The organism is Streptomyces litmocidini, from assembly GCF_014649755.1.
Classification (GTDB): domain Bacteria; phylum Actinomycetota; class Actinomycetes; order Streptomycetales; family Streptomycetaceae; genus Streptomyces; species Streptomyces litmocidini.
The window spans coordinates 111,223-167,690 of record NZ_BMTQ01000005.1 but is presented as its reverse complement, the minus strand read 5'-3'; the positions used below and the strand labels follow the sequence as shown (position 1 = coordinate 167,690).

Annotated in this window: 51 protein-coding genes and 1 pseudogene (2 of these 52 only partly in view); 38 read left to right on the top strand and 14 right to left on the bottom strand. The window is 72.1% G+C overall.

Features of this window, described 5'->3' with window-relative positions; genetic code table 11:
* The 16 genes from uvrA to IE180_RS12950 all read left to right on the top strand — a co-directional run.
* Positions 1-2,897 carry the 3' portion of an excinuclease ABC subunit UvrA gene (gene uvrA / locus IE180_RS13025; protein ID WP_190157014.1) on the top strand. Its footprint begins 91 nt before the window's first position, so the window shows 2,897 of its 2,988 coding nt (coding positions 92-2,988); the start codon falls outside the window, past its left edge; its stop codon occupies positions 2,895-2,897.
* 229 nt (positions 2,898-3,126) lie between these two features.
* Positions 3,127-3,561, top strand: coding sequence for a Rieske (2Fe-2S) protein (locus IE180_RS13020; protein WP_190157013.1), 435 nt, complete (start codon positions 3,127-3,129; stop codon positions 3,559-3,561).
* Positions 3,562-3,837: 276 nt separating this feature from the next.
* On the top strand, positions 3,838-5,835 hold the full coding sequence (gene uvrC, locus IE180_RS13015; RefSeq protein ID WP_190157012.1) for an excinuclease ABC subunit UvrC: 1,998 nt from the start codon (positions 3,838-3,840) through the stop codon (positions 5,833-5,835).
* The gene (gene rapZ, locus IE180_RS13010) at positions 5,832-6,794 is read left to right on the top strand and encodes an RNase adapter RapZ (protein ID WP_190157011.1); all 963 of its coding nucleotides are present in this window, start codon (positions 5,832-5,834) and stop codon (positions 6,792-6,794) included. Before uvrC ends, rapZ begins: the two co-directional genes overlap by 4 nt.
* Positions 6,791-7,825, top strand: coding sequence for a gluconeogenesis factor YvcK family protein (locus IE180_RS13005; protein WP_190157010.1), 1,035 nt, complete (start codon positions 6,791-6,793; stop codon positions 7,823-7,825). The genes rapZ and IE180_RS13005 overlap by 4 nt, the downstream gene beginning before the upstream one ends.
* Entirely contained in the window at positions 7,816-8,805 is a 990-nt protein-coding gene (gene whiA, locus IE180_RS13000; RefSeq protein WP_030205188.1) for a DNA-binding protein WhiA, read from the top strand. Before IE180_RS13005 ends, whiA begins: the two co-directional genes overlap by 10 nt.
* Positions 8,806-9,033: 228 nt before the next feature.
* A complete protein-coding gene (locus IE180_RS12995; protein WP_190157009.1) occupies positions 9,034-11,985 on the top strand; it encodes a M14 family metallopeptidase in 2,952 nt (983 codons plus the stop codon).
* Positions 11,986-12,202: 217 nt separating this feature from the next.
* Positions 12,203-13,213, top strand: coding sequence for a type I glyceraldehyde-3-phosphate dehydrogenase (gap, locus tag IE180_RS12990; protein ID WP_190157008.1), 1,011 nt, complete (start codon positions 12,203-12,205; stop codon positions 13,211-13,213).
* A 112-nt stretch (positions 13,214-13,325) separates the two neighbouring features.
* Positions 13,326-14,537 (top strand): phosphoglycerate kinase, encoded by a 1,212-nt coding sequence (locus IE180_RS12985; protein ID WP_190157007.1) that lies wholly within the window; start codon positions 13,326-13,328, stop codon positions 14,535-14,537.
* A 6-nt stretch (positions 14,538-14,543) separates the two neighbouring features.
* Positions 14,544-15,320, top strand: a complete 777-nt coding sequence (tpiA, locus tag IE180_RS12980) for a triose-phosphate isomerase (protein WP_190157006.1) — start codon at positions 14,544-14,546, stop codon at positions 15,318-15,320.
* A gap of 97 nt (positions 15,321-15,417) precedes the next feature.
* On the top strand, positions 15,418-15,648 hold the full coding sequence (gene secG / locus IE180_RS12975) for a preprotein translocase subunit SecG (RefSeq protein ID WP_030692491.1): 231 nt from the start codon (positions 15,418-15,420) through the stop codon (positions 15,646-15,648).
* A 77-nt stretch (positions 15,649-15,725) separates the two neighbouring features.
* Positions 15,726-16,061 carry an RNA polymerase-binding protein RbpA gene (locus IE180_RS12970; protein WP_078908267.1) on the top strand — a complete coding sequence of 112 codons (336 nt, stop codon included), beginning with the start codon at positions 15,726-15,728 and terminating at the stop codon, positions 16,059-16,061.
* A gap of 162 nt (positions 16,062-16,223) precedes the next feature.
* Positions 16,224-17,447: an MFS transporter gene (locus tag IE180_RS12965; protein ID WP_190157005.1), complete on the top strand. Its 1,224-nt coding sequence runs from the start codon at positions 16,224-16,226 to the stop codon at positions 17,445-17,447.
* 47 nt (positions 17,448-17,494) lie between these two features.
* Positions 17,495-19,156, top strand: a complete 1,662-nt coding sequence (gene pgi, locus IE180_RS12960) for a glucose-6-phosphate isomerase (protein WP_373302747.1) — start codon at positions 17,495-17,497, stop codon at positions 19,154-19,156.
* Between the two features lie 4 nt (positions 19,157-19,160).
* Entirely contained in the window at positions 19,161-19,661 is a 501-nt protein-coding gene (locus IE180_RS12955; RefSeq protein ID WP_190157004.1) for a PH domain-containing protein, read from the top strand.
* Positions 19,658-21,169, top strand: a complete 1,512-nt coding sequence (locus IE180_RS12950; protein ID WP_190157003.1) for a PH domain-containing protein — start codon at positions 19,658-19,660, stop codon at positions 21,167-21,169. Before IE180_RS12955 ends, IE180_RS12950 begins: the two co-directional genes overlap by 4 nt.
* A gap of 37 nt (positions 21,170-21,206) precedes the next feature.
* Here IE180_RS12950 and pgl read toward each other — a convergent pair whose 3' ends face one another.
* Genes pgl through tkt form a run of 5 tightly spaced genes read right to left on the bottom strand, consistent with a single transcriptional unit; the run spans position 21,207 to position 27,843 of the window.
* Complete coding sequence (pgl, locus tag IE180_RS12945) at positions 21,207-21,989, bottom strand: 6-phosphogluconolactonase (protein ID WP_190157002.1); 783 nt, start codon at positions 21,987-21,989, stop codon at positions 21,207-21,209.
* The gene (opcA, locus tag IE180_RS12940) at positions 21,986-23,065 is read right to left on the bottom strand and encodes a glucose-6-phosphate dehydrogenase assembly protein OpcA (protein WP_190157001.1); all 1,080 of its coding nucleotides are present in this window, start codon (positions 23,063-23,065) and stop codon (positions 21,986-21,988) included. The genes pgl and opcA overlap by 4 nt, the downstream gene beginning before the upstream one ends.
* Positions 23,062-24,594: a glucose-6-phosphate dehydrogenase gene (gene zwf, locus IE180_RS12935; RefSeq protein WP_190157000.1), complete on the bottom strand. Its 1,533-nt coding sequence runs from the start codon at positions 24,592-24,594 to the stop codon at positions 23,062-23,064. The genes opcA and zwf overlap by 4 nt, the downstream gene beginning before the upstream one ends.
* Before the next feature lie 5 nt (positions 24,595-24,599).
* Complete coding sequence (tal, locus tag IE180_RS12930) at positions 24,600-25,718, bottom strand: transaldolase (protein WP_190156999.1); 1,119 nt, start codon at positions 25,716-25,718, stop codon at positions 24,600-24,602.
* Positions 25,719-25,755: 37 nt separating this feature from the next.
* Positions 25,756-27,843, bottom strand: coding sequence for a transketolase (gene tkt / locus IE180_RS12925; RefSeq protein ID WP_190156998.1), 2,088 nt, complete (start codon positions 27,841-27,843; stop codon positions 25,756-25,758).
* Between the two features lie 349 nt (positions 27,844-28,192).
* Between tkt and IE180_RS12920 the strand changes: the two genes are divergently transcribed.
* From IE180_RS12920 to IE180_RS12910, 3 genes are all read left to right on the top strand, one after another.
* Entirely contained in the window at positions 28,193-29,140 is a 948-nt protein-coding gene (locus IE180_RS12920; RefSeq protein WP_190156997.1) for a heme o synthase, read from the top strand.
* 106 nt (positions 29,141-29,246) lie between these two features.
* Positions 29,247-29,567 (top strand): hypothetical protein, encoded by a 321-nt coding sequence (locus IE180_RS12915; protein ID WP_190156996.1) that lies wholly within the window; start codon positions 29,247-29,249, stop codon positions 29,565-29,567.
* A 71-nt stretch (positions 29,568-29,638) separates the two neighbouring features.
* Positions 29,639-30,730 (top strand): amidohydrolase, encoded by a 1,092-nt coding sequence (locus IE180_RS12910; protein WP_190156995.1) that lies wholly within the window; start codon positions 29,639-29,641, stop codon positions 30,728-30,730.
* A gap of 90 nt (positions 30,731-30,820) precedes the next feature.
* Here the strand turns inward: IE180_RS12910 and IE180_RS12905 are convergent, their stop codons facing one another.
* From IE180_RS12905 to IE180_RS12895, 3 genes are all read right to left on the bottom strand, one after another.
* Complete coding sequence (locus tag IE180_RS12905) at positions 30,821-31,792, bottom strand: COX15/CtaA family protein (RefSeq protein ID WP_190157366.1); 972 nt, start codon at positions 31,790-31,792, stop codon at positions 30,821-30,823.
* A gap of 64 nt (positions 31,793-31,856) precedes the next feature.
* On the bottom strand, positions 31,857-32,639 hold the full coding sequence (locus IE180_RS12900) for an ABC transporter permease (RefSeq protein ID WP_190156994.1): 783 nt from the start codon (positions 32,637-32,639) through the stop codon (positions 31,857-31,859).
* The gene (locus tag IE180_RS12895; protein WP_190156993.1) at positions 32,636-33,562 is read right to left on the bottom strand and encodes an ABC transporter ATP-binding protein; all 927 of its coding nucleotides are present in this window, start codon (positions 33,560-33,562) and stop codon (positions 32,636-32,638) included. The genes IE180_RS12900 and IE180_RS12895 overlap by 4 nt, the downstream gene beginning before the upstream one ends.
* 122 nt (positions 33,563-33,684) lie before the next feature.
* On the opposite strand from IE180_RS12895, the gene IE180_RS12890 reads away from it, so the two are divergent.
* The 9 genes from IE180_RS12890 to IE180_RS12850 all read left to right on the top strand — a co-directional run bounded on the left by IE180_RS12890 (position 33,685) and on the right by IE180_RS12850 (position 41,135).
* Entirely contained in the window at positions 33,685-34,491 is an 807-nt protein-coding gene (locus tag IE180_RS12890; protein ID WP_190156992.1) for a DUF72 domain-containing protein, read from the top strand.
* Positions 34,492-34,594: 103 nt separating this feature from the next.
* The gene (locus IE180_RS12885) at positions 34,595-35,320 is read left to right on the top strand and encodes a helix-turn-helix transcriptional regulator (RefSeq protein ID WP_190156991.1); all 726 of its coding nucleotides are present in this window, start codon (positions 34,595-34,597) and stop codon (positions 35,318-35,320) included.
* The gene (sufB, locus tag IE180_RS12880; protein WP_190156990.1) at positions 35,317-36,732 is read left to right on the top strand and encodes a Fe-S cluster assembly protein SufB; all 1,416 of its coding nucleotides are present in this window, start codon (positions 35,317-35,319) and stop codon (positions 36,730-36,732) included. The genes IE180_RS12885 and sufB overlap by 4 nt, the downstream gene beginning before the upstream one ends.
* 60 nt (positions 36,733-36,792) lie before the next feature.
* Complete coding sequence (gene sufD, locus IE180_RS12875) at positions 36,793-37,974, top strand: Fe-S cluster assembly protein SufD (RefSeq protein ID WP_190156989.1); 1,182 nt, start codon at positions 36,793-36,795, stop codon at positions 37,972-37,974.
* Positions 37,974-38,291 (top strand): bifunctional 3-phenylpropionate/cinnamic acid dioxygenase ferredoxin subunit, encoded by a 318-nt coding sequence (locus IE180_RS12870; RefSeq protein WP_030692512.1) that lies wholly within the window; start codon positions 37,974-37,976, stop codon positions 38,289-38,291. Before sufD ends, IE180_RS12870 begins: the two co-directional genes overlap by 1 nt.
* A gap of 7 nt (positions 38,292-38,298) precedes the next feature.
* Entirely contained in the window at positions 38,299-39,063 is a 765-nt protein-coding gene (gene sufC / locus IE180_RS12865; protein ID WP_190156988.1) for a Fe-S cluster assembly ATPase SufC, read from the top strand.
* Positions 39,060-40,328, top strand: coding sequence for a cysteine desulfurase (locus IE180_RS12860; protein ID WP_190156987.1), 1,269 nt, complete (start codon positions 39,060-39,062; stop codon positions 40,326-40,328). The genes sufC and IE180_RS12860 overlap by 4 nt, the downstream gene beginning before the upstream one ends.
* Positions 40,329-40,338: 10 nt before the next feature.
* Positions 40,339-40,800 carry a Fe-S cluster assembly sulfur transfer protein SufU gene (gene sufU, locus IE180_RS12855; protein ID WP_190156986.1) on the top strand — a complete coding sequence of 154 codons (462 nt, stop codon included), beginning with the start codon at positions 40,339-40,341 and terminating at the stop codon, positions 40,798-40,800.
* A complete protein-coding gene (locus IE180_RS12850; RefSeq protein ID WP_030205917.1) occupies positions 40,797-41,135 on the top strand; it encodes a metal-sulfur cluster assembly factor in 339 nt (112 codons plus the stop codon). The genes sufU and IE180_RS12850 overlap by 4 nt, the downstream gene beginning before the upstream one ends.
* Before the next feature lie 77 nt (positions 41,136-41,212).
* Here the strand turns inward: IE180_RS12850 and IE180_RS12845 are convergent, their stop codons facing one another.
* Complete coding sequence (locus IE180_RS12845) at positions 41,213-42,286, bottom strand: DUF7847 domain-containing protein (protein WP_190156985.1); 1,074 nt, start codon at positions 42,284-42,286, stop codon at positions 41,213-41,215.
* Positions 42,287-42,349: 63 nt separating this feature from the next.
* Here IE180_RS12845 and IE180_RS12840 point away from each other — a divergent pair, with 63 nt between their 5' ends.
* The 3 genes and pseudogenes from IE180_RS12840 (at position 42,350) to dapD (ending at position 43,952) form a co-directional block, all read left to right on the top strand.
* Complete coding sequence (locus IE180_RS12840; RefSeq protein ID WP_190156984.1) at positions 42,350-42,670, top strand: DMT family transporter; 321 nt, start codon at positions 42,350-42,352, stop codon at positions 42,668-42,670.
* Positions 42,671-42,726: 56 nt separating this feature from the next.
* Positions 42,727-42,819, top strand: a pseudogene (locus IE180_RS12835) (TetR family transcriptional regulator); the annotation flags it as partial.
* Positions 42,820-42,968: 149 nt separating this feature from the next.
* Complete coding sequence (gene dapD / locus IE180_RS12830) at positions 42,969-43,952, top strand: 2,3,4,5-tetrahydropyridine-2,6-dicarboxylate N-succinyltransferase (protein ID WP_190156983.1); 984 nt, start codon at positions 42,969-42,971, stop codon at positions 43,950-43,952.
* 80 nt (positions 43,953-44,032) lie between these two features.
* Here the strand turns inward: dapD and dapA are convergent, their stop codons facing one another.
* The gene (gene dapA, locus IE180_RS12825; RefSeq protein WP_190156982.1) at positions 44,033-44,917 is read right to left on the bottom strand and encodes a 4-hydroxy-tetrahydrodipicolinate synthase; all 885 of its coding nucleotides are present in this window, start codon (positions 44,915-44,917) and stop codon (positions 44,033-44,035) included.
* 133 nt (positions 44,918-45,050) lie between these two features.
* Between dapA and IE180_RS12820 the strand changes: the two genes are divergently transcribed.
* Positions 45,051-45,806 carry an SDR family NAD(P)-dependent oxidoreductase gene (locus IE180_RS12820; RefSeq protein WP_190156981.1) on the top strand — a complete coding sequence of 252 codons (756 nt, stop codon included), beginning with the start codon at positions 45,051-45,053 and terminating at the stop codon, positions 45,804-45,806.
* Here IE180_RS12820 and IE180_RS12815 read toward each other — a convergent pair.
* Positions 45,803-46,246: a GNAT family N-acetyltransferase gene (locus tag IE180_RS12815; protein ID WP_190156980.1), complete on the bottom strand. Its 444-nt coding sequence runs from the start codon at positions 46,244-46,246 to the stop codon at positions 45,803-45,805. The two genes, IE180_RS12820 and IE180_RS12815, sit on opposite strands and share 4 nt — an antisense overlap.
* 124 nt (positions 46,247-46,370) lie before the next feature.
* On the opposite strand from IE180_RS12815, the gene IE180_RS12810 reads away from it, so the two are divergent.
* Positions 46,371-47,084, top strand: coding sequence for an antibiotic biosynthesis monooxygenase family protein (locus tag IE180_RS12810; protein WP_190156979.1), 714 nt, complete (start codon positions 46,371-46,373; stop codon positions 47,082-47,084).
* A 12-nt stretch (positions 47,085-47,096) separates the two neighbouring features.
* Here IE180_RS12810 and IE180_RS12805 read toward each other — a convergent pair whose 3' ends face one another.
* Positions 47,097-48,959, bottom strand: a complete 1,863-nt coding sequence (locus tag IE180_RS12805; protein ID WP_190156978.1) for a DUF8508 domain-containing protein — start codon at positions 48,957-48,959, stop codon at positions 47,097-47,099.
* A gap of 210 nt (positions 48,960-49,169) precedes the next feature.
* Between IE180_RS12805 and IE180_RS12800 the strand changes: the two genes are divergently transcribed.
* From IE180_RS12800 to IE180_RS12785, 4 genes are all read left to right on the top strand, one after another.
* Positions 49,170-50,633 (top strand): hypothetical protein, encoded by a 1,464-nt coding sequence (locus IE180_RS12800; protein ID WP_190156977.1) that lies wholly within the window; start codon positions 49,170-49,172, stop codon positions 50,631-50,633.
* A gap of 418 nt (positions 50,634-51,051) precedes the next feature.
* Complete coding sequence (locus tag IE180_RS12795) at positions 51,052-52,476, top strand: alkaline phosphatase PhoX (RefSeq protein ID WP_190156976.1); 1,425 nt, start codon at positions 51,052-51,054, stop codon at positions 52,474-52,476.
* A 63-nt stretch (positions 52,477-52,539) separates the two neighbouring features.
* The gene (locus IE180_RS12790) at positions 52,540-53,241 is read left to right on the top strand and encodes a GntR family transcriptional regulator (protein ID WP_190156975.1); all 702 of its coding nucleotides are present in this window, start codon (positions 52,540-52,542) and stop codon (positions 53,239-53,241) included.
* A 53-nt stretch (positions 53,242-53,294) separates the two neighbouring features.
* On the top strand, positions 53,295-54,311 hold the full coding sequence (locus IE180_RS12785) for a 1-aminocyclopropane-1-carboxylate deaminase (RefSeq protein WP_190156974.1): 1,017 nt from the start codon (positions 53,295-53,297) through the stop codon (positions 54,309-54,311).
* Between the two features lie 94 nt (positions 54,312-54,405).
* Here IE180_RS12785 and IE180_RS12780 read toward each other — a convergent pair whose 3' ends face one another.
* A complete protein-coding gene (locus IE180_RS12780) occupies positions 54,406-55,656 on the bottom strand; it encodes a TerD family protein (protein WP_190156973.1) in 1,251 nt (416 codons plus the stop codon).
* Positions 55,657-55,692: 36 nt separating this feature from the next.
* Positions 55,693-55,932 (bottom strand): hypothetical protein, encoded by a 240-nt coding sequence (locus tag IE180_RS12775; RefSeq protein ID WP_190157365.1) that lies wholly within the window; start codon positions 55,930-55,932, stop codon positions 55,693-55,695.
* 55 nt (positions 55,933-55,987) lie between these two features.
* Between IE180_RS12775 and IE180_RS12770 the strand changes: the two genes are divergently transcribed.
* Positions 55,988-56,468 carry the beginning of an AraC family transcriptional regulator gene (locus IE180_RS12770; RefSeq protein WP_229860461.1) on the top strand. The gene runs 524 nt beyond the window's last position, so the window shows 481 of its 1,005 coding nt (coding positions 1-481); the start codon lies at positions 55,988-55,990; the stop codon falls past the right edge of the window.

The window sequence follows — 56,468 nt, the reverse complement described above, 5'->3', positions numbered from 1 at the left end:
CCGGGCTCTCGGGGTCGGGCAAGTCCTCCCTCGCGTTCGACACGATCTTCGCCGAGGGTCAGCGCCGGTACGTCGAGTCGCTCTCCTCGTACGCCCGGCAGTTCCTCGGCCAGATGGACAAGCCGGACGTCGACTTCATCGAAGGCCTCTCGCCCGCCGTCTCCATCGACCAGAAGTCGACCTCGCGCAACCCGCGCTCGACGGTCGGCACCATCACGGAGGTCTACGACTACCTCCGCCTGCTCTTCGCCCGCATCGGCAAGCCGCACTGTCCCGAGTGCCGCCGTCCCATCTCCCGCCAGTCGCCGCAGGCCATCGTCGACAAGGTCCTGGAGCTGCCCGAGGGCAGCCGCTTCCAGGTGCTCTCCCCGCTCGTGCGCGAGCGCAAGGGCGAGTTCGTCGACCTCTTCGCCGACCTCCAGACCAAGGGCTACAGCCGCGCCCGCGTCGACGGCGTGACCGTGCAGCTCACCGAGCCGCCGACGCTGAAGAAGCAGGAGAAGCACACGATCGAGGTGGTCGTCGACCGCCTCACCGTGAAGGACAGCGCCAAGCGCCGGCTCACCGACTCCGTCGAGACCGCCCTCGGACTCTCCGGCGGCATGGTCGTGCTCGACTTCGTCGACCTCCCCGAGGATGACCCCGAGCGCGAGAAGATGTACTCGGAGCACCTCTACTGCCCGTACGACGACCTCTCCTTCGAGGAGCTGGAGCCGCGCTCCTTCTCCTTCAACTCGCCCTTCGGCGCCTGCCCCGACTGCACCGGCATCGGCACCCGCATGGAGGTCGACCCCGAGCTGGTCGTCCCCGACGAGGACAAGTCCCTCGACGAGGGCGCCATCCACCCCTGGTCGCACGGCCACACCAAGGAGTACTTCGGCCGGCTCATCGGCGGCCTCTCCCAGGCCCTCGGCTTCCGCACGGACATCCCGTACGCCGGGCTGCCGCAGCGTGCCAAGAAGGCCCTGATGCACGGCCACAAGACCCAGGTCGAGGTCCGCTACCGCAACCGGTACGGACGCGAGCGGGCGTACACCACCCCCGCCTTCGAGGGCGCCGTCTCCTTCGTCAAGCGGCGCCACAGCGAGGCCGAGAGCGACTCCAGCCGCGAGCGCTTCGAGGGCTACATGCGCGAGGTGCCCTGCCCCACCTGCGAGGGCACCCGCCTCAAGCCGATCGTCCTCGCGGTCACGGTCATGGAGAAGTCCATCGCCGAGGTCGCCGCGATGTCCATCAGCGACTGCGCCGAGTTCCTCTCCCGCCTCACGCTCAACGCCCGCGACAAGAAGATCGCCGAGCGGGTCCTCAAGGAGGTCAACGAGCGGCTGCGCTTCCTCGTCGACGTCGGCCTCGACTACCTCTCGCTCAACCGGGCGGCGGGCACGCTCTCCGGCGGCGAGGCCCAGCGCATCCGGCTCGCCACCCAGATCGGCTCCGGCCTGGTCGGCGTGCTGTACGTGCTCGACGAGCCGTCCATCGGCCTCCACCAGCGCGACAACCACCGGCTGATCGAGACCCTGGTCCGGCTCCGGGACATGGGCAACACGCTCATCGTCGTCGAGCACGACGAGGACACCATCAAGGTCGCCGACTGGGTCGTCGACATCGGCCCCGGCGCCGGCGAGCACGGCGGCAAGGTCGTCCACTCCGGTTCCCTGAAGGAGCTCCTCGCCAACGAGGAGTCGATGACCGGACAGTACCTGTCCGGCCGCAGGGCGATCGCCACCCCGGACGTCCGCCGCCCGGTGGACCCCGGGCGCCGGCTCACCGTGCACGGCGCCCGCGAGAACAACCTGCGGGACATCGACGTCTCCTTCCCGCTGGGCGTCCTCACCGCCGTCACCGGCGTCTCCGGCTCCGGCAAGTCGACCCTGGTCAACGACATCCTCTACACCCACCTGGCGCGCGAGCTGAACGGCGCCAAGTCGGTGCCCGGCCGGCACACGCGCGTGGACGGCGACGACCTCGTCGACAAGGTCGTGCACGTCGACCAGTCCCCGATCGGCCGCACCCCGCGGTCGAACCCGGCGACCTACACCGGCGTCTTCGACCACGTCCGCAAGCTCTTCGCCGAGACGATGGAGGCCAAGGTCCGGGGCTACCTGCCCGGCCGCTTCTCCTTCAACGTGAAGGGCGGCCGCTGCGAGAACTGCTCCGGCGACGGCACGATCAAGATCGAGATGAACTTCCTCCCGGACGTCTACGTCCCGTGCGAGGTCTGCCACGGCGACCGGTACAACCGGGAGACCCTGGAGGTCCACTACAAGGGCAAGTCCATCGCCGAAGTCCTGAACATGCCGATCGAGGAGGCACTCGACTTCTTCGAGGCCGTCCCGACCATCGCGCGCCACCTGCGCACGCTCAACGAGGTCGGCCTCGGGTACGTCCGCCTCGGCCAGTCCGCGCCGACGCTCTCCGGCGGCGAGGCGCAGCGCGTCAAGCTCGCCTCCGAGCTCCAGAAGCGCTCGACGGGCCGCACGGTCTACGTCCTGGACGAGCCCACCACCGGTCTCCACTTCGAGGACATCTCGAAGCTGATCAAGGTCCTGTCCAACCTGGTCGACAAGGGCAACTCGGTGATCGTCATCGAGCACAACCTCGATGTCATCAAGACCGCCGACTGGGTCGTCGACATGGGCCCCGAGGGCGGCAGCGGCGGCGGCCTGGTGGTCGCCGAGGGCACGCCGGAGGAGGTCGCCTCGGTCCCCGAGAGCCACACCGGCAAGTTCCTCCGCGAGATCCTCGGCGCCGACCGGATCAGCGACGCCGGCGGGAAGGTCCCGGCGGCCCGCGGGGCGAGGAAGACGGCGGCGAAGAAGGCTCCCGCGAAGAAGGCGGCGGCCCCCGCGAAGAAGGCGACCGCCAAGAAGACGACGAGCCGCGCCCGCAAGGCGTGACGGCCGACCGGGCGTGACGGCGGAGGCGGGGTCCCGACCCGGGGCCCCGCCTCTCGGCGTCGGGGCCCGCCTCTCGGCGTCGGGGCCGTGCCAGGCCTCGGGTCCCGGACCCCGGCGCCGGGCCCCCGCGCCAGGTCTCAGCCCCCGGCGTCGGGCCCCGGGAGGCCGCCGGTATCGTCGGTTCGGTCACCCCTGGGTGTCTTGTCCCCGATCTCACCGTGGAGCGCACATGTCCGGCCAGTCCAGCCGCCGCACCGTACTGAAAGGCGCGGCGCTCGCCGGAGCCGCCGGGCTGGGAGTCGCCGCCTGCTCCACCGACTCCAAGCTCGGCCACGCCCAGACCCCGACCCCGACCGCGCCGGTCCCGCTCGGCGCCCCGGACGAGGTGCCGGTCGGCGGTTCCAAGCTCTACCGCGAGCAGCGGCTCGTCGTGAGCTGCCCGGCCAAGGGGCGGTACAAGGCCTTCAGCGCCCAGTGCACCCACGCCGGCTGCGTCCTCGACAAGGTCGAGGAGAACGAGGGCAACTGTCCCTGCCACGGCAGCCGCTTCGACGTCACGACCGGCGAGGCGATCCACGGTCCCGCCACCGTCCCGCTCCCCGAGGTCCCGATCCGCGTCGAGAACGGCAAGCTGGTGGCCGGGCCCGAGGCGCCGCGGGCCTGAGCGGCCCGGAATCCCACGGCCCCGCGCCCGGCTCCCACTCCGCGCCCACCGCACCCGCACCTGCTGCGGGCGCCCCAGCGGGACGATCGCCCACACGGGGGGTGCGGAAGGGGCGCCGTCCGGCCGGGTGCGGGCTCGCTCGGCGGCGCGTCGGCGGGCGGGGCGCCGCACGGCCGGTGCGGGCCCTGCGCGGTGGGAGCGGCGGCTCGGCGGGCGGGTGTTCGCGGGGCGGTTCGGCGGAGTGGGGTGTCGGTGGGCGCCAGTAGGGTGGTGAGCATGGCAGACCCCTCCAGCTACCGCCCCAAGCCGGGTCAGATCCCCGACTCCCCGGGGGTCTACAAGTTCCGCGACGAGCACCGCCGGGTGATCTACGTGGGGAAGGCGAAGTCCCTGCGTCAGCGGCTGGCGAACTACTTCCAGCCGCTCACGAGCCTGCACCCGCGCACGGCCACCATGGTGACGACGGCCGCCTCCGTGGAGTGGACGGTGGTGTCCACCGAGGTCGAGGCGCTGCAGCTGGAGTACTCCTGGATCAAGGAGTTCGATCCCCGGTTCAACGTGAAGTACCGGGACGACAAGAGCTATCCGTACCTCGCGGTGACGATGGACGAGGAGTTCCCGCGCGTCCAGGTCATGCGCGGCCACAAGAAGAAGGGCGTGCGCTACTTCGGGCCGTACGCGCACGCGTGGGCGATCCGCGAGACCGTCGACCTGATGCTGCGGGTGTTTCCGGTGCGGACGTGCTCGGCCGGCGTGTTCCGCAACGCCGCCTCCGCCGGACGGCCCTGCCTCCTCGGCTACATCGGCAAGTGCTCGGCGCCCTGCGTCGGCCGGGTCGCGCCCGAGGAGCACCGCGAACTGGCCGAGGACTTCTGCGACTTCATGGCCGGCCGCACCGGCACGTACATCCGCCGGCTCGAGAAGCAGATGGCGATCGCGGCCGAGGACATGGAGTACGAGAAGGCCGCCCGGCTCCGCGACGACATAGGGGCCCTGCGCCGGGCCATGGAGAAGAACGCGGTCGTCCTCGCCGACGCCACCGACGCCGATCTGATCGCCCTCGCCGAGGACGAGCTGGAGGCCGCGGTGCAGATCTTCCACGTGCGCGGCGGTCGCGTCCGGGGCCAGCGCGGCTGGGTCACGGACAAGGTCGAGGCCGTCGACACGGCCGGGCTCGTGGAGCACGCCCTCCAGCAGCTGTACGGCGAGGAGAGCGGCGAAGCGGTCCCCAAGGAGGTCCTGGTCCCGGCGCTCCCCGAGGACGCGGAGGCCGTCTCCGCCTGGCTCTCCGGCCGCCGCGGGTCCCTCGTCTCGCTGCGCGTCCCGCAGCGCGGCGACAAGAAGGACCTCATGGCGACGGTCGCGCGCAACGCCCAGCAGGCGCTCGTGCTGCACAAGACCAAGCGGGCCGCCGATCTCACCACCCGCTCCCGGGCGCTGGAGGAGATCGCCGAGGCCCTGGACCTGGACTCGGCGCCGCTGCGGATCGAGTGCTTCGACATCTCGCACCTCCAGGGCGAGGACGTCGTCGCCTCGATGGTCGTCTTCGAGGACGGGCTGCCCCGCAAGAGCGAGTACCGCCGCTTCCAGATCAAGGGCTTCGAGGGACAGGACGACGTCCGGTCCATGCACGAGGTGATCACGCGCCGCTTCAAGCGCTATCTGGCGGAGAAGGACCGTACGGGGGAGTGGGGCCCGGCCGGAGACGGCGAGGTTCCCGTCGGCGGCGAGGTCCCCGCCGAGGACGACGGGCGGCCCAGGCGCTTCGCGTACCCGCCGCAGCTCGTCGTCGTCGACGGCGGGCAGCCGCAGGTCGCCGCGGCCCGTCGCGCCCTCGACGAGCTCGGCATCGACGACGTCGCGGTCTGCGGCCTCGCCAAGCGCCTGGAGGAGGTCTGGCTGCCCGGCGACGACGACCCGGTGGTGCTGCCCCGCTCCAGCGAGGGCCTCTATCTGCTCCAGCGGGTGCGTGACACGGCTCACGACTTCGCGATCCGCTACCAGCGGTCCAAGCGGACCAAACGTCTCCGGAGCAGCCCGCTCGACGCCGTCCCCGGCCTCGGCGAGTCCCGCAAACAGGCCTTGATCAAGCATTTCGGCTCGGTGAAGCGGCTGAAGCAGGCGACAATCGAGCAGATCTGTGAGGTCCCCGGCTTCGGCCGGAAGACCGCGGAGGCGGTCGCCGTGGCCCTGGCCCAGGCGGCCCCCGCCGCACCCGCCGTGAACACGGCCACAGGAGAGATCATGGAAGACGACGGGGGCACCACCGCATGACCGAGCGCCACGCGCACGACGAGCACGACCGAGAAGACGGAGCAGGACACGTGAGTACGGGCACGAAGGAGACCCCCGGCGACAGCGGCGCCGAGGCGGCCATTCCCGAGCTGGTGATCATCTCCGGCATGTCCGGGGCGGGCCGGTCCACCGCGGCGAAGTGTCTGGAGGACCTCGGCTGGTTCGTCGTGGACAACCTGCCGCCCGCGCTGATCCCCACCATGGTGGAGCTCGGCGCCCGCTCCCAGGGCAACGTCGCCCGGATCGCCGTCGTCGTGGACGTCCGCGGCCGGCAGTTCTTCGACAACCTCAGGGAGTCCCTCGCCGACCTGGACGCCAAGCAGGTCACCCGCCGGATCGTCTTCCTGGAGTCCTCCGACGAGGCCCTGGTCCGGCGCTTCGAGTCGGTCCGCAGGCCGCACCCGCTCCAGGGCGACGGCCGCATCACCGACGGCATCGCCGCCGAGCGCGACCTGCTGCGCGAGCTGCGCGGCGACGCCGACCTGGTGATCGACACCTCCAGCCTCAACGTCCACGAGCTGCGCGCCAAGATGGACGCCCAGTTCGCCGGCGACGAGGAGCCCGAGCTGCGGGCCACCGTGATGTCCTTCGGCTTCAAGTACGGCCTGCCCGTCGACGCCGACCTCGTCGTCGACATGCGCTTCCTGCCGAACCCGCACTGGGTCCCCGAGCTGCGCCCCTTCACCGGCCTCAACGAGGAGGTGTCGAACTACGTCTACAACCAGCCGGGCGCCAAGGAGTTCCTCGACCGCTACACGGAGCTCCTCCAGCTGATCGCCGCGGGCTACCGCCGCGAGGGCAAGCGGTACGTGACCATCGCCGTGGGCTGCACGGGCGGCAAGCACCGCTCCGTGGCCACCGCCGAGCGTCTCGCCGCCCGCCTCGCCTCCGAAGGGGTCGAGACCGTCGTCGTCCACCGGGACATGGGGCGCGAGTGAAGCCGTACCGTCGGCGTGCCTCCACCCTCGCGGTGCGGCGTACGCTCCGCAGGCGCGGCGCCCAGCCCAAGGTGGTCGCGCTCGGCGGCGGCATGGGCCTGTCGGCGTCCCTCGCCGCGCTCCGCCGGATCACCGGCGACCTCACCGCCGTCGTCACCGTCGCCGACGACGGGGGCTCCAGCGGACGGCTCCGGGAGGAGCTCGGCGTGCTGCCCCCGGGCGACCTCCGCAAGGCGCTCGCCGCGCTCTGCGGCGACGACGACTGGGGCCAGACCTGGGCCCGGGTGATCCAGCACCGCTTCCAGTCCAAGGGCGAGATCAACGGCCACGCCGTGGGCAATCTGCTGATCGTCGCCCTCTGGGAGCAGCTCGGCGACCCCGTGCAGGCCCTCGACCTGGTCGGCAGGCTGCTCGGCGCCCAGGGCCGGGTGCTGCCCATGTCCGCCGTGCCCCTGGAGCTCCAGGCCCTGGTCAGGGGCCACGATCCGGAGCGGCCGGACGACGTGGACACGGTGTGCGGCCAGGCGACCGTGGCGCTCACCCCCGGCGAGGTGCAGTCCGTGCACCTCGTGCCGAACGACCCGCCGGCCGTGCCCGAGGCGGTCGCGGCGGTCCTGGACGCGGACTGGGTGGTCCTCGGTCCCGGCTCCTGGTTCTCCTCGGTGATCCCGCACCTCCTGGTCCCCGAGCTCCTCGACGCCCTGGTCGAGACGAAGGCCCGGAAGGTGCTCTCGCTGAACCTCGCGCCGCAGCCCGGAGAAACCGAGGGCTTCTCCCCGCAGCGTCATTTGGAGGTTTTGGGACGACACGCCCCTAAACTCGCCCTGGACGTGGTGCTGGCCGACGAGGCCGCCGTGCCCGACGTGCCAGCGAGGGAACCCCTCGTCGATGCCGCCAAGCGGCTCGGCGCCGCGGTCGAGCTGGCACCGGTGGCCGGGCCCGACGGCTCCGCCAAGCATGACCCGGAGCTGTTGGCCGCCGCGTACGACCGTATTTTTCGGATGCATGGAAGGATCGGCCCATGGCGATGACGGCAGCGGTGAAGGACGAGATCTCCCGGCTCCCCGTCACCCGGACCTGCTGCAGGAAGGCAGAGGTCTCGTCGATCCTGCGGTTCGCGGGCGGGCTGCACCTGGTGAGCGGGCGCATCGTGATCGAGGCGGAGCTCGACACCGCGATGGCGGCCCGCCGCCTCAAGCGGGACATCCTGGAGATCTTCGGGCACAGCTCCGAGCTGATCGTGATGGCCCCCGGCGGGCTGCGGCGCGGCTCGCGCTTCGTGGTCCGGGTGGTGGCCGGAGGCGACCAGCTGGCCCGGCAGACGGGTCTCGTGGACGGCCGCGGCCGCCCCATCCGGGGCCTTCCCCCGCAGGTGGTCTCCGGGGCCACCTGTGACGCCGAGGCCGCCTGGCGCGGCGCGTTCCTCGCGCACGGCTCGCTGACCGAGCCCGGCCGCTCCTCCTCCCTGGAGGTGACCTGCCCGGGACCGGAGGCCGCCCTCGCCCTGGTCGGCGCGGCCCGCCGGCTCTCCATCGCGGCGAAGGCCCGCGAGGTCCGGGGCGTGGACCGGGTCGTCGTCCGCGACGGCGACGCCATCGGCGCCCTCCTCACCCGGCTCGGCGCGCACGAGTCGGTGCTCGCCTGGGAGGAGCGGCGGATGCGGCGCGAGGTCCGCGCCACCGCCAACCGCCTGGCCAACTTCGACGACGCCAACCTGCGCCGCTCGGCCCGCGCCGCCGTCGCCGCCGGCGCCCGGGTGCAGCGCGCCCTGGAGATCCTCGGCGAGGAGGTGCCCGAGCACCTCGCCGCCGCGGGCCGGCTCCGCATGGAGCACAAGCAGGCCTCCCTGGAGGAGCTGGGCGCGCTCGCCGATCCGCCGCTGACCAAGGACGCGGTGGCCGGCCGGATCCGCCGGCTGCTCGCGATGGCCGACAAGCGGGCGCAGGACCTGGGCATCCCGGGGACCGAGTCCAACCTGACGGAGGAGCTCGACGACAGCCTCGTCGGCTGACCGGATCCGCCGGCCCACGGAGCCCCGCACGGCGAGCCCGTACGACGGGCCCCCACGGCGAACCCGTACGAGGAGCTCGTGCGGAGCCCCGAACTCCGCGCTGCCGGTGCCTTTCTGAGGCACCGGCAGCTTTTTCGTACGCCCCGCGAGGCACCCTTGACAGTCCCATGAGCGCCCAAGAGCCTGGCGTCTGTTCACCTTCGAGGCAGACAACGGCAAGGGGGGCACATGAGACGCAGAGCGAGATCGATCCTCGCCGCGGCTTCACTGCTGATCGCGGGAGTGGCGGCGGCACCCGACGCAGGGGCACGGCCGAACGACCGGGACGGCGGCGACGCCCTCTCCGTGTGGCGGGCCGAGGTCACCCGGGAGCAGGTCCCGCTGCTCCTGGAGGCCGGTGCCGACGCCCGTGAACTCACCGAGCAGGTCCCGGCGAAGGGTTCCGCCACGGTCGAGCTCTTCCTCACCGGCCGGCAGGCCGGGCAGCTGCGCGGCCAGGGCGTCGAGATCGCCGAGCACCACCTCACCGCCCCGGCGGCGAAGCGGGTCGTCGCCGCCGGCGACGGCGTCTTCCGCCCGTACGGCGGGCCGAACGGCCTCAAGCAGGAGATCCTGGACACCGCACGGGCCAACCCCGGTCTGACCAAGGTCGTCTCCATCGGCAGGACCCTCAGGGGTCAGGACATCCTCGCCCTCAAGCTGACCAAGGGCGCGCGGAAGACCGAGGACGGCTCGAAGCCCGCCACGCTGTACATGTCCAACCAGCACGCGCGCGAGTGGATCACCCCCGAGATGACCCGGCGGCTGATGCACCACTACCTCGACCGCTACGGCAAGGACGAGCGGATCACCCGGATCGTCGACTCCACCGAGCTGTGGTTCGTGCTCTCCGCCAACCCGGACGGCTACGACTACACGCACGCCGACCCCGCCCACCGCCAGTGGCGGAAGAACCTCCGCGACAACGACGGGGACGGGAAGCTCGGCCCCGGCGACGGCGTCGACCTCAACCGCAACTTCGCCTACAAGTGGGGCTACGACAACGAGGGTTCGTCCTCCGACCCGGCCGACGAGACCTTCCGCGGCAAGGGCCCCATGTCGGAGCCCGAGACGAGGGCCCTGGACGCCTTCCAGAAGCGCATCGGCTTCGCGTACGGCGTCAACTACCACTCGGCCTCCCAGCTCCTGCTGTACGGCGTCGGCTGGCAGGTCGCCACCGACACCCCCGACGACGTGGCCCTCAAGGCCCTCGCCGGCACCCCGCAGAAGCCCGCCGTGCCCGGCTACCGCCCGCAGGTCTCCTCGGAGCTGTACATCACCAACGGCGAGGCGGACGGACACGCCGCCAACGTCAACGGGATGCAGATGTTCACCCCGGAGATGTCGACCTGCGCCACCGCCTCCCGCGTCGACCCGAACGACGCCTGGAACCCGGCCGACTGTGCCTCCGCCTTCACCTTCCCGGACGACGAGAAGCTGATCCAGGCCGAGTTCGCCAAGAACGTCCCCTTCGCGCTCGCCGTCGCCGAGACCGCCGCCCACCCGGACCGGCCCGTCTCCCCGGTCGGCATCGACGCCCCCGACCTCACCCCGAAGACCTTCACCACCTCCTACGCCCGGGGCCGGAAGCAGCAGGTCGCCGTCACCGCGCGCAAGTCGCTGCGCGGCAAGACCCTCACGTACCGGATCAACGGCGGCCGCCCCCACAGCGAGAAGCTGGAGGCCTGGAAGGGCGGCGAGACCTACGGAGGGGACGACAACCTCTACTTCGACGAGTACCGCGCCGAGGTCGGGGGAGCCCGCCCCGGCGACTCCGTCGAGGTCCGGTTCACCGCCCGCACCCGCGAGGGCCGCGCCACCTCCTCCGCCCCCTTCACCTACGAGGTGGCCGAGCGTCCCCGCGGCGACGTGCTCGTCCTCGCCGACGAGGGCGGCACCACCGCCGCCCGGCACGCCGACGCCTACGTGAAGGCGCTCGCCGACAACGGCCGCGGGGCCGCCGTCTGGGACGTCGCCGCCCAGGGCGCCCCGGACGCCCTCGGGGTGCTCTCCCACTTCCGCACCGTCGTCTGGTACACCGGCGCCGAGCGCCCCTCCGGCGCCGCCCAGCTCGCCGTCCGCGCCTACCTCAACGAGGGCGGCAAACTGGTCAACGCCGGAGAGAAGTCCGGCGGACCCACCGAGGTCGGCCCGGCCGAGACCAACGACTTCGCCCAGTACTACCTCGGCGCCTACCACCGCGCGGGCCTCAAGAACCCGCCCGCCTTCGCCGGCACGGGCGCCTTCGCGGGCGTCGGCGCGACCCTCGGCGCCGCCGCCGACAACCCGCTGGACGACGCGGGCGCGTACACCGTCACTTCGGACACCCTGGAGCCGGAGGAGTTCCCGCAGTTCGCGAGCAGTGCCTCCGCGGGCGACTACCCGGGCATCCGCACCCCCTTCGAGCCCGCCGAGGGATCGGGCTTCGCGGCCGTCAAGCACGCCGACGACACCTGGGCCCGGCTCGCCAGGACCGTCGACCTCACCGGCGTCGCCGCCGCGTCGCGGCCCCGCCTGGACTTCCAGGTCAGCTACGACACCGAGCCCGGTTACGACAACCTCGTCGTCGAGGCCCACACCGTCGGCCAGGACGACTGGACGACGCTGCCCGACCTGGGCGGCGGCACCTCCGCCCGGCCCCCGGCCGACTGCGGCGACGGCTACTACGTCCGCGGCCACCCCTTCCTCTCCCACTACCTCACCGTCGGCGAGGACGGCTGCGCGCCCACCGGCACCACCGGCTCCTGGAACGCCTTCACCGGCCCCTCCAACGGCTGGCGGCAGGCCTCCGTCGACCTGAGCGCCTGGGCGGGCAAGAAGGTCGAGCTCTCGATCTCGTACGTCTCCGACCCCAGTACGGGCGGGACGGGCGCCTTCGTCGACGACACCCGGCTCGTCACCGGCGCCACGACCGAGACGGAGGGCTTCGAGACCTCCCTCGGCGCCTGGTCCACCCCCGGGGCCCCGGCCGGCAGCCCCGGCAACGCCTCCGACTGGACGCGTTCCGCGGCGCTCTTCCACTCCCGGGCGGCGGTCACCACGCGTGACACCGTCCTCCTCGGCTACGGCCTGGAGCACGTGCCCGGCGCGGCGGAGCGCGCCCGGATCGTCGGCCGCGCCCTGGAGGCGCTCCGGCGCTGACGGAGAGTAGCGGGGACAAAGGTCCCAAGGCGGCCCGTACCCGGTGGTAGGGGCGGGCCGTCGGCCGTTTTTCCATACTTTCCGGGCTCATCCGGATGTGCAGGATGTCACTCGCCGGCGGTGGGAGAGGTAGGGTCGTAAGCGGTCGGGGACATCCCAAGAACACACATCTCGCCGGCGTCGAGCACACCGGCGTACCTAACGAGGAGATCGGTTCGTGACGATCCGCGTAGGCATCAACGGCTTTGGCCGCATCGGCCGGAACTACTTCCGCGCGCTCCTTGAGCAGGGTGCCGACATCGAGGTCGTGGCAGTCAACGACCTGGGTGACACCGCGACCACCGCACACCTGCTGAAGTACGACACCATCCTGGGCCGCCTCAAGGCCGAGGTGACCCACACCGCCGACACCATCACCGTCGACGGCCACACCATCAAGGTGCTGTCCGAGCGCGACCCGGCCGACATCCCCTGGGGCGACCTGGGCGTCGACATCGTCATCGAGTCGACGGGCATCTTCACGAAGAGGGCGGACGCCGCGAAGCACCTCGCCGGCGGCGCCAAGAAGGTCCTCATCTCGGCTCCGGCCACCGACGAGGACATCACCATCGTCATGGGCGTCAACCAGGACAAGTACGACCCGGCGCAGCACGACGTCATCTCCAACGCGTCCTGCACCACCAACTGCGTCGCGCCGATGGCCAAGGTCCTCGACGAGAACTTCGGCATCGTCAAGGGCCTGATGACCACGGTCCACGCGTACACCAACGACCAGCGCATCCTGGACTTCCCGCACAAGGACCTGCGCCGCGCCCGTGCCGCCGCGGAGAACATCATCCCGACCACGACGGGTGCCGCCAAGGCCACCGCCCTGGTCCTCCCGCAGCTCAAGGGCAAGCTCGACGGCATCGCCATGCGCGTCCCGGTCCCGACGGGTTCCGCCACCGACCTGGTCGTCACCCTCGACCGCGAGGTCACCAAGGACGAGGTCAACGCCGCGTTCAAGAAGGCCGCCGAAGACGGCGACCTCAAGGGAATCCTCTTCTACACCGAGGACCCGATCGTCTCCTCGGACATCGTCAGCGACCCGGCGTCCTGCACCTTCGACGCCTCCCTGACGATGGTCCAGGAGGGCAGCACGGTCAAGATCCTCGGCTGGTACGACAACGAGTGGGGCTACTCCAACCGTCTCGTCGACCTCACCGTCTTCGTCGGCGGCCGGCTCTAAGCACTAGGGTTCAGGGCAGGTTTTCGATGTGAGCAGGGCTCGGGCAGCGCAATGCCGCGCTGTGCGAGCCCTGTTTGTGTGCTCCACCGCGTACCAAGGAGTCTGTTAACAGATGAAGACGATCGACGAGCTTCTCGAAGCCGGCGTCGCGGGCAAGCGCGTGTTCGTGCGCGCTGACCTCAACGTGCCGCTCGAAGGCACCAAGATCACCGACGACGGCCGCATCCGCGCCGTCGTCCCCACGGTCAAGGCGCTCGCCGACGCCGGCGCGCGCGTCGTGGTCGCCTCGCACCTGGGCCGTCCCAAGGGCGCCCCGGACCCGGCGTTCTCGCTCGCCCCGGCCGCCGCGCGCCTCGGCGAACTGCTCGGCGCCGAGGTGGCCTTCGCGACCGACACCGTCGGCGACTCCGCCCGGGAGACCGTCGCGGGCCTCGCCGACGGCCGGGTGGCCGTCATCGAGAACCTCCGCTTCAACGCCGGCGAGACCTCGAAGGACGACGCCGAGCGCGGCGCCTTCGCGGACCAGCTGGCCGCCCTCGCCGACCTGTACGTCGGCGACGGCTTCGGCGCCGTGCACCGCAAGCACGCCTCGGTCTTCGACCTCCCGGGCAAGCTGCCGCACTACGCCGGCCACCTCATCGCCACCGAGGTCGGCGTCCTGAGGAAGCTCACCGACGACGTCCGGCGGCCGTACGTGGTCGTGCTCGGCGGCGCCAAGGTCTCCGACAAGCTCGGCGTGATCGACCACCTCCTGGAGAAGGCCGACCGCATCCTCATCGGCGGCGGCATGGCGTACACCTTCCTCAAGGCCCAGGGCCACGAGGTCGGCATCTCGCTGCTCCAGGAGGACCAGATCCCGGCGGTCCAGGGCTACCTGGAGCGCGCGAAGGAGCGCGGCGTGGAGTTCGTGCTCCCCGTCGACGTCCTGGTCTCGGCCGAGTTCCCGGACCTGAAGACCAAGGCTCCGGCCAACCCGACCACGGTCGCCGCGGACGCCATCCCGGCGGACCAGGAGGGCCTGGACATCGGTCCGGAGACCCGTAAGCTCTACGCCTCGAAGCTCTCCGACGCGGCCACCGTCTTCTGGAACGGTCCGATGGGCGTCTTCGAGCACCCCGACTACGCCGAGGGCACCAAGGCCGTCGCCCAGGCGCTCGTCGACTCCCCGGCCTTCACGGTGGTCGGCGGTGGCGACTCCGCCGCGGCCGTCCGCACCCTGGGCTTCGACGAGAAGGCATTCGGCCACATTTCGACCGGCGGCGGCGCCTCCCTCGAATACCTCGAGGGCAAGACGCTTCCCGGCCTCGCCGCACTGGAGGACTGAACACCCGTGAGCACGCGCACCCCGCTGATGGCGGGCAACTGGAAGATGAACCTCAACCACCTCGAGGCCATCGCCCACGTCCAGAAGCTCGCCTTCGCCCTGACCGACAAGGACCACGACGCCTGTGAGGTCGCGGTCCTGGTCCCCTTCACCGACCTGCGGTCCGTCCAGACCCTGGTCGACGGGGACAAGCTCAAGATCAAGTACGGTGCCCAGGACATCTCGGAGCACGACTCCGGTGCCTACACCGGCGAGGTCTCGGGCCTGATGCTGTCCAAGCTGAAGTGCGCCTACGTCGCCGTCGGCCACTCCGAGCGCCGCCAGTACCACGCCGAGGACGACGAGGTCTGCAACGCCAAGGTGAAGGCCGCCTTCAAGCACGGCGTGACCCCGATCCTCTGCGTCGGCGAGGGCCTGGAGGTCCGCAAGGCGGGCGACCAGGTCGCGCACACCCTGGCCCAGATCGACGGCGGTCTGAAGGACGTCCCGGCCGAGCAGGCCGAGACGATCGTGATCGCGTACGAGCCGGTGTGGGCCATCGGCACCGGCGAGGTCGCCACCCCCGAGGACGCCCAGGAGGTCTGCGGGGCGATCCGCGGCCGTCTCGCGGAGCTGTACTCGCAGGAGCTGGCCGACAAGGTCCGCATCCAGTACGGCGGCTCGGTCAAGGCCGGAAACGTCGCCGCGATCATGGCGCAGCCGGACGTCGACGGCGCCCTGGTGGGCGGTGCGGCGCTGGACGCCGACGAGTTCGTCAAGATCGTGCGCTTCCGCGACCAGTGAGTATGCGGTAGCGGAGTTACGTCGTACCCTTGCGGGGGTCGGGCAGGTGCCCGGCCCCCGTCCGTATAAGTCCGAGGAAGTTGGTCCAGCCGTGGTTATGGGGTTCTCGATCGCCCTGATCGTCTTCAGCGCGCTGCTGATGCTGCTCGTGCTGATGCACAAGGGGAAGGGCGGCGGCCTCTCCGACATGTTCGGAGGCGGCATGCAGTCCTCCGTCGGCGGCTCCTCGGTCGCCGAGCGGAACCTGGACCGGATCACGGTCGTGGTCGGTCTGTGCTGGTTCGCCTGCATCGTGGTGCTTGGTCTGCTGATGAAGTTGGACGGGTAACTCCAATCACTGGACGCGCGTTGGGCCTTACGTAGACTGGGGCATCTTCGAGCACCATCACGCAGGGAGTTACGACCGTGGCAAGTGGCAACGCGATCCGGGGAAGCCGGGTCGGAGCGGGGCCGATGGGGGAGGCCGAGCGGGGCGAGTCGGCACCGCGCCTCCGCATCTCCTTCTGGTGCTCGAACGGGCACGAGACGCAGCCGAGCTTCGCCAGTGACGCAGCGGTTCCGGACACCTGGGACTGCCCGCGCTGCGGCTTCCCGGCGGGACAGGACCGGGACAACCCGCCGGACCCGCCGCGCACGGAGCCGTACAAGACCCACCTCGCCTATGTGCGTGAGCGGCGCAGCGACGCGGACGGCGAGGCGATCCTCGCCGAGGCGCTGGCCAAGCTGCGCGGCGAGATCTGAAGCGTGGTGTGACGGTGTGACGAACGGGCCTTGTCCGCGAACCGAGTTCGCGGACAAGGCCCGTTCGCGCGTCACGGGCGGACGCCCGCCGTATGCCCGGCGTTGTCAGTGGCGTGCCCTACGGTCGGTGCGACGGGAAGACCACCGGACCGAGGGGGCGCCGTGGCGGCGACGGAGGCAGTGGACGGCAGGACGGCGCCCACCTGGCGGGGCGGCTTCGGACGGCTGTGGACGGCCGCGGTGGTCTCCCGCTTCGGCGACTCGCTGCGCACCGCCGCGCTGCCGCTGCTCGCCGCCTCGCTCACCGACGACCCCTTCCTCATCGCCTCCGTCACCGCCTGCGGCTTCCTGCCCTGGCTGCTCTTCGGACTCCTCGGCGGCGCCGTCGCCGACCGGGTCGACCAGCGGCGGGCCATGTGGGCCGTCGACCTCGTCCGTGCCGGACTCGTCGCCGCCTTCGCCGCCGCCGTCGCCCTCGGACACGCCTCCGTCGCCCTGCTCCTCGCCCTCGCCTTCGCCCTCACCACCCTCCAGACCCTCTTCGACAACGCGGCCACCGCCCTGCTGCCCGCGCTCGTCCCCGCCGAGACCCTGTCCGGAGCCAACGCGCGCCTGATGACCGGCCAGCAGCTCGCCGGCGGTCTCCTCGCCGGGCCCGTCGTGCCCGTCCTGCTCCTCGTCGGCCCCGCCGTCCCGTACGCGGCCGACGCGCTCACGTACGTCCTGGCCGCGCTCCTCGTCGCCTCCCTGCGGACCGGCGCGCCCGAGCGGCCGCCCCGCCCGGCCGGATCCACCCTCCGCGCCGAGATGGCCGAGGGCCTCGCCGCCCTGCGCGCGGACCGGTCCCTGCGCCGGCTCTGCACCGCGACCACCCTCTGCAACGTCGGCATGGGCGCCCTCATCGCCACCCTCGTCGTCCACGTGACCGACGGCCGCCCGGCGGGGACCGCGGGGAACACGGCGTACGCCGCCACGATCACGGCCTACGCCCTGGGCGCCGTCGCCGGCGGCTTCCTGGCCCGGCGGATCGCCGAGCGGACCGGACGCATACGCGCCGTGTTCCTCGCCGGGACCGTCCAGACCGGCTGCCTGGTCCTGATGGGCGCGGTGCCCGTCCTCGGGGTATCGATCGGGGCCATGGCGGTGTTCGGTCTCATGGGGACGGTGTGGAACGTCCAGCAGACCACCCTCATGCAGGAGCGCGCCCCCGAGGGGATGCTCGGCCGCATCGCCGCGGCCTTCCGCACCCTCGCCGTCGCGGGCGCGCCGCTCGGCGCGCTCCTCGGCGGCGCCGCGGCCGCCGGCCTCGGACCGCACACACCGGCCCTCCTCGCGGCGGCGCTGTTCGCGCTCGCCGTCGCGTCGCTGGGCCCCCTGATCAATTAGGTTGGGGGTGCAGCGGGGCAGACAAGCAGTACGAGAAGAAGTGGGCGATGTCCGAGATGACAAGCGAAGGCCGCAACAGGCTCAACCGGCTGCCCGAGTGGGCGGCCCTCGGCAAGCACCGTGAGCAGCTGGGCGACACCCATCTGCGCGAACTGTTCGCCGCCGACCCGGCGCGGGGCACCGACTACACCCTGCGCGTCGGCGACCTCCACCTGGACTACTCCAAGCACCTCGTCACCGGCGAGACGCTGTCCCTGCTGAGGGAACTGGCCGCCGTCACCGGCGTCGCCGAGCTCCGCGACGCCATGTTCCGCGGCGAGAAGATCAACACCACCGAGGACCGGGCGGTGCTCCACACCGCGCTGCGCGCCCCCCGCGGGGCCGTCATCGAGGTCGACGGGGAGAACGTCGTCCCCGGCGTCCACGCCGTCCTCGACAAGATGGCCGCCTTCGCCGACAGGGTCCGCGCGGGCGAGTGGACCGGCCACACCGGACGGCCCGTCAAGAACATCGTCAACATCGGCATCGGCGGCTCCGACCTCGGCCCCGCCATGGCCTACGAGGTCCTGCGCTCCTACACCCGGCGGGACCTGACGTTCCGTTTCGTCTCCAACGTCGACGGCGCCGACCTCCACGAGGCCGTCCGCGACCTCGACCCCGCCGAGACGCTGTTCATCGTCGCCTCGAAGACCTTCACCACCATCGAGACGATCACCAACGCCACCTCCGCGCGGAACTGGCTCCTCACCGAGCTGCGCGCCGGCCAGGAGGCCGTCGCCAAGCACTTCGTGGCCCTCTCGACCAACGCCGAGAAGGTCGAGGAGTTCGGCATCGACACCGCGAACATGTTCGAGTTCTGGGACTGGGTCGGTGGCCGCTACTCCTACGACTCCGCCATCGGCCTCTCCCTGATGATCGCCATCGGCCCGGAGCGCTTCCGCGAGATGCTCGACGGCTTCCACCTCGTCGACGAGCACTTCCGCACCGCGCCGCCCGAGGAGAACGCGCCGCTGCTGCTCGGCCTCCTCGGCGTCTGGTACGGCGCCTTCTTCGACGCCCAGTCGCACGCCGTCCTGCCGTACTCCCACTACCTGTCCAAGTTCACCGCCTACCTCCAGCAGCTCGACATGGAGTCCAACGGCAAGTCGGTGGACCGCGAGGGCAACCGGGTCGACTGGCAGACCGGGCCCGTCGTCTGGGGCACCCCCGGGACCAACGGCCAGCACGCCTACTACCAGTTGATCCACCAGGGCACCAAGGTCATCCCCGCCGACTTCATCGGCTTCGCCCGCCCCGTCGAGGACCTGCTGCCCGGTCTCGTCGCCCAGCACGACCTGCTCATGGCCAACTTCTTCGCCCAGACCCAGGCGCTCGCCTTCGGCAAGACGCCCGAGGAGGTACGGGCCGAGGGCGTCGCCGAGGAGCTCGTCCCGCACAAGACCTTCCGGGGCAACCACCCGACCACCACGATCCTCGCCGACGCGCTCACCCCGTCCGTCCTCGGCCAGCTGATCGCCCTCTACGAGCACAAGGTCTTCGTCCAGGGCGCCATCTGGAACATCGACTCCTTCGACCAGTGGGGCGTCGAGCTCGGCAAGGTCCTCGCCAAGAAGATCGAGCCGGTCCTGACGGAGGGCGGGGGAGCCGACCGGCTCGACAGCTCCACCGCCGGACTCGTCTCGCTCTACCGCTCGCTGCGCGGACGGTAACCGGATGACGGGGGAGGACGCGGTGCGGCTGCGGCCGCCCAGGAACGCCGTCGACGAGCGGGCCGTCGCCTGGTGGCGCAGCCGGCTCCTGGCGGCCACCGCCGTGCCGGTGGTGGTGCTCGCCGTCCTCGGGGCGTTCCTCGGACCCGCCCGGACCTGGCTGCTGCTCGCGGCCGGGGCCGTGGCGGCCCTGGGCCTGGTCTGCACCGCGTTCCTCCCCGCCTGGTGGTTCCGGGTGCACCGCTGGGAAGTCACCGACGAGGCCGTCTACACGCGCACCGGCGCCCTCCGGCAGGAGTGGCGGATCGCCCCGATGTCCCGGATCCAGACGGTCGACACCGTGCGCGGCCCGCTGGAGCAGGCGTTCGGGCTCGCCACCGTCACCGTCACCACCGCCTCCTCCAAGGGGGCGATCCGCATCGGGGGACTCGACCACGAGCACGCCGCCGAGCTCGCCGAACGCCTCACCGCGCTCACCCGGGCCACCCCCGGGGACGCCACATGAGCGAGGAGTGGCGGAGGCTCGACCCGCGCACCCTGTTGGCCGACGCCGTCGTCCTCTGCGGGGTCGCCGGTGGCGCGGCGCTCCCGGCCGTGGCCGGCCTCTCGGGCGGCGGGTCCCTGGGGCGGGCCTTCGCCTGGGTCCTCTCGGGCGTCGTCCTGCTCGTCCTGCTCGGCACGGTCGGCGACTGGGTCCGGCTGCGCCGCACCCGCTACCGGGTCGGTCCCGAGAGGGTCGACCTCCACACCGGGCTCCTGCTGCTCAAGCGCCGCTCCCTGGCCCGGGAGCGGGTCCGCAGCGTCGACCTCACCGCCAACCCCCTCCAGCGCGTCCTCGGCGTCGTCAAGGTCCGCATCGGCACCGGCGAGAACACCCCCGGTGGCGAGTCCACCCTCGAGTTCGACCTGGTCGCCCGCGCCGAGGGCGAGCGGCTCCGCCGGGAGCTCCTCGGCCGCGCCGCCGTCGCCGGGGAGCCGGACCGCGACGGCGTCCTGGCCTCCCTCGACCCGCACTGGATCCGCTACGCCCCCGTCTCCTTCCTCGCCCCCGCCCTCGGCGCCGCCGCGGCCGGCGCCGTCCTCCAGGTCAGCGACTGGTTCGGCGCCCAGGCGGAGGTCGTCGACTGGGTGGGGGACCGCTTCCGGGACACCTCCCTGACCTGGACGGTCGTCGACCTGGTCCTGCTCGCCACCGTCGCCGGGGCCGTCGGCGCCCTCGGACTGTGGGTCGAGATGTGGTGGAACTACCGCCTGGAGCGCGAGCCCGGTGGCACCCTCCGCGTCCGCCGGGGCCTGTTCACCGCCCGGTCGGTCACGCTGGAGGAGCGCCGGCTGCGCGGGATCGAGCTCGTCGAGCCGCTCGGCGTGCGGCTGTTCGGCGCCGCCCGCGTCGACGCCGTCGCCACCGGCCTCGCCGAGCACGACGAGGACAAGCACGGCGACCTGAAGAACCTGCTGCCCGCCGCCCCCAGGGAGCGGGCCGAGGAGGTCGTCGCCCTGGTGCTGCGGGAGCCGGAGCCGCCGACCGCGGCACCCCTCGCCGCCCATCCCCGGGCCGCCCGCGTCCGGCGGCTGCGGTGGGCCGCGTGGGGCGTCCTCGTCCCCGTCGCGGTCCTCGCCGTCCTCGGCCCGCTCCTCACGCCGGTCCTGCTGTACGTGGCGGCCGGCTGTGCCCTCGTCCTCGGACCGGTCGCCGTGCTGCTCGCCCTCGACGCGTACCGCGCCCTCGGACACGGCGTCAGCGGCGGCTTCCTGGTGGCCCGTTCGGGCACCGTCCGGCGGACGACGGTCGCCCTGCAGCGCTCCGGCGTCATCGGCTGGACCGTCAGGCAGTCGTACTTCCAGCGCCGGGCCGGGCTCCTGACGCTCACCGCCACCACGGCGGCCGGAGCGGGCGCCTACGCGGTGCGCGACGCGGGCGAGGGCCAGGGCCTCGTCTTCGCCGCCGAGGCCGTACCGGGGCTCCTCGCGCCGTTCCTGGAAACGCCGGAGGCCCGGCCCACCGAGGGGTGAACCGGGCCTCCGCACGGGGGAGCCGGGCCGGAACCGGTCAGGCCGAGGCCGGCGGATACAGGCTCCGCGGCAGCTCCGACGCGGCCGCCGCGTCGAGCAGCCACAGCGTGCGCGAGCGCCCGTAGGCCCCGGCCGCCGGGGCCTGCACCTCGCCCGCGCCCGACAGCGCGATCGCCGCGGCCTTCGCCTTGTCCTCCCCGGCCGCGAGCAGCCAGACCTCGTGCGCCGCCCGGATGGCCGGGAGGGTCAGCGAGATCCGGACCGGCGGCGGCTTCGGCGCGCCGTGCACCCCGACCACCGTCCGCTCGGTCTCGCGGACCGCCGGCAGCTCCGGGAAGAGCGAGGCCACGTGCGTGTCCGGGCCGACGCCCAGCATCAGCACGTCGAAGGTCGGCACCCCGCCGTGGTCGCCGGGACCGGCGGCGGCGGCCAGCTCCTCCGCGTACGCCGCCGCGGCGGCGTCGACGTCGCGACCGTACGGACCGTCCGAGGCCGGCATGGCGTGCACCCGGGCCGGGTCGAGGGGCACCCGGTCGAGCAGCGCGGCCCGGGCCTGGGTGACGTTCCGCTCGGGATCGCCCTCGGGCAGGTAGCGCTCGTCGCCCCACCACAGGTCGAGCCGCGACCAGTCGACCGCGTCCCGCGCGGGCGCCGAACCGAGCGCCGCGAGCAGGCCGTTGCCGTTGCGGCCGCCGGTGAGCACGACCGAGGCGGAGCCGCGGGCGGTCTGGGCGTCCACGATCTTCGTGATCAGCCGGGCCGCGGCGGCCTCGGCCATCAGCTCCTTGTCGCGGTGGACGACCAGCTGGGGGGTGCTCACTTGGCCGCCGCCTTCCGGGCCGGGGCCTTCTTCGAGGCGGGCTTGGCCGCGGGAGCAGCGGGAGCCGCTTCTCCGGCGGTCTCCGCGGCGGGCTCCACGACCGTCTCGACGACCGTGTCCACCACGGTCTCGGGGGCGACGGTCGCCGCCTCCTCGTCGAGCCGCTCCACACCGAACCGGAGCGCCGTCGCGTAGGTGTCGTCCGGGTCGAGCCGGCGCAGCTCCTCCGCGATCAGCTCGGCCGTCTCGCGGCGCTTGAGCGCCACCGCCCGGTCCGGCTGTCCCTCTATGGAGAGCGTGGCGAGCGAGCCGTCCGGCCGGTCGAGCACGATCGGGCCGGCGTCGGTCTCCATCCGTACGGAGGTGAGACCGGGGCCGGCCGACTTCGAGCGCCGCACCGGCACCTTCAGCCGGTCCGCGAGCCACATCGCGAGCAGTTCGACGCTCGGGTTGAACTCCTCGCCCTCCACCTCGGCCGAGGTGACCTCGCACACGACCTGGTCGAGCGCGGCGGCCAGCATCGAGCGCCACGGCGTGATCCGGGTCCACGAGAGGTCCGTGTCGCCCGGGGTGTACGCGTCCGCGCGCGCGGTCAGCTCCTGGATGGGCTGCTCGGCGGCGTATGTGTCGGTCACCCGGCGCTGGGCGAGCGCGCCCAGCGGGTCGTTCGCCGGGTCGGACGGCGCGTTCACCGGCCACCAGACGACGACGGGGGCGTCCGGGAGGAGCAGCGGCAGCACCACCGACTGGGCGTGGTCGACGACCTCGCCGTACAGCCGGAGCACCACCGTCTCGCCGGTGCTGGCGTCGGCGCCGAGGCGGACCTCGGCGTCGAGCCGCGCCTGCGCGCGGTCCCGCGGGGAGCGCGAGACCCGCTTGATGACGACGAGGGTCCGCGAGGGGTGCTCGCGGGACGCCTCGTTGGCCGCCTTGAGCGCGTCGTAGGCGTTCTCCTCGTCGGTGACGATCACGAGGGTGAGCACCATGCCGACGGCCGGCGTGCCGATCGCCCGCCGCCCGAGCACCAGCGCCTTGTTGATCTTGGAGGACGTGGTGTCCGTCAGGTCGGTCTTCATGGCCGGCGCCAGCTCCTGCCGTCTCGTGCGAGCATCTCGTCCGCCTCGACCGGACCCCAGGTCCCGGACTGGTACTGCGCGGGCTTGCCGTGCGTGTCCCAGAACTGCTCGATCGGGTCGAGGATCTTCCAGGACAGCTCGACCTCCTCGACCCGCGGGAAGAGGTTGGAGTCGCCGAGCAGGACGTCGAGGATGAGCCGCTCGTACGCCTCGGGGCTGGACTCGGTGAAGGACTCGCCGTACGCGAAGTCCATCGACACGTCCCGGATCTCCATCTGGGTGCCGGGCACCTTGGAGCCGAACCGCACCGTCACGCCCTCGTCCGGCTGGACCCGGATCACGATGGCGTTGCGGCCGAGTTCCTCGGTCGCGGTGTGGTCGAAGGGGGAGTGCGGGGCGCGCTGGAAGACGACCGCGATCTCGGTGACGCGGCGGCCCAGGCGCTTGCCGGTCCGCAGGTAGAACGGGACGCCCGCCCAGCGGCGGTTGTCGATCTCCAGCTTGATGGCCGCGTAGGTGTCGGTCTTCGACTGGGGGTCGATGCCGTCTTCCTGGAGGTAGCCGACGGCCTTCGCGCCGCCCTGCCACCCGGCCGCGTACTGGCCGCGGACCGTGGACTTGCCCAGGTCCTTGGGCAGCTTCACCGCGCCGAGGACCTTGGTCTTCTCGGCGGCCAGCGCGTCGGCGTCGAAGGAGGCGGGCTCCTCCATCGCGGTCAGCGCGAGCAGCTGGAGCAGGTGGTTCTGGATGACGTCACGGGCGGCGCCGATGCCGTCGTAGTAGCCGGCGCGGCCGCCGATGCCGATGTCCTCGGCCATGGTGATCTGCACGTGGTCGACGTACGACCGGTTCCAGATCGGCTCGAAGAGCGTGTTGGCGAAGCGGAGCGCCAGGATGTTCTGGACGGTCTCCTTGCCGAGGTAGTGGTCGATCCGGAAGACCGCCTCGGGCGGGAAGACCTCGTGGACGACCTCGTTGAGCTCCTTGGCGGAGACCAGGTCGTGGCCGAAGGGCTTCTCGATGACCGCGCGGCGCCAGGAACCGTCCTTCTGGTCGGCCAGGCCGTGCTTCTTGAGCTGCTGGACGACGAGCGGGAAGAACTTCGGCGGCACGGACAGGTAGAAGGCGAAGTTGCCGCCCGTGCCCTGCGCCTTGTCGAGCTCCTCGATCGTCGACTTGAGCTGCTCGAAGGCCGTGTCGTCGTCGAAGTCGCCCTGGACGAACCGCATGCCCTGGATCAGCTGCTGCCACACCTCCTCGCGGAAGGGGGTGCGCGCGTGCTGCTTGACGGCTTCGTAGACCTCCTCCGCGAAGTCCTCGTCCGCCCACTCGCGGCGGGCGAAGCCGATGAGCGAGAAGCCCGGCGGCAGCAGGCCGCGATTGGCCAGGTCGTAGACGGCAGGCATCAGCTTCTTACGGGACAAATCGCCCGTGACGCCGAAGATCACCAGGCCCGACGGCCCCGCGATGCGCGGGAGCCGTCGGTCTGCGGCGTCACGGAGCGGGTTGGCTCCGTGGACTGCGCTCAAAGTGCTTACGCCTCCGAAGGTGCGAGGCGCTGGAGCTCCGCCTCGGTGGACTTGAGCAGGTCGTTCCAGGCGGCCTCGAACTTGTCGACGCCCTCGTCCTCCAGGAGCTGGACGACGTCGTCGTAGCTGATGCCCAGCCTCTCGACGGCCTCCAGCTCGGCGCGCGACTGCTCGTAGGTGCCGCGGACGGTGTCGCCGGTGACCTCGCCGTGGTCGGCGGTGGCCTCCAGGGTGGCCTCCGGCATGGTGTTCACGGTGCCGGGGGCGACCAGGTCCACGACGTACAGGGTGTCCTTGTACGCCGGGTCCTTGACGCCGGTCGAGGCCCACAGCGGGCGCTGCTTGTTGGCCTGCGCCTTGTCGAGGGCGGCCCAGCGGTCGGAGGAGAAGACCTCCTCGTACGCCTCGTAGGCCAGCCGGGCGTTGGCCAGGGCGGCCTTGCCCTTGAGCGCCTCGGCCTCGTCGGTGCCGAGGGCGGTCAGGCGCTTGTCGATCTCCGTGTCCACGCGGGAGACGAAGAAGGAGGCCACCGAGTGGATCTTGGAGAGGTCGAGGCCGCGCTCGCGGGCCTTCTCCAGACCCGCCAGGTAGGCGTCCATGACCGCGCGGTAGCGCTCCAGCGAGAAGATCAGCGTGACGTTGACGCTGATGCCGAGGCCGATGACCTCGGTGATCGCCGGCAGACCCGCCTCGGTGGCCGGGATCTTGATCAGGGTGTTGGGACGGTCCACCAGCCAGGCCAGCTGCTTGGCCTCGGCGATGGTGGCGGCCGTGTCGTGGGCGAGACGGGGGTCGACCTCGATGGAGACCCGGCCGTCCTGGCCGTCGGTCGCGTCGAAGACCGGCCGCAGGATGTCGGCGGCGTCACGGACGTCCGCCGTCGTGATCATGCGGATGGCCTCGTCGACGGTCACCTTGCGGGCGGCCAGGTCGGCGAGCTGCTGGTCGTAGCCGTGCCCCTCCGAGATGGCCTTCTGGAAGATGGACGGGTTCGTGGTGACCCCGACCACGTGGCTCTGGTCGATCAGCTCGGCCAGGTTGCCGGACGTGATCCGCTGGCGCGAGAGGTCGTCCAGCCAGATCGCGACGCCTTCGTCGGAGAGGCGCTTGAGAGCGTCTGTCATGGGAGTTGCATCTCCAATTAAGTCGTACGTATGGACGTCAGCGCGCGGCGGCGGCCAGGGATTCCCGGGCGGCGGCGACGATCGCCTCCGGCGTGAACCCGAACTCGCGGAAGAGGACCTTCGCGTCCGCCGAGGCACCGAAGTGCTCCAGGGAGACGATCCGGCCGGCGTCACCGACGTACTTGTGCCAGGTGAGGCCGATGCCGGCCTCGACCGCGACACGGGCCTTGACCGACGGCGGCAGGACCGAGTCCTTGTACGCCTGGTCCTGCTCCTCGAACCACTCCACGGACGGCATCGAGACCACCCGGGTCGGGACGCCGGCGGCCTGGAGCTGCTCCCGGGCCTCGACGGCCAGGTGCACCTCGGAGCCCGTGCCGATCAGCACGACCTCGGGCGTGCCGCCCTCCGCCTCGAACAGCACGTAGCCGCCCTTGACGGTGTCCTCGTTCGGGGCGTACGTCGGCACGCCCTGGCGGGTGAGCGCCAGACCGTGCGGGGCGCCCTTGCCGAAGACCTTGGTGTGCCGCTGCATGATCTCGCGCCAGGCGAGCGCCGTCTCGTTGGCGTCGGCCGGACGGACCACGTTCAGGCCCGGGATCGCGCGCAGCGAGGCGAGGTGCTCCACCGGCTGGTGCGTCGGGCCGTCCTCGCCCAGACCGATCGAGTCGTGGGTCCAGACGTACGTCACCGGCAGGTGCATCAGCGCGGACAGGCGCACCGCGTTGCGCATGTAGTCGGAGAACACCAGGAAGGTGCCGCCGTAGACGCGCGTGTTGCCGTGCAGCGCGATGCCGTTCATCTCCGCGGCCATGGAGTGCTCGCGGATGCCGAAGTGGATCGTGCGGCCGTACTTGTCGGCCTCCGGCAGCGGGTTGCCCTCCGGCAGGAACGACGAGTCCTTGTCGATCGTCGTGTTGTTCGAGCCGGCGAGGTCGGCCGAGCCGCCCCACAGCTCCGGGACGACCGCGCCGAGCGCCTTGAGGACCTGGCCCGAGGCGGCACGGGTGGCGACACCCTTGCCCGTCTCGAAGACCGGGAGCTTCTCGGCCCAGCCGGCCGGCAGCTCGTTCGCCTGGATGCGGTCGAACTCGGCGGCGCGCTCCGGGTTGGCCGTGCGCCACTCGGAGAGCTGCTTGTCCCACTCGGCACGGGCCTCACGGCCGCGGTCGCCGAGCGCGCGGGTGTGCGCGATGACCTCGTCGGAGACCTCGAAGGTCCGCTCCGGGTCGAAGCCCAGGACGCGCTTGGTGGCCGCGATCTCCTCGTCGCCGAGCGCCGAGCCGTGCGCGGCCTCGGTGTTCTGCGCGTTCGGCGCGGGCCAGGCGATGATCGAGCGCATCGCGATGAACGACGGGCGCTCGGTCTCGGCCTCGGCGGCCTTGATCGCCGCGTACAGCGCCACCGGGTCCAGGTCGCCGTCGGCCTTGGGCTCGACGCGCTGGACGTGCCAGCCGTACGCCTCGTACCGCTTCATCGTGTCCTCGGACACGGCGGTCTCGGTGTCGCCCTCGATCGAGATGTGGTTGTCGTCCCACAGCATGATCAGGTTGCCGAGCTTCTGGTGGCCGGCGAGCGAGGACGCCTCCGCGGAGATGCCCTCCTGCAGGCAGCCGTCACCGGCGATCACGTAGATCCGGTGGTCGAACGGCGAGGTGCCGTCGGCGGCCTCCGGGTCGAACAGGCCGCGCTCGTAGCGGGCGGCCATCGCCATGCCCACGGCGTTGGCGACGCCCTGGCCCAGCGGGCCCGTGGTCGTCTCGACGCCGGCGGTGTGGCCGTACTCCGGGTGGCCCGGGGTCTTCGAGCCCCAGGTGCGGAAGGCCTTCAGGTCGTCCAGTTCGAGACCGAAACCACCCAGGTAGAGCTGGGTGTAGAGGGTCAGGGACGAATGGCCGGCGGAGAGGACGAACCGGTCGCGTCCGACCCACTCGGGGTCGGCCGGGTCGTGCCGCATCACCTTCTGGAAGAGGGTGTACGCGGCGGGCGCAAGGCTCATCGCCGTACCGGGATGGCCGTTGCCGACCTTCTGTACGGCGTCCGCGGCCAGAAGGCGGGCGGTGTCGACGGCCCGCTGGTCCAATTCGGTCCACTCGAGGTCTGTGGTGGTCGGCTTAGTGCTCACCCTGGGTCAGGGCTCCTCTCCACATGTCGTGAGCCGGTGACTGAGGGTGTACCGGCGTTGTCGAGCCTACCCCCGTGAAACGCCTCTCTTTTCGTGTCCATGCCCCTCAAATGAGCGGAGAAATGAAAGGACACAGCCAGAGTGCAGGTGGCCGTACGAGTTCGCCTCCCGAGGCGGGCCCGAAGCCGTCCCCGAACCGTGTCCACCCCTTGGGACGTACCCCGCCAACACGACCCCACCCCCGCGAAGACCGGCGTCTGGGCAACGTCTACAGTGGCGTGGTACGCGCAAGCTCCACCCCAGTCCTCACCCGGGTGGCTTGCTGGGAATTTCTCTGTCAGGGGTGTGCGTGACGGCCGTCGAGTCCCGACCCGCAGGGGTCGTCTTGACTCCCAGCCCGGGGGGCCATAGGCCGTTCGGGGCCCGCGTCAAGGCATTCGTGGCGCTGACCAAGCCGCGAATCATCGAACTGCTGCTCATCACGACCGTTCCGGTGATGTTCCTCGCCGAACAGGGTGTGCCGAACCTCTGGCTGGTGCTCGCCACCTGCTTCGGCGGCTACCTCTCGGCGGGCGGCGCCAACGCGCTGAACATGTACATCGACCGGGACATCGACGCCCTGATGGACCGCACGTCCCAGCGTCCGCTCGTCACCGGCGTGCTCACCCCGCGCGAGGGCCTGGTCTTCGGGCTCACGCTCGCCGTGGTCTCCACGCTCTGGTTCGGCCTGCTGGTCAACTGGCTGTCCGCCGCGCTCTCGCTCGGCGCGCTCCTCTTCTACGTCGTGGTCTACACGATGATCCTGAAGCGGCGCACCGCGCAGAACATCGTCTGGGGCGGCATCGCCGGCTGCCTGCCGGTGCTCATCGGCTGGTCGGCCGTGACCAACTCGATGTCGTGGGCCGCGGTCATCCTCTTCCTCGTCATCTTCTTCTGGACGCCGCCGCACTACTGGCCGCTGTCGATGAAGGTGAAGGACGACTACGCACGCGCGGGCGTGCCGATGCTGCCGGTCCTCGCCTCCAACAAGGTCGTCGCCAAGCAGATCGTGCTCTACAGCTGGGTCATGGTCGCCGTCTCCCTGCTGCTCACCCCGCTGGGCTACACGGGCTGGTTCTACACCGCGGTGGCGCTGCTCACCGGCGGCTGGTGGCTCTGGGAGGCGCACGCGCTCCTCAACCGCGCCAAGGCGGAGGTGACCGGCGCCAAGCTCAAGGAGATGCGCCTCTTCCACTGGTCCATCACCTACGTCTCGCTGCTCTTCGTGGCGGTCGCGGTGGACCCCTTCCTGCGCTAGCGCGCGGCGCTCGTCCGAGAAGCACCGGTCGACGGCCGGGTCACGTGGGACAGCCCACACGGCCCGGCCGTCGCCAGTCGATCTACCCCTCGGTAGCATCCGTGTCATGGCAGAAACGAAGCAGGAAGAGCGCAGGGCGGCCAGGCTCGCCAAGGAGATCCAGGCCTTCTCCAAGGCGCACGGCGGCTGCGAGGGGCACCTCGCGCACATCGGCCAGGCGGGCACCCGGATCGTCCTGGTCGGCGCCGACGGCGGCTGGGGAGACCTCGTCGCGCGCACGTACGAGACCGCGCGGCAGGCCGCCGAGAAGGCCGGCCTGACCCTTCACGAGGAGTTCGACGGCGAGTTCGCCGCCAAGGTCGCCACGGGCCCGTACGAGTGGACCCGGATGGCCGGAATCCAGGTCGGCGGACCCTCCAACAGCTGAGGCGGCAACCTCGCGCGGGGCTCACCCGTTAGGACGTGTGGAGACACGTCCGCACAGGGAGCCCCCCCGAGATGATCGACACGCCGCACCTGGTGGACCAGTACTGCCACGGGGTGCTCCGTACGGAGCTCGGCCTCGGCACCTTCGAGGCCCGCCTCGGCGCCCACCTGGGCGGCTCCGTGCTGCCCGCCGCGGGCACCACCTTCTTCGACACCCAGACCGGCTTCGCCGTGCGCCGCTGGTGCCCGCCGCTCCTCGGCCTGGAACCGCACTGCCCGCCCGCCCGCTACCTCGCCCGCCGCCGGGAACTCGGCGCCGCCGAGGCCGGCCGCCGGCTCCTGCGCGCCTCCGGGATCTCCGCCTACCTGGTCGACACCGGGCTTGCCGGCGACCTCACGCCCCCCGCCGAGCTCGGCGCCGCGGGCGCCGCAGAGGCCCACGAGGTCGTCCGCCTCGAACCCCTCGCCGAGCGGGTCGCCGACGCCTCGGACACCGTCGAGGCCTTCCTCGCCGCCCTCGCCGAGGCCGTCCACGGGGCCGCCGGGGACGCGGTCGCGTTCAGCTCGGCCTCGGGGGCACGGGACGGGCTCGCGGTCCTGCCCGAGCCCCCGGGCCCCGCGGAGGTGCGCGGGGCCGCCGGGCGCTGGCTGGCCGGCCGCGCGGCCGGCGACCCGGTCACCGACCCCGTCCTGCTGCGCCATCTGCTCTGGATCGCGGTCACGGCCGGGCGCCCCCTCCAGCTGCACACGGAGGATCCGGCTTCCCTGAGGGGCTTCGCCGCCGCCACCGCGGGGCTCGGCACCGACCTGGTGCTGCTGCACCGCTACCCGCACCACCGCGCGGCCGCGCACCTGACCGGACTTCACCCGCACGTGTACGCCGACCTCGGCCCCGTGCTCGCCCACACGGGCGCCCGGGCGGCGGCCGTCCTCGCCGAGGTCCTGGAGCGGGCGCCGTTCGGCAAGCTGCTGTTCTCCAGCGGTGCCCAGGGGCTGCCCGAACTGCACGTGGTCGCCGCGAGCACCTTCCGGTCCGCCCTCGGCCGGGTGCTCGGCGAGTGGGTCACGGAGGGCGCCTGGTCCCGTACGGACGCGCGGCGGGTGGCCGCGATGATCGCGGCGGACAACGCGAAACGGGTCTACCGGCTTGCGGGGAGCCGGTAGACCCATGGGGACCCTGGATCCGGGATCCCGGATCCCGGATCCCGGATCCCGGATCCAGGACCCCGGACGTGGATCCGGGATCCGAGGGCCTCAGGCCGTGGTCGCCAGCTCCGGGTCCGCCTGGGCCGGGATGTCGGGGCCGACGAGCGGGCGCTCGCGCAGGCTCAGGGCGAGCCGCAGGACGGCGATCCACATCAGCGAGGAACCGAGCATGTGGGCCCCGACGAGGAGCTCCGGCACGCCCGTGAAGTACTGGACATAGCCCACGCAGCCCTGCGCCGCCAGCACGATCAGCAGGTCGCGTGCGCGGGCCCTGGTGTCGTCGGGGGCGTCCACCACGCGCAGGACCAGCCACATGGCGAGGGCGAGGGCGCAGACGACCCAGGCGGCGATCGCGTGGACGTGGGCGGCGTTCGTCCAGTCCCACGGCATGCGCGGGACGTCGCTGCTGTCGCCGGCGTGCTTGCCGGCGCCGGTCACCGTCGTGCCGAGCACGATCAGCAGCGCGGAGACGACCGTGATCGCCCAGGACAGCTTCCGGACCGGGCGCGGCACGCGCGGCCGGGGGGCGGCGTCGCCCTCGCCGGTGCGGTGCCAGGTGATGACGGCGACCGTGAGCAGGGAGTTCGCGGCGAGGAAGTGGCCGGCCACCGTCCACGGGTTGAGGCCCATCCACACCGTGATGCCGCCGATGACGGCGTTGCTCATCACGATCCAGAACTGGGCCCAGCCGAGTCGGGTGAGCCCGCGCCGCCACGGCTTGGTGGACCGGGTGGCGACGATCGCCCAGCCGACCGCCGCCGACAGGACGTACGTCAGCATCCGGTTGCCGAACTCGATCGCGCCCCGGTAGCCCTGCTCGGGCGTGACGATGAGGCTGTCGTCCGTGCACTTCGGCCAGGTGTCGCAGCCGAGACCGGAACCGGTCAGCCGGACCGCGCCGCCCGTGACGATGATGAGCACGCTCATCACGACGGCGGCGAGCGCGGCGCGCCGGAGCGTCCGGGGGGACGGGGTCCAGCGCTGGGCGATGTAGGCGAGGGGGGTCTGCACGGGCCCTATCGTAGGGCGGCGCTTGTGCGCGCTTTCACGAGGGGGGCGTATATGGCGGAACGGAACCTTACGGTTACTCCCAGCGGAAGAACCTCGCCGCCGCCCCGAGGCCCAGGACCGCCCAGACGGCCAGGATCAGCGCGTCGCCCCACGGCATCGACGCCCCGTTCTGGAGGACGTCGCGCAGCCCGTCCGAGAGCGCGGAGATCGGGAGCAGCGCGAGCACGTCGCCGGCCGCGCCGAACTTCTCCAGCGGGACGACGACCCCGCCGCCCACCAGGAGCAGCAGGAAGACCAGGTTCGCGGCGGCCAGCGTGGCCTCGGCCTTCAGGGTGCCGGCCATCAGCAGGCCGAGACCGGAGAAGGCGGCCGTGCCGAGGACCAGGAGCAGCAGGACGGACAGCGGGTCGCCGTGCGGGGACCAGCCGAGGGCCAGGGCGATCGCCGTCAGGAGCGCGACCTGGAGGACCTCGGTGACCAGGACGGAGAGCGTCTTGGCGGTCATGAGCGCCCAGCGGGGGAGCGGTGAGGCGCCGAGCCGCTTGAGCACCCCGTACCGCCGCTCGAAGCCGGTCGCGATGGCCTGGCCGGTGAAGGCGGTGGACATCACGGCGAGCGCGAGGACACCGGGGGCGAGGAAGTCGACGGCCTCGCCGCCGCCGCCCGTCGTCGCCACGGGCACGGTGACGATGTCGACGGTGGAGAACAGCACCAGGAGGAGGGACGGGATGATCACCGTGAGGAGCAGCTGCTCGCCGTTGCGCAGCAGCATCCTGGTCTCCAGGGCGGTCTGCGCGGCGATCATCCGCCCGACGGGGGCGGCCCCCGGCTTCGGCGCGTAGGTACCGGTGCTCACGACCTCAGCTCCTTGCCGGTCAGCTCCAGGAAGACGTCTTCGAGGGTGTGGCGCTCGACCGAGATGCGGTCGGGCATGACGCCGTGCTGTGCGCACCAGGTGGTGACGGTGGCGAGCAGCTGGGGATCGACGGCGCCGGTGATCCGGTACGTGCCGGGCAGCGGTTCCGCGGCGGCCGTGCCGTCCGGGAGCGCCTTGAGCAGGGAGCCGAGGTCGAGGCCGGGGCGGCCGGAGAAGCGCAGGGTGTTCTCGGCGCCGCCGCGGCACAGCTCCTCGGGGCTGCCCTGGGCGGCGACCCGCCCGGCGTCGACGATGGCGACGTCGTCGGCGAGCTCCTCGGCCTCCTGCATGAAGTGGGTGGTGAGGACCACGGTCACGCCGTCGGCGCGCAGCTCGCGGACCAGCTCCCAGGTGGAGCGGCGGGCCTGCGGGTCGAGCCCGGCGGTGGGTTCGTCGAGGAAGACCAGCTCGGGGCGGCCGACGACGGCCATGGCGAGCGACAGGCGCTGCTGCTGGCCGCCGGAGAGCCGCCGGTAGGTCGTGCGGCCGCAGGAGCCGAGGCCGAGGCGCTCGATCAGGGCGTCGACGTCCAGCGGCCGGGCGTGGAGCTTCGCCATGTGGCGGAGCATCTCGTCGGCGCGGGCGCCGGAGTAGACGCCGCCGGACTGGAGCATCACGCCGATCCTGGGGCGCAGGGCGGCGGCGTCGGCGACCGGGTCGAGGCCCAGGACGCGGACGGTGCCGCCGTCGGGCCTGCGGTATCCCTCGCAGGTCTCGACGGTGGTGGTCTTGCCGGCCCCGTTGGGGCCGAGGACGGCGGTGACGGTGCCCGCGCGGACGTCGAGGTCGAGGCCGTCGACGGCGGTCTTGCTTCCGTACCGCTTGACCAGGCCGCGGACCTGGACGACGGACTCGTGTGACATGTCCGGAAGTCTAAGGACCCGGCGGGTGCGCGCGGGCCGCGCCCCCGGGTTCCGGGCCGCGGCCGGTTCCGGGGCGCCCTCCCGGCCCGGGTGAGCCGTCCCGTACGGGGAAGGGGAGACGCATGTCCGTGTACATCGGCACGTCCGGCTGGCAGTACCGGGACTGGCGCGGCGTGCTCTATCCGGAGGGTCTGCCGCAGCGGCTCTGGCTGGAGGAGTACGCGCGCTCGTTCGCGACCGTGGAGAACAACAACGCCTTCTACCGGCTGCCCGAGCGCCACACCTTCGCCGCCTGGCGGGAGCGGACGCCCGACGGCTTCGTCATGGCGGTGAAGGCGAGCCGCTTCCTCACCCACGTCAAGCGTCTGAAGGACCCCGAGGAGCCCGTGGAGCGGCTGATGGGCCGGGCGGAGGCGCTGGGCGACCGGCTCGGTCCCGTCCTGCTCCAGCTGCCGCCGACGCTGCGCGCGGACGCGGGGCTGCTGGACGCGGTGGTCGCGTGCTTCCCGGCCGGGGTGCGGGTGGCGGTCGAGCCGCGGCACGACTCCTGGTGGACGGAGGAGATCGCCGGGGTCCTGAGGGACCGCGGGGCCGCCCTGTGCTGGGCGGACCGGGGCTCGCGGCCGGTGACGCCGCTGTGGCGGACGGCGGACTGGGGGTACGTGCGCTTCCACGAGGGCCGCGCCCGGCCCTGGCCCCGCTACGGCCGTCAGGCGCTGGGGGCCTGGGCGGACCGGATCGCTGCGGCCTGGCCGGAGGGCGCGGACGTGTTCGCGTTCTTCAACAACGATCCCGGCGGGGCGGCCGTCCGCGACGCGGATTTCCTCGCGCGTCTGGTGCGGTCGCGGGGCCGGACGGTGGTGCGGCCGGGGACCCGTGGCGGGCCCGGAGGCCCTGGTCAGACGGCTGCGGATTCATCCCATGAATGATCGTTCCTGCAGGTCAGGTAAGCCTTACCTGAGTGACGTACCGCACCGCCACCCGGCCGGACGCCGCTTGTCACCTCCCGATTAATTACGCAACAATGGCGTTGTGAAAAACGTTGGCGCGGCTCCGGTGGAGGAACTCGCGACCCGAGAGCGTTCCACGCGCAACCGGGTCGCGCGGTCGATCCTGGACCACGGGCCCTCGACCGTCGCCGACCTGGCCGCACGGCTCCGCCTCACCCAGGCCGCCGTCCGCCGCCACCTCGACTCGCTGGTCGCCGAGAACGTCGTCGAGGCCCGCGAGAAGCGCGTCTACGGAACCCGCACCCGCGGCCGCCCCGCCAAGGTCTTCGCGCTCACCGACTGCGGCCGGGACGCCTTCGACCAGTCGTACGACTCCCTCGCCGTCGAGGCGCTCCGCTGGATCGAGCGCAACGCCGGCGGAGAGGCGGCCGTCGCCGCCTTCGCCCGCGACCGGATCGAGGCCCAGGCCGGGGCGTACCGCGAGGCCGTCGAGGCGGCCGAACCGGCCCGGCGGACCGAGGCCCTGGCCAAGGCCCTCACGGCGGACGGGTACGCTGCCACTGCGCGGAACGCGCCGGTCGGCGAGCAGCTCTGCCAACACCACTGCCCGGTCGCCCACGTCGCCGAGCAGTACCCCCAGCTGTGCGAGGCGGAGACGGAATTCTTCTCCCGCCTCCTGGGAACGCACGTCCAGCGTCTGGCCACCATCGCGCATGGTGACGGCGTCTGCACCACGTTCATCCCGCACGGCACCCCACAGACCACCGAATCAGCATCCGCAAGCACGGCCGGGAGGAACCCCGCATGACCACCGAGATCAGCCACCCCGAGCTCGAGGGCCTGGGTCGGTACGAGTACGGCTGGGCCGACTCCGACGCGGCCGGTGCCGCCGCCAAGCGCGGCCTCAACGAGGACGTCGTCCGCGACATCTCCGAGAAGAAGAACGAGCCCGAGTGGATGCTCAAGCTGCGTCTCAAGGGTCTGCGGCTCTTCGGCAAGAAGCCCATGCCGACCTGGGGCTCCGACCTCTCCGGCATCGACTTCGACAACATCAAGTACTTCGTGCGGTCCACCGAGAAGCAGGCCGAGTCCTGGGAGGACCTGCCGGAGGACATCAAGAACACGTACGACAAGCTCGGCATCCCGGAGGCGGAGAAGCAGCGCCTGGTCGCCGGCGTCGCCGCCCAGTACGAGTCCGAGGTCGTCTACCACCAGATCCGCGAGGACCTGGAGGAGCAGGGCGTCATCTTCGTCGACACCGACACCGCGCTGAAGGAGCACGAGGAGCTCTTCAAGGAGTACTTCGGCACCGTCATCCCCGTCGGCGACAACAAGTTCGCCTCCCTGAACACGGCCGTCTGGTCCGGCGGCTCGTTCATCTACGTGCCGAAGGGCGTGCACGTCGAGATCCCGCTCCAGGCCTACTTCCGCATCAATACGGAGAACATGGGCCAGTTCGAGCGGACGCTGATCATCGTCGACGAGGACGCCTACGTCCACTACGTCGAGGGCTGCACCGCCCCGATCTACTCCTCCGACTCGCTGCACAGCGCCGTCGTCGAGATCATCGTGAAGAAGGGCGGCCGCTGCCGCTACACGACCATCCAGAACTGGTCGAACAACGTCTACAACCTGGTGACCAAGCGCGCCGTCGCCTACGAGGGCGCCACCATGGAGTGGGTCGACGGCAACATCGGCTCCAAGGTCACCATGAAGTACCCGGCCGTCTACCTGATGGGCGAGCACGCCAAGGGCGAGACCCTCTCCATCGCCTTCGCCGGCGAGGGCCAGCACCAGGACGCCGGCGCCAAGATGGTCCACATGGCCCCGAACACCTCCTCCAACATCGTCTCCAAGTCGGTGGCGCGAGGCGGCGGCCGCACCTCCTACCGCGGTCTCATCGAGATCGGCGAGGGTGCCCCGGGCGCCAAGTCCAACGTCCTCTGCGACGCGCTGCTCGTCGACACGATCTCCCGCTCCGACACGTACCCCTACGTGGACGTGCGCGAGGACGACGTCTCCATGGGCCACGAGGCCACCGTCTCCAAGGTCTCCGAGGACCAGCTCTTCTACCTGATGAGCCGCGGCCTCACCGAGTTCGAGGCCATGGCGATGATCGTCCGCGGCTTCGTCGAGCCCATCGCCAAGGAGCTCCCCATGGAGTACGCCCTGGAGCTCAACCGGCTGATCGAGCTGCAGATGGAGGGTGCGGTCGGCTGACGCCGCCCCGCCGTCCGCACCCCCCTGGTTCTTACGTAGGAAGAGAGCAACACGACAGCCATGGCTGAGGCTCAGAACATCCCGGCGGGCTCCACCACCGCCGGCTCGATCGCGGTGGCCGCCGAGTCCACCGTCGCCACGCGCATGAGCGCGCCCCCGTCCTTCGACGTCGCGGACTTCCCCGTCCCGCACGGCCGCGAGGAGGAGTGGCGGTTCACCCCGCTGGCACGCCTGCGCGGCCTCCACGACGGCACCGCCGTCGCCTCCGGCGAGGGCGTCAAGGTCGAGGTCGAGGCCCCCGAGGGCGTCACCGTGGAGACCGTCGGCCGCGACGACGAGCGCCTCGGCAAGGCCGGCACGCCCGTCGACCGCGTCGCCGCCCAGGCCTACTCCTCCTTCGAGAAGGCCTCGGTCGTCACCGTCGCCAAGGAGACGGTGCTCACCGAGCCGATCCGCATCTCCGTGCACGGCCAGGGCGGCGTCGCCTTCGGCCACCAGGTGATCGAGCTCGGAGCCTTCGCCGAGGCCGTCGTGGTCCTCGACCACACCGGCGACGCCGTGCTCGCCGCCAACGTGGACTACGTCCTCGGCGACGGCGCCAAGCTGACCGTCGTCTCCGTCCAGGACTGGGACGGGAAGGCCGTCCACGTCGCCCAGCACAACGCGCTGGTCGGCCGTGACGCCTCCTTCAAGTCGGTCGTCGTCACCTTCGGCGGCGACGTCGTCCGCCTCCACCCGCGCGTGCGGTACGCGGCCCCCGGCGGCGAGGCCGAGCTCTTCGGCCTGTACTTCACCGACGCCGGCCAGCACCAGGAGCACCGCCTCCTGGTCGACCACAACACCCCGCACTGCAAGTCCAACGTGGCCTACAAGGGCGCGCTGCAGGGCCAGGACGCGCACGCCGTCTGGATCGGCGACGTGCTCATCCAGGCCGCCGCGGAGGGCACGGACACCTACGAGCTCAACCGGAACCTGGTCCTCACGGACGGCGCCCGGGTCGACTCCGTGCCGAACCTGGAGATCGAGACCGGCGAGATCGCCGGCGCCGGTCACGCCTCGGCCACCGGCCGCTTCGACGACGAGCAGCTCTTCTACCTGATGGCCCGCGGCATCCCGGAGACCGAGGCCCGCCGCCTCGTCGTCCGCGGCTTCTTCGCGGAGCTCGTCCAGCAGATCGGTCTGCCGGACGTCCAGGAGCGACTCCTCGCCAAGATCGAGGCCGAGCTGGAGGCCTCCGTCTGATGGCCTTCGTCCGAGTCTGCGCGCTGAGCGAGCTGGAGGCCGACACCCCGAAGCGGGTCGAGGTCGACGGCACGCCGGTGTCGGTCGTGCACACCGAGGGCGAGGTGTACGCGATCAACGACATCTGCTCGCACGCCAACGTCTCCCTCTCGGAGGGCGAGGTCGAGGACTGCGCGATCGAGTGCTGGCTGCACGGCTCCAGCTTCGACCTGCGCACGGGCAAGCCCTCCGGCCTTCCCGCGACGCGCCCCGTCCCCGTATACCCCGTAAAGATCGAAGGGGACGATGTGCTCGTCTCCGTCACCCAGGAGTCCTGAGTCACCCATGGCTACGCTTGAAATCCACGACCTGCACGTCTCCGTCGAGGCGGAGAACGGCCCCCGCGAGATCCTCAAGGGCGTCGACCTGACCATCAAGCAGGGCGAGACCCACGCCGTCATGGGCCCCAACGGCTCCGGCAAGTCGACCCTGGCGTACTCCCTCGCGGGTCACCCGAAGTACACGGTCACCGGCGGCACCGTCACCCTCGACGGCGAGGACGTCCTGGAGATGTCGGTCGACGAGCGCGCCCGCGCCGGCGTCTTCCTCGCCATGCAGTACCCGGTCGAGGTCCCCGGCGTCTCGGTCTCCAACTTCCTGCGCACCTCCGCCACCGCCGTCCGCGGCGAGGCGCCCAAGCTGCGCACCTGGGTGAAGGAGGTCAAGTCCGCCATGGAGCAGCTCCAGATGGACCCGGCCTTCGCCGAGCGCAACGTCAACGAGGGCTTCTCCGGCGGCGAGAAGAAGCGCCACGAGATCCTCCAGCTGGAGCTCCTCAAGCCGAAGATCGCGATCCTCGACGAGACCGACTCGGGCCTCGACGTCGACGCCCTGCGCATCGTCTCCGAGGGCGTCAACCGCGTCCGCGGGACCGGTGAGGTCGGCACGCTGCTGATCACCCACTACACGCGCATCCTGCGCTACATCAAGCCCGACTTCGTGCACGTCTTCGCGAACGGCCGCATCGCCGAGTCCGGCGGCGCCGAGCTCGCCGACGTCCTGGAGAACGAGGGCTACGACAAGTACGTGAAGGGTGGCGCATCCGCGTGACTTCCGCCCATCAGGGGCTGACCGGCCTCCTCGACACCGAGGCGATCCGCAAGGACTTCCCGCTCCTGGATCGCGTGGTCCACGACGGCAAGAAGATCGTGTACCTCGACTCCGCGGCGACCTCCCAGAAGCCGCGGCAGGTCCTCGACGCGCTCAACCAGTACTACGAGCGTCACAACGCCAACGTCCACCGCGGCGTCTACACGGTCGCCGAGGAGGCGACGGCGCTGTACGAAGGCGCCCGTGACAAGGTCGCGGCCTTCATCAACGCGCCGAGCCGCGACGAGGTGATCTTCACCAAGAACGCCTCCGAGTCGCTCAACCTCGTGGCCAACATGCTGGGCTGGGCCGACGAGCCCTACCGCGTGGACCACGAGACCGAGATCGCCATCACGGAGATGGAGCACCACTCCAACATCGTGCCGTGGCAGCTGCTCTCGCAGCGCACGGGCGCGAAGCTGAAGTGGTTCGGCCTCACCGACGACGGCCGTCTCGACCTCTCGAACATCGAGGAGGTCATCACCGAGAAGACCAAGATCGTCTCGTTCACGCTGGTCTCGAACCTGCTCGGCACGGTCAACCCGGTGGAGACGATCATCCGCCGCGCCCAGGAGGTCGGTGCGCTCGTCTGCATCGACGCCTCCCAGGCGGCCCCGCACATGGTCCTGGACGTGCAGGCGCTCCAGGCCGACTTCGTGGCCTTCACCGGCCACAAGATGTGCGGCCCGACCGGCATCGGCGTGCTGTGGGGACGGCAGGAGCTCCTGGAGGACCTCCCGCCCTTCCTCGGCGGCGGCGAGATGATCGAGACCGTCTCGATGCACTCCTCGACGTACGCGCCGGCCCCGCACAAGTTCGAGGCGGGCACGCCCCCGATCGCCCAGGCCGTCGGCCTCGGCGCGGCCGTGGACTACCTGTCGGCGATCGGGATGGAGAACATCGCGCGCCACGAGCACGCGATCACCGAGTACGCCGTCCGGCGCCTCCAGGAGGTGCCGGACCTGCGGATCATCGGCCCCACCACGGCCGAGGACCGCGGCGCGGCGATCTCCTTCACGCTGGGCGACATCCATCCGCACGACGTGGGCCAGGTCCTCGACGAGGAGGGCATCGCGGTGCGCGTGGGCCACCACTGCGCGCGGCCGGTCTGCCTGCGGTACGGAATTCCCGCGACCACGCGAGCGTCGTTCTATCTGTACTCCACCCCGGCCGAGGTCGACGCCCTGGTCGCGGGTCTGGAGCACGTACGGAACTTCTTCGGCTAGGAGACGGCTCGTGAAGCTGGATTCGATGTACCAGGACGTCATCCTGGACCACTACAAGCACCCCCACGGGCGCGGTCTTCGGGACGGCGACGCCGAGGTGCACCACGTCAACCCGACGTGCGGCGACGAGATCACGCTCCGCGTGAAGTACGACGGCTCGCGCATCGAGGACGTGTCGTACGAGGGCCAGGGCTGCTCCATCAGCCAGGCCTCGGCCTCCGTCCTCAACGAGCTGCTCGTCGGCAAGGAGCTGGCCGAGGCGCAGAAGATCCAGGGCACCTTCCTGGAGCTGATGCAGTCCAAGGGCCAGATCGAGCCGGACGAGGCGATGGAGGAGGTCCTGGAGGACGCGGTCGCGTTCGCCGGGGTCTCCAAGTACCCCGCCCGTGTGAAGTGCGCGCTGCTCAGCTGGATGGCGTGGAAGGACGCGACCGCCCAGGCGCTGGGTGACACGGAGAGGAAGTCGGCATGACCGAGAACGCCGAGGCCACGATGAAGCCGGCCTCCGAGGAAGAAGTCCGTGAGGCGCTGTACGACGTCGTCGACCCCGAGCTGGGCATCGACGTCGTCAACCTGGGCCTGATCTACGGCATCCACATCGACGACTCGAACGTCGCGACGCTGGACATGACCCTGACGTCGGCGGCCTGCCCGCTGACCGATGTGATCGAGGACCAGGCGAAGTCCGCGACGGACGGCATCGTCAGCGAGCTGAAGATCAACTGGGTCTGGATGCCCCCGTGGGGTCCGGACAAGATCACGGACGACGGCCGCGAGCAGCTGCGCGCGCTCGGCTTCAACGTCTGACGCCCGGCTTCACCGTCTGATCCGTACGCGTACGCGAGAACGGCCGCGCCCTCCGGGGCGCGGCCGTTCTCGCGTTCCTAGAGGAGGCCGGCCGCCCGGGCCAGCTCCGGGGCCAGGTTCTCCTTGCGGATGCGCTGGTCGACGTAGAGCAGACCGGTGACGATCGGCGGGAAGAGCGAGACGACCGCCTGGGTGATCATCTGGCCGACGACCAGGACGCCGACGAGGGCCGCCAGGGCGGCGATCAGGGCGCCCCGGTCCTCACCGGAGAAGTCGGCGGTCGAGAGCGGGGCCGAGACCAGCAGCGAGAGCAGCTGCTGGATCAGCCAGCTCACCACGGAGGCCATCAGGCCGGCCGCGAGCAGACAGCCGAACACGCGCCACCAGGAGCCGCGGACCAGGGACGAGGAGCGGCGCATCGAGGCGAACGCGCCCTGTCCCTCCATCACCGCCGCCGCCGGGGCCAGGCTGAACTTCACCCAGATCCACAGCGCGAGCGGGGCGATGAGCAGGGCCAGGCCGATGACGAGGAGGGGGACCAGCAGCAGACCCGCCATCGGGGTGCCCGTCGCGTCGTCCGCGGCCAGGAGCAGCGTCGTGACCATCCAGACGAAGGCCGCGACGAACAGCGCCATCGGGACCAGCAGGGCCAGGCCCGTCAGCACCACCGTGCCCAGGACCGCCGGCATCCGGGACCAGGCGCGGCGCCAGACCGCGCCGAAGGTCGTGGGCCGGCCGAGGACCGCTTCCTGGACCACGGCCGGGCAGGCCGCCGCCACCACGGCGCTCGCGCAGAGCATCACGATCATGGCGACGAGCCAGACGCAGACGAAGGCGATGACCAGCGGCCGGACGTCGTCCCACCGGGGCTCCTGGCCCTCCGGCAGGTCGAACACGGCGGGGAAGACGTCGCCGACGGCCGCGTACGCGATGCCGGCCGCCGCGCCGACGATCAGGACCGCGACGCCGTAGACGGTCCCCGTCACCCCGAGAAGCTGCTTCCAGTAACGGCCGAAGGTCGCGAAGGCGCCGCTCAGGATCGTGCCGAAGCCGAGGGGCGCCAGAGGTATCACGCCGGGCTTCGGCGGTGGGGGCGGCGGCGGATAGCCGTAGCCGTAGGGCGGGCCGGGCGGGCCTGGGGGGTACGTCATGCGGGACACCGTATCGGTGGCTGACATGTACACCCGTAGACGGTGCTGTGTACGCTCGCACACGTGGGCTACGGACTCCTTGCGGGCGCCATCGCGGCGGAGATACTCGCCACCACCTCGATGAAGTACAGCGAGGGCTTCACCCGGCTCTGGCCCTCCCTCGTCACCGGCGCGGGCTACCTCGTCGCCTTCGCGCTCCTGGCGCGGGCGCTCAAGACGCTCCAGGTCGGCACCGCCTACGCCATCTGGTCAGGGGTCGGCACCGCCGCCGTCGCCCTCATCGGCTTCCTCTTCCTCGGCGAGAGCCTGGGCGTCGCCAAGATCGCCGGGATCGTCCTCATCATCGCGGGGGTCGCCGTCCTCAACCTCGGCGGCGCCCACTGATGGCACGGCCCCGGAGGCACGACCCCGGCCGGCGCGAGCGGATCGTCGACGCCGCCCTCGCCCCGCGCATCGGGCCCGTCACCGCCCGCGCCCTGGTCGCCCTCATGGACGGCATCGGCCTCCAGGTGCTGCTCACCGGTGCCCCGTAGGACGGGGAGCACACCCGGGAGGTGCTGGCCCGGATCCTGAACGAAGACCCGAAACGGCGGGCCGGGACCTCGTCGGAACCGCCCACGGGCCCGACCGACACCTGAGACCGGTTGGCCCGGGCGGGGGGCCGCCCGTTAGGTTTTCCGTCATGACCACTGCTCCTCGCACCACCGGCGCCGTCGCCGCCGGCCTCGCCACCATCGCCGGCGACGGCACCGTTCTCGACACCTGGTTCCCCGCCCCCGAGCTGACCGACGCCGCCGGCCCCGCCGGCACCGAGCGCCTCACCCCCGAGGAGGCCGTCGACGCCCTCGGCGAGGGCGCCGCCAAGGCCCTCGGCGTGGACGCCCGCCGGGGCGTCGAGGTGGTCGCCGTCCGCACCGTCATCGCCTCGCTCGACGAGAAGCCGCTCGACGCGCACGACACCTACCTGCGCCTCCACCTGCTGAGCCACCGGCTGGTCAAGCCGCACGGCCAGAGCCTGGACGGCATCTTCGGCCTGCTGGCGAACGTGGCCTGGACCTCGCTCGGCCCGGTCGCCGTCGACGACGTCGAGAAGGTGCGGCTCAACGCCCGCGCCGAGGGTCTGCACCTCCAGGTCACCTCGATCGACAAGTTCCCGCGCATGACCGACTACGTCGTGCCCGCCGGCGTCCGCATCGCCGACGCCGACCGCGTCCGCCTCGGCGCCCACCTCGCCGCGGGCACCACCGTCATGCACGAGGGCTTCGTCAACTTCAACGCCGGCACCCTCGGCACCTCCATGGTCGAGGGCCGCATCTCCGCCGGCGTCGTCGTCGGCGACGGCTCCGACATCGGCGGCGGCGCCTCCACCATGGGCACCCTCTCCGGCGGCGGCAACGTCGTCATCTCGATCGGCGAGCGCTGCCTGGTCGGCGCCGAGGCGGGCGTCGGCATCGCGCTCGGCGACGAGGTCGTCGTCGAGGCCGGCCTGTACGTCACCGCCGGCACCCGGGTCACCCTGCCCGACGGCCAGATCGTGAAGGCCCGCGAGCTCTCCGGCGCCTCCCACATCCTCTTCCGCCGCAACTCGGTCACCGGCGCCGTCGAGGCCCGTCCGAACAACGCGGTCTGGGGCGGACTGAACGACATCCTGCACAGCCACAACTGAGGCACCGACAGGACGGGCCGGCCCCCGCCCCCGCCCCGCCCGGCCGGGGCGGGCGGCCGACCGCCCTCCGCACGGGGCCGCTACACCGGTGACCCCGACCGGACCAGCGCCCCGTGCGCCGCGCGCAGCGCGTCGGCCGCCTCCCGGTCCGCGGGCCGCAGCGGTTCGCGCACCGGGCCGCCGAGGAGTGCCTTCGCGGTCACCGTGCCCGGCAGGCCCGAGGCCATCATCAGCTCGGTCAGCGGCAGGACCTCGGCGTTGAGCCGGGCCGCGCCCGCGGTGTCGCCCGCGTCGAAGGCGTCCAGGACCGCGCGCATCCGGCGCGGCGCCACGTTCGCCACCGTACTGACGTAGCCGGCGCCGCCCACCGCGTACAGCGGGAGGTTCAGCTCCTCGCTCCCGGAGTAGTACGCGAGCCCCGTCTCCGCGATCAGCCGGGCCGAACCGAGCAGGTCGTTCGCGCAGTCCTTCACCGCCACGATCCGCGGATGCCGGGCGATCCGCCGCATCGTCGCGGGCTCGACCCGGGTGCCGGTGCGGCCGGGGATGTCGTAGACCATCACCGGCAGCCCGGTCGCGTCCGCGACCTTCAGGAAGTGCGCCTCGACGGCCGACTGCGGGGGACGGCTGTAGTACGGCGTGACGACGAGCAGCCCGTCCGCCCCCGCCTCCTCGGCCTGCCGGGCCAGCTCCACGGTGTGGCGGGTGTCGGCGGTGCCCACCCCCGTCAGGACCGACGGGCCGGGGCCGACCGCCTCGCGGACGGCGCGGACCAGCGCGGCCTTCTCGGCGTCGGTGGTGGTCGGGGACTCGCCCGTCGTGCCGTTGAGGACCAGGCCGTCGCAGCCCTCCGCGAGGAGACGGACGGCGAGTTCCCCGGCCGCGTCCAGGTCGAGGGCGTCGGCGGCGGTGAACGGGGTGATCATCGCGCAGAGGGCGCGCCCGAAGGGGCGTTCGGTGTCCATCCGAGAAGTCTGTGCGCGAGCGACCGTGAAGGTCCACTTAGATCTGCTTGGTTCGAGAATTCAGTTTCTGTGAACGATGGCCGTCTGGCATGATCGGCCGGGCGCGACAGGGGGACATGGAGAACAGCACAGCATGAGCGCACACAGCGCGGCCGCCGACCGGCGCGTCGCCCTCGTCACCGGCTCGTCCTCGGGCATCGGGGCCGCCGTCGCCCGACGGCTCGCCGACGCCGGCTTCCGGGTCGTCGTCAACTCCGCGCGGTCGGCCGAAGCGGGCGCCGCCCTCGCCGCCGAACTGCCGGACGCGGTCTACGTCCGGGCCGACGTCTCCGACGAGGCCCAGGCCACGGCCCTCGTCGAGGCCGCGGTGGAGGCGTACGGCCGTCTCGACCTCCTCGTCAACTGCGCGGGCACCACCCGGTTCATCCCGCACGACGACCTCGAAGCCGCCTCGCCCGAGGTCTGGCGCCACCTCTACGACGTCAACGTCATCGGCGTCTGGCAGACCATCACCGCCGCCGTCCCGCACCTGCGGAAGACCCGCGGCAACGTCGTCACCGTCTCCTCCCAGGCAGGCGTCCGGCCCGGCGGCAGCTCCATCCCGTACGCCGTCTCCAAGGCCGCCGTCAACCACATGACGAAGCTCCTCGCCAAGGCCCTCGGCCCCGGCGTCCGCGTCAACGCGGTCGCGCCCGGCCTCATCGACACCCCCTGGTTCGACGGCGTCGAGGGCGCCGACGCCGCCAAGGAGCACGTGGCCGGGGTCGTCCCGCTGCGCCGGGTCGGCCGCCCCGAGGACATCGCCGGCGCCGTCTTCGACCTGGCCCACGCCCCGTACATCACCGGCGAGGTCCTCCTCGTCGACGGCGGCGGGCACCTGCTGGGCTAGAGCGCCAGCTTGAAGCCGTCGTGGCTGCGCGCGAAGCCCAGGGAGGCGTAGAAGCGGTGGGCGTCCGTCCGTCGCTTGTCGCTGGTCAACTGGACGAGCGCGCAGCCGCGTTCCTCCGCCCGCGCCACGGCCCGCTCCATCAGCTCCCGGCCGAGCCCGCCGCCGCGCCGGTCGGCCCTGATCCGGACCGCCTCGATCAGGGCCCGCTCGGCGCCGCCCTTGCCGAGCCCCGGGACGTACGTGGCCTGGAGGCAGCCCAGGACGAGTTCGCCGTCCACCAGGACCAGTACCTCGTTGCGCGGATCGCCCTCGATGTCCGCGAAGGCCCGCTCGTACGCGTCGGTGACGACGACCGACCCGGGGTCCACCACCCCGTCCTCGCCGGCGAGGAGGGCGAGGACGGCGGGCAGTTCGGCGCGGGTGGCGGGGCGAAGGAGCATGGTCGGAAGTCTCGCACGGGCTCCCTTGACCTCAACCACGGTCGAGGGAGGAGGGTCGAGTCGTCCGGGGAACACGAACCAGGTCGTCCGAGGAACACGGACCGAGGAGACAGGAGACTCCGCCATGAACGCCGTCGCCCACCCCGATGCCCGCCCCGACCCCCACCGTCCCGGAGTCGGCGCCGTCCTCGTCAGCACCTGGAGGGTCGGCACCCCCGAGCGGCAGCGCGCCGCCGTCGAGGCCATCCGGACGGCCTGGGAGGGCCGCGCGTGGCCGGACCCCGGCCTGCTCTCGTACAGCGTCCTCATCGGGACCGACGGGGACACGCTGCTGCACCACTCGCAGTGGACCGAGCAGCAGGTCTACGACGACTTCGTCCGCACCCACCGCGACGACCGGAACGCCGAGATCGACGCCGCCGTGCCCGGCATCGAGCGGGTGGAGCTCCGCCGCTACGGGCCGGTCCACCGCTCCACCGCCCGCCGCGCGACGGCCACGGGGGAGCCGCCGGGGGTCGTCGTGATCGTCGAGGCCGACTTCGACGGGACCGGCGCGGGTCACCGGGAGGAGTGGGTGGACGCCGTGTTCACCGCCCTGGACGAGGACGCGGCGGCACGGCCGGAGTCCGGCGGGATCAGCGCCCGGTTCCACCTGTCCGTCGACGGCGGCCGGGTCCTGAACTACGCCGAGTGGGAGAGCGAGCAGGCCCACGAGGAGTGGCAGGCGGACGACGCGCGGTCGAGCGAGGCCTGGAAGCGGGTGCACCACCACCCGGCGCTCGTGGGCGGCCGGGTGCGGCGGTACACGCCCGCGCTCCGTCTGGGCGCGGGCGTGTGACGGGTCGGGCCGTCAGGGGCGGAAGCGCAGGACCTGCGGGTCGTGATCGCTGTCCTGGTCGGCGAACTCGGCGTTGATGTGCACGCTGTCGTACTCGAAGTGGTGCACGCCCGGGCTGGTCAGGATCTGGTCGAGGACCTGGCTGTTGCCCTGGTAGACGTACGAGTAGCGCTCGCTGACCGGCAGCGACTTCACGGCCGGGTAGAGCACGCCGCCGTCCGTCAGCGCCTGCGCCGTGCCGGAGAACTCGAAGTCGTTGATGTCGCCGACCACGAGCACGTCGGCCTGCTTGTCGAGCGCGACGATGTCCTTCACGAAGGCGTTGACGGCCTGCGCCTGGAGCAGTCGCTTCGCGTCGGAGGAACGGTTCGGCGGCTGGTGGTGCGAGACGATGGACTCGTCGCCGCCCTTCGAGCCGAAGTGGTTGGCGATCACGAAGACCGTGCGGCCGCGGAAGACGAACTCGCCCGCGAGCGGCTTGCGGCTGGCCTCCCAGGCGGCGTTCGCCGGGTCGATGCGGCCGGGGGAGAGGGACAGCGCGGCGCGGCCCTTGGTGCCCGTGACGGCGGTCGCGGTGGTCGCGTCGCCGCCCGCGCGGTCCGTGAAGGAGACCCGCTCGGGGTTGAAGAGGAAGACCTGACGGATGTTGCCGCCGGGCTCGCCGCCGTCCTTGCCGTTCTGCGGGTCGATCGAGCGCCACTCGTACGCCGGGCCGCCGGCCGCCACGATCGCCTCGGTGAACTTCTTCACCGTCACGTCGGCGGCGACCGTGCCGTCGTTCTTGGCGCCGTTGTTGTCCTGGATCTCCTCCAGGGCGACGATGTCGGGCGAGGCGAGGTTCTCGACGACCGCCTTCGCGAGCGCGTCGAACTTCTCCTGCGGGTCGCTCGGGTCGAGGTTCTCGACGTTGTACGTCGCCACGGCCAGCTCGTTCTTGTGCTGCTTGTCCGTGGTCTCGCGCTCAAGACCCCCGTCGACGACCGTGCCGAGGGTGCGGGCGGTGATCGTGTAGCCGCCGAACTGGTTGAAGTCGAGCGGGCCCTCGGTGGTGCCGGTCAGCCGGTCGCCCACGTTCGCCTTGGGGAAGGGCTGCTGGGCCAGCGGCGTCAGCGACTGGATCTGGAGCCGGCCGGTGTTCTGGGACTCGTACGAGCCGTAGACCGTGCCGCCGCGCAGGTTGGGGTTCTCCCAGGGCTTCACCGTCACCCAGAGCTCCGCGTACGGGTCGGTGGCGCCGACCACCCGCGAGGAGTCGATCCGGACGTTGGTGCCCTCCAGGGACTCGTAGTAGTCCAGGGCGTACGTCTCGGGGTCCAGGGTCAGGCCGTTGATCGATCCGTCCGCGGCCGGGTCGCCCTCGGGGGCGTACGCGTCGGGCACCGACCAGCCGGAGATCGTGACCGGGGCCGGGACCGGGTTCCCCTTCGAGACGACCTTGACGACCGGCTTCGAGATCTGGGTCAGCGACTGGTTGCCCGAGTTCAGGCCGCCGGGGACGTACTCGGTGACCGTGCCGCTCAGGCTGACCGCGTCGCCGACGGCGACGGTCGGGACGGAGCTCGTGAAGACGAAGACGCCCTCGCTGGTGGCCGGGTTCTCGTCGGCCTCCGGGTCCTGGATCCAGAACCCGCGCGAGCCGTAGGTGCGGACGCCGGTGACGATGCCCGTGACGCCGGTGACCTGCTTGCCGACGAGGGGGGAGACGCGCGTCGTGCCCTGGATGTCGTGGATGCGGACGCCGGCGGCGCTGTCCGCGGTGGCTTCCGCCGTGGTGATCTCCGCGGCGACGCTCGACGGGCCCGCGAGCAGGCCGGCGGCGAGGGCGGAGGCGACGACGGCGGAGACCGCGGCGAATCTCGGTATGGAGGAAGACATCAGGAGGCTCCGAGGGTTCTTGGAGGAAAGGCAGATGGATCTACGCGCGTCAATCTCTTGCGAGAGCCCCGCACTTGTCAAGGGTCGACGGGTGTACGAAGGCTGACGGATCCGTGAACCGGCGGACGGGGTCCCGGATGCGTCTACCCTGAGGACTCTCGTTGAGCCCTTTTCGCCTTCACCCACGCACGCGTCGAGGAGACCCCCCAGATGTCAGCGGACCACCCCACCCTTCCCCCCGTTCGGCTGCCTGCGGACGCGGAGCTGGCGCGGGACGCCCTGGCCGCCCCCCTCCTCGCCCAGGCGGTACGGCTCGCCCGCTGGGCCGGTCCCGAGACCCGGGTCGACGCGGGCGGCGAACTCGTCGACGAGCAGCTCCCCGAGGCCGCCGGGGTCCTCGGTCTCGCCGACGACGAGGACGGCGAGACCTGGGCCGGCGACGCCTGGCGGCTCGCCGTCGACACCGGTCTCGTCGCCGTCGAGGACGGCGCGGACGGCGAGGAGGGCGCGGAGGACGGCCTCCCCGGCCGGGCCGGGCCCGGCGAGAACCTCGCGCTGGTCACCGGCGGTTCGCCCCAGGACGTCCTCGGCCTCTGGCTGGACGGCTTCGACGCCGTCTTCGCCGACGCCGTCGCGCCCGTTCTCGACGACCTGGACGCGATCCTCGGCGAGGACGGCGAGATCGACGTCGAGGCGCTCGACTGGGACCCCGAGGCCGAGGCCGAGTTCCTGGAGGGCGTCCTCGGCAACCTCTACCTGCTGACCGTCAGCGAAGGAGGAGCCGGCGAGGGTCCCGTGCCGCTGCCCGCGCTCGCCGCGTCGATGGTCGTCCCCGACGACATGGGCGAGCCCACCGACGACGTCCTGGAGCAGGTCTCGGACGCGATGATGCGGCTCGACGAGCAGTTCCGGCTGCTCGAACCGATCGGGCTCGTCGAGTACCAGCCCGTCGACGAGGCCCTCATGGCCGAGGAGGGCGAGGAGCCCGCGCCGCCCGTCGACGACGAGGACGTCACCCGCTACGGCATGGTCCGGCTCACCCCGCTCGGCCTCTACGGCATCCGGGCCCGGATGCTGGAGGCCGGCGTGGACGCGCCCGCCGTCGGCGACCTGACGGAGAAGGGCGCCGACGCGCTCCTCGACGGGATCGCCGGCTACCCGGAGGCCGCGGCCCGCGAGGAGACCGCCGCGTGGCTGGCCGGCCGCGACGCGCTCGCCGCGGCCCGCGAACTGCTGCACGCCGCCCGCGGCGCCGACGCCGGTTCCCCGCTCCGCCGCCTCCACTGCCAGCAGACGCTCTCCCTCGTGGGAGCCGAGGCGGAGCCCGCCGTCCGGGAGGTCCTGGACGACGCGGAACTCGGCGGCCTCGCCCGGGTCTGGCTCGCCGAGCGCGGCGCGACGGACGTGCCCGCGCCGCCGGAGTCGATGATCTTCTGGCTGGCGATCGACACGATCGCGGCCCAGCTCTCCTCGGACGGCGACCTCCAGGAGCTCCAGGAGCTCATCGAGGGCCTGACCGGCCGCCACAGCGGCTTCTTCGAGGCGGCCTGGCGGGTGGAGCACCCGGCCACGGCCGAGGTCCTGGAGGCGATGGGCCGCCTGCACCGCGACAAGACGACGGCGAAGGACGCCCGCAAGGCCGCCTTCAAGGCCCGCTCCCGCGCGGGCTCCTGACCCGGGGGCAGGACCCGGGGGCAGGGGAGGGGCGCCCTTGGGGGCGCCTCCGGCGGGGCGGGCCGTGGGGCTGTCCCGGGGAGCGTCCCGCCCCGGGGAGCGCCGTCTCGGGGGGTGCCGACTCGGGAACGAGGCCCGGGGAGCGGCGTCCCGGGAGGGCGGGACGGCCGGTGACGGCCGCCCGGCGGCGCCGGAGCGGGACGTCCGGAGGTGTGCGGCGGCGCCGGGGCGGGACGTCCGGCGGGGTGTCCCGTGAGGACGCCCCGGTGCGGCGCCTCGGGTACGGGGCCGGGAGCGGTGCCTCGGGCACGGCCCGGGAGTGGTGCCCGGTGGTGTTCCCGTGGCGTTCAGGCGCTGTTCGCGGGGGCGCGGGAAGGTGGCCCGCGAGATCCGGCCACCACAGGGAGACCCCACCACCATGCCGCTCAACCGCAGAGAGTTCACCAAGCAGTCCGCCGTCGCCGGCGCGGGCCTCGCCCTCACCGGAGCCGTCGGCGCCCTCGCCACCGCCCCCGAGGCGCTCGCCTCCGACGAGCCGGAGGCGTACGGCGCGGGCCACGGCCACGGGCGGACGCTCGGGTACGGCCCGCTGGTCGCCGACCCCGACGGGATGCTCGCCCTGCCCGAGGGCTTCTCGTACCGCGTCGTCACCCACAGCGGCGTGACGCGCCTCGAATCCGGCGAGTTCACCCCCTCCAACCACGACGGAACCGCCGCCTTCGCCGGCCCGCGCGGCACCACGTACCTCGTCAACAACCACGAGCTCAAGGGCCCCCGCAGCAAGTGGGAGCACCCCGTCCCGCTCACCGAGGGACTCGTCTACGACCCGGCCGCGGCCGGCGGCTGCACGGTCGTCGAGGTGCACCGCGACGGCACCGTCGCCGAGTGGGTCGGCGTCGCCGGCACCTCCACCAACTGCGCGGGCGGACGCACCGCCTGGGGCACCTGGCTGACCGGCGAGGAGACCGAGGACCTGGCCGGCAAGAACGGCATGACCAAGGACCACGGCTACGTCTTCGAGGTCGACCCGTACGACCGCCGGGCCAACCTCGCCCCGAAGCCGATCAAGGCCTTCGGCCGCTACGCGCACGAGGCCGTCGTCGTCGACCCCAAGCACGGTCACGCCTACCTGACCGAGGATGCCTCCGGCCCCAACGGGCTGCTCTTCCGCTGGGTCCCGCCGCAGGGCTTCGAGCACGGCCGCGGAAAGCTCCGCGCCCTCGCCGACGACGCCGGTGTGCTCCAGGCCTTCAAGTGCATCGACTCCTCCGGCCGCTTCGTGGACGACCTGTCCCGCGCCACCCGGATCGGCACCGTCTACGGCGTCGACTGGGTCGACGTCCCCGACCGCGACGCCCGCACCACCCCCGTCCGCAAGCAGTTCACGGACGGCCAGGTCACCCGCGCCCGCAAGCTGGAGGGCATGTGGTGGGCCGACGGAGGCGCCTACGTCGTCTCCTCCTACGCGCGCGAGGAGAGCCCCGGCGCCGCGCACGACGGCCAGGTCTGGTTCTACGACCCGAAGCGCCGCACCCTCACCCTCAAGGTGCTGCTCGGCGTGAACGCGACCCCGGAGCAGGACGGCGCCTTCGACGGCCCCGACAACATCACCGTCTCCCCGTACGGCGGTCTCGTCATCGCCGAGGACGGCGAGGGCGTCCAGCACCTCTTCGGCGCGACCGACTCGGGCCGCACCTACCCGATCGCCCGCAACGACCTCAACGACAGCGAGTTCACCGGCGTCGTCTTCTCGCCCGACGGCGAGACGCTGTTCGCCAACATCCAGACGCCGGGCATCATGGTCGCGATCACCGGTCCCTGGCGCCGCCAGCCCCGCCGCTGAGACGGTGGGGACCGAAACTGATCTCTGGTCAGTCCCATGGACCGACATTTAACATGTCAGTCCATGGACGCACTGCGGCCCGTGGGCCGGACCCTGCTGCGTGACCGGGCGTACGAGGCGCTGCGCGAGGCCATCGTCCGCGGCGACCTCGCGCCCGGTGCCTCGCTGAAGGACGCCGATCTCGCCGAACGGCTCGGGCTCTCGCGCGCACCCGTGCGCGAGGCCCTGGCCCGGCTCGGCGACGAGGGGCTCGTCGAGTCCAAGCCGCAGAGCTACACCCGGGTCACCCGACCGGTCAGCCGGGTCGTCCGGGACGCCGCCTCGGTGGTGCGGGTGATGCACGAACTCGCCGCCAGGACCGGGGTGCCGCTGATCGGCCCCGAGGGCATCCGGACCATGCGCGAGGCCAACGAGCGCTTCGCGGCGGCCGTCCGCGCCTCCGACGTGGAGGCCGCCCTGAACGCCGACGACGAACTCCACCAGGTCCTCGTCGTCGCCAGCGGCAACCACGCCGCCGCCGCCACGATCGCGCGGTACACCCCCCTGATCCGCCGCGTCGAGCGGCGTCTCTTCGGAGACGCCGGGAGCTGCGGGTCGGCCGAACTGCACGCCCGGCTCATCGAGGCGTGCGCGGCGGGGGACGCGGAGGAGGCGGTGCGGGTCACCACGGAGATATGGGCCGCGCTCGAACAGCTCGCGGACGACGCCATCGAGGTGGCCGAGGTGACCGGCATCCCCGCGCCGGCGGAGCCCCCGGCCCCGTAGGGCCACAGCGCGTCCAGGACCGCCGACCGTCGTCGCATTCACCGGGAGCCGCCTTGCCCATCAACGACTTCGACCGCTACCCGCTCCTCTTCGGGCCCTCTCCGGTCCACCCCCTCGAACGGCTGACGCACCACCTCGGCGGCGCCGCCCTCTGGGCCAAGCGCGAGGACTGCAACTCCGGCGTGGCGTACGGCGGGAACAAGACCCGCAAGCTGGAGTACCTGGTCGCCGACGCGCTCGCCCAGGGCTGCGACACCCTCGTCTCCATCGGCGGCGTCCAGTCCAACCACACCCGCCAGGTCGCCGCCGTCGCCGCCCGCGCCGGCCTCAAGTGCGTCCTCGTCCAGGAGAGCTGGGTCGACTGGCCCGACTCCGTCTACGACAAGGTCGGGAACATCCTGATCAGCCGCCTCGCGGGCGCGGACGTGCGCCTGGTGAGGGCCGGCTTCGGCATCGGCTTCAAGGAGAGCTGGGAGCAGGCCCTGCGCGAGGTCGAGGAGGGCGGCGGAAAGCCGTACGCGATCCCGGCGGGCGCCTCCGACCACCGCCTCGGCGGTCTCGGCTTCGCGAACTGGGCCTACGAGGTGGCCGAGCAGGAGCGCGAGCTCGGCGTCTTCTTCGACACGGTCGTCGTCTGCTCGGTGACCGGCTCCACCCAGGCCGGCATGGTCGCGGGCTTCGCCGCGCTCGCCGAGGAGGGCGGCCCGGCCCGGCGGATCATCGGGATCGACGCCTCCGCCGAGCCCGTCCCGACGCACGAGCAGATCACCCGGATCGCCCGGGACACCGCCGCCCTCATCGGCGTCGAGCGCGAGGTGACGGCGGCCGACGTCGAGCTGGACGAGCGCTACCACGCCGGGGTGTACGGCGTCCCGGACGAGACCACCCTCGACGCGATGCGGCTCGCCGCCCGCACCGAGGGCATGGTCACCGACCCCGTCTACGAGGGGAAGTCGATGGCGGGGCTGGTCGACCTGGTGGACCGGGGAGAGATCGGCCGGGACTCGACCGTGCTCTACGCCCACCTCGGCGGCCAGCCCGCCCTCAACGCCTACAGCGCGCTGTTCTAGGGGTGCCCTGCCGATCAGGCCGGGCCGGGGAGCGGTGCCGGGCGTCGCGCGCCCGGACTGATCGACACGACGCCCCCAGGGGCGTCCCGGCCGCTCAGAGCGCCTGTGCGGCCGGCTTCACCATGCCCCGGACGGTCCGCGACTTCACGAACTCGCCCATCGCCGTCATCTCCCACTCGCCGGAGAACTGCTTGATCAGCTTGGCCATCATCACGCCGGTCTGCGGCTCGGCGGTGGTCAGGTCGAAGCGGACCAGCTCCTCGCCGGTCGTCCCGTCGATGAGCCGGCAGTAGGCCTTGGCGACCTCGGTGAACTTCTGCCCCGAGAAGGAGTTGACCGTGAAGACCAGGCCGGTGGCGTCGGCCGGGAGACGGCCGAGGTCGACGGTGATGACCTCGTCGTCGCCCGCGCCCTCGCCGGTGAGGTTGTCGCCGGAGTGCTTGACCGAGCCGTTCAGGATGGACAGCTTGCCGAAGTAGCAGCTGTCCAGGTGGTTGCGCTGAGGGCCGTACGCGATGACGGAGGCGTCCAGGTCGATGTCCTTGCCCCGGTAGGCGGGCTCCCAGCCGAGGCCCATCCTGACCTGGGAGAGCAGCGGGCGGCCGCCCTTGACCAGGGACACCGTCTGGTTCTTCTGGAGGCTGACCCGGCCCTTGTCGAGGTTGATCTTGCCGGTGGGGGCGGAGGCGGCGGCCGGGGGAGCGGTCGGAGCGGGCGGGACCGGGGCCGCGACGCGCGGGTCCACCGGCGCGGCGGGCGGCGCGGACGGCACCGGCGGGGCCACGGGGGCCGGGGCGGCGGGGGTGACGGGCGCGGGGGCCGAGGCCGGGGCGGCGGCGGGCTCGTCGTCCACCGAGACGCCGAAGTCGGTCGCGATGCCGGCCAGCCCGTTCGCGTACCCCTGGCCCACCGCGCGGGCCTTCCAGGCGCCGTTGCGCAGATAGATCTCGACGACCACCAGTGCCGTCTCCGTGGCCAGCTGCGGCGGCGTGAACGTGGCGATCACGGAGCCGTCGTCCGCGTTGCGGAGGGTGGCCGTCGGCTCGATGCCCTGGAAGGTCTGGCCCGCGGCGTCCGGACTCGCCGTGACGACGATCCTCTCGATCCCGGCGGGGAGGGCGCCGGTGTCCACCAGGATCGCGTCGGGCGCGGCCCCGCCGCCGGAGCGGTAGGTGACGCCGGGCCCGGCCGGCTGGTTGTAGAAGATGAAGTCGTCGTCCGAGCGCACCTTGCCGTCGGCGCCGAGCAGCAGGCCCGAGACGTCGAGCCGCACGGGAGCGGCCACGTCCACCGCCACGCGCGCGGCGGTGAGAGGGATGTTCGAGCCAGGGGTCATAGCGGTCATGCCAGGGGTAACGATCCGGCCCCCTTTGCCGTTCCCTTACCGTCCACCGGTTCGGCCGCCCTGGTGACGCGGGTGGCTCCTGGCCTGCCGTTCGTTGCCGAAGCGGTACGAGCCCGTCCAGCGGGCCATCACCAGCTGGGCGTCGCCCGCCTCCACCTCCGCGAGGAACTTCCCGGCGCGCCCGCCGCGCAGCACGCCCGCGGCGCGTCCCCGGTGGGTGAGGACGACGGAGCCGTCGCGGCGGCGTTCGTAGGCGAATCCATGGGGTCGTGGCATGCCGGGCATCCTGCCGTTCCCGGTCAGATCCGTCATATGAATATTCTTTCGGTCCATGGGAGCTGTGGGGGCCGCGGGCGGCGCGGGGGTGGCGGGCGGGAGCTCGTTCCGGACGGAGGACGTGGACGAGGCGCGTGAGGAGCTCGACGCGCGCTACTACGCGAACCGCATGGCCGTCGTCGACGGGGAGCGGCGCCCCTTCGCGGCCCGCTTCGACACCGTGTCGCTCGGTCCGCTGGTCATCGGCGACCTCAGCTGCGGCGCCGACGTGCGGATGAGCTTCGGCGAACTCGGCGCGTACCACCTCAACGCGCCGCTGAGCGGGTCGATGGAGATGCGCCAGGGCGGCGGCTCCCGGATCGTGGCCACGCCCGCCGAGGCGCTGCTCCTCGACCCGGCCGGGGACACCTTCCTCGACCGCTGGAGCGGGGACTGCCGGACCCTGTCCGTGAAGATCGGCGCGGCCGAACTGCGCGACCGCCTCGAACAGCTGACGGGCCGGCCGCCGCGCGGCCCGCTCGTCTTCGCGCCCCGCC

What these genes read in the sequence shown, in the direction of transcription:
- IE180_RS13020 (WP_190157013.1), top strand. Translation starts at nt 3,127, where the DNA reads ATGTCCGGCCAGTCCAGCCGCCGCACCGTACTGAAAGGCGCGGCGCTC.
- uvrC (WP_190157012.1), top strand. Translation starts at nt 3,838, where the DNA reads ATGGCAGACCCCTCCAGCTACCGCCCCAAGCCGGGTCAGATCCCCGAC.
- rapZ (WP_190157011.1), top strand. Translation starts at nt 5,832, where the DNA reads ATGACCGAGCGCCACGCGCACGACGAGCACGACCGAGAAGACGGAGCA.
- whiA (WP_030205188.1), top strand. Translation starts at nt 7,816, where the DNA reads ATGGCGATGACGGCAGCGGTGAAGGACGAGATCTCCCGGCTCCCCGTC.
- IE180_RS12995 (WP_190157009.1), top strand. Translation starts at nt 9,034, where the DNA reads ATGAGACGCAGAGCGAGATCGATCCTCGCCGCGGCTTCACTGCTGATC.
- IE180_RS12985 (WP_190157007.1), top strand. Translation starts at nt 13,326, where the DNA reads ATGAAGACGATCGACGAGCTTCTCGAAGCCGGCGTCGCGGGCAAGCGC.
- secG (WP_030692491.1), top strand. Translation starts at nt 15,418, where the DNA reads ATGGGGTTCTCGATCGCCCTGATCGTCTTCAGCGCGCTGCTGATGCTG.
- pgi (WP_373302747.1), top strand. Translation starts at nt 17,495, where the DNA reads ATGTCCGAGATGACAAGCGAAGGCCGCAACAGGCTCAACCGGCTGCCC.
- IE180_RS12955 (WP_190157004.1), top strand. Translation starts at nt 19,161, where the DNA reads ATGACGGGGGAGGACGCGGTGCGGCTGCGGCCGCCCAGGAACGCCGTC.
- IE180_RS12950 (WP_190157003.1), top strand. Translation starts at nt 19,658, where the DNA reads ATGAGCGAGGAGTGGCGGAGGCTCGACCCGCGCACCCTGTTGGCCGAC.
- opcA (WP_190157001.1), bottom strand. Translation starts at nt 23,065, where the DNA reads ATGAAGACCGACCTGACGGACACCACGTCCTCCAAGATCAACAAGGCG.
- tal (WP_190156999.1), bottom strand. Translation starts at nt 25,718, where the DNA reads ATGACAGACGCTCTCAAGCGCCTCTCCGACGAAGGCGTCGCGATCTGG.
- IE180_RS12915 (WP_190156996.1), top strand. Translation starts at nt 29,247, where the DNA reads ATGGCAGAAACGAAGCAGGAAGAGCGCAGGGCGGCCAGGCTCGCCAAG.
- IE180_RS12910 (WP_190156995.1), top strand. Translation starts at nt 29,639, where the DNA reads ATGATCGACACGCCGCACCTGGTGGACCAGTACTGCCACGGGGTGCTC.
- IE180_RS12895 (WP_190156993.1), bottom strand. Translation starts at nt 33,562, where the DNA reads ATGTCACACGAGTCCGTCGTCCAGGTCCGCGGCCTGGTCAAGCGGTAC.
- IE180_RS12890 (WP_190156992.1), top strand. Translation starts at nt 33,685, where the DNA reads ATGTCCGTGTACATCGGCACGTCCGGCTGGCAGTACCGGGACTGGCGC.
- sufB (WP_190156990.1), top strand. Translation starts at nt 35,317, where the DNA reads ATGACCACCGAGATCAGCCACCCCGAGCTCGAGGGCCTGGGTCGGTAC.
- sufD (WP_190156989.1), top strand. Translation starts at nt 36,793, where the DNA reads ATGGCTGAGGCTCAGAACATCCCGGCGGGCTCCACCACCGCCGGCTCG.
- IE180_RS12870 (WP_030692512.1), top strand. Translation starts at nt 37,974, where the DNA reads ATGGCCTTCGTCCGAGTCTGCGCGCTGAGCGAGCTGGAGGCCGACACC.
- sufC (WP_190156988.1), top strand. Translation starts at nt 38,299, where the DNA reads ATGGCTACGCTTGAAATCCACGACCTGCACGTCTCCGTCGAGGCGGAG.
- IE180_RS12850 (WP_030205917.1), top strand. Translation starts at nt 40,797, where the DNA reads ATGACCGAGAACGCCGAGGCCACGATGAAGCCGGCCTCCGAGGAAGAA.
- IE180_RS12845 (WP_190156985.1), bottom strand. Translation starts at nt 42,286, where the DNA reads ATGACGTACCCCCCAGGCCCGCCCGGCCCGCCCTACGGCTACGGCTAT.
- dapD (WP_190156983.1), top strand. Translation starts at nt 42,969, where the DNA reads ATGACCACTGCTCCTCGCACCACCGGCGCCGTCGCCGCCGGCCTCGCC.
- dapA (WP_190156982.1), bottom strand. Translation starts at nt 44,917, where the DNA reads ATGGACACCGAACGCCCCTTCGGGCGCGCCCTCTGCGCGATGATCACC.
- IE180_RS12820 (WP_190156981.1), top strand. Translation starts at nt 45,051, where the DNA reads ATGAGCGCACACAGCGCGGCCGCCGACCGGCGCGTCGCCCTCGTCACC.
- IE180_RS12815 (WP_190156980.1), bottom strand. Translation starts at nt 46,246, where the DNA reads ATGCTCCTTCGCCCCGCCACCCGCGCCGAACTGCCCGCCGTCCTCGCC.
- IE180_RS12810 (WP_190156979.1), top strand. Translation starts at nt 46,371, where the DNA reads ATGAACGCCGTCGCCCACCCCGATGCCCGCCCCGACCCCCACCGTCCC.
- IE180_RS12805 (WP_190156978.1), bottom strand. Translation starts at nt 48,959, where the DNA reads ATGTCTTCCTCCATACCGAGATTCGCCGCGGTCTCCGCCGTCGTCGCC.
- IE180_RS12800 (WP_190156977.1), top strand. Translation starts at nt 49,170, where the DNA reads ATGTCAGCGGACCACCCCACCCTTCCCCCCGTTCGGCTGCCTGCGGAC.
- IE180_RS12795 (WP_190156976.1), top strand. Translation starts at nt 51,052, where the DNA reads ATGCCGCTCAACCGCAGAGAGTTCACCAAGCAGTCCGCCGTCGCCGGC.
- IE180_RS12790 (WP_190156975.1), top strand. Translation starts at nt 52,540, where the DNA reads ATGGACGCACTGCGGCCCGTGGGCCGGACCCTGCTGCGTGACCGGGCG.
- IE180_RS12780 (WP_190156973.1), bottom strand. Translation starts at nt 55,656, where the DNA reads ATGACCGCTATGACCCCTGGCTCGAACATCCCTCTCACCGCCGCGCGC.
- IE180_RS12775 (WP_190157365.1), bottom strand. Translation starts at nt 55,932, where the DNA reads ATGCCACGACCCCATGGATTCGCCTACGAACGCCGCCGCGACGGCTCC.